This window comes from Pseudoalteromonas sp. SR44-2 (assembly GCF_014163745.1).
GTDB classification, from domain to species: Bacteria; Pseudomonadota; Gammaproteobacteria; order Enterobacterales; family Alteromonadaceae; genus Pseudoalteromonas; species Pseudoalteromonas distincta.
On sequence record NZ_JACJDW010000003.1, the window covers coordinates 173,014 to 217,289 of the forward strand.

40 protein-coding genes (1 of these 40 running past the window's edge) are annotated in these 44,276 nt (G+C 39.3%); 24 read left to right on the forward strand and 16 right to left on the reverse strand.

The window, feature by feature from the left end; translation table 11 throughout:
- From pgm to H5115_RS03205, 6 genes are all read left to right on the forward strand, one after another.
- On the forward strand, positions 1–964 hold the 3' portion of the coding sequence (gene pgm / locus H5115_RS03180) for a phosphoglucomutase (alpha-D-glucose-1,6-bisphosphate-dependent) (RefSeq protein WP_182753590.1). 674 nt of this gene lie to the left of the window's left edge; only the last 964 of its 1,638 coding nucleotides appear in the window; the start codon falls outside the window, past its left edge; its stop codon occupies positions 962–964.
- A gap of 121 nt (positions 965–1,085) precedes the next feature.
- Complete coding sequence (astE, locus tag H5115_RS03185) at positions 1,086–2,138, forward strand: succinylglutamate desuccinylase (protein ID WP_182753592.1); 1,053 nt, start codon at positions 1,086–1,088, stop codon at positions 2,136–2,138.
- Positions 2,139–2,403: 265 nt separating this feature from the next.
- On the forward strand, positions 2,404–3,618 hold the full coding sequence (locus H5115_RS03190; protein WP_002962935.1) for a thiamine pyrophosphate-dependent dehydrogenase E1 component subunit alpha: 1,215 nt from the start codon (positions 2,404–2,406) through the stop codon (positions 3,616–3,618).
- Positions 3,618–4,595, forward strand: coding sequence for an alpha-ketoacid dehydrogenase subunit beta (locus tag H5115_RS03195; protein ID WP_182753594.1), 978 nt, complete (start codon positions 3,618–3,620; stop codon positions 4,593–4,595). The genes H5115_RS03190 and H5115_RS03195 overlap by 1 nt, the downstream gene beginning before the upstream one ends.
- An 8-nt stretch (positions 4,596–4,603) precedes the next feature.
- A complete protein-coding gene (locus H5115_RS03200; RefSeq protein WP_182753596.1) occupies positions 4,604–6,190 on the forward strand; it encodes a dihydrolipoyllysine-residue acetyltransferase in 1,587 nt (528 codons plus the stop codon).
- 412 nt (positions 6,191–6,602) lie between these two features.
- Positions 6,603–6,968 (forward strand): DUF805 domain-containing protein, encoded by a 366-nt coding sequence (locus H5115_RS03205; RefSeq protein ID WP_033022375.1) that lies wholly within the window; start codon positions 6,603–6,605, stop codon positions 6,966–6,968.
- 58 nt (positions 6,969–7,026) lie between these two features.
- Here the strand turns inward: H5115_RS03205 and H5115_RS03210 are convergent, their stop codons facing one another.
- Positions 7,027–8,196 (reverse strand): putative manganese transporter, encoded by a 1,170-nt coding sequence (locus H5115_RS03210; RefSeq protein ID WP_182753598.1) that lies wholly within the window; start codon positions 8,194–8,196, stop codon positions 7,027–7,029.
- Between the two features lie 121 nt (positions 8,197–8,317).
- Complete coding sequence (locus H5115_RS03215; RefSeq protein ID WP_024605569.1) at positions 8,318–9,943, reverse strand: M28 family metallopeptidase; 1,626 nt, start codon at positions 9,941–9,943, stop codon at positions 8,318–8,320.
- Positions 9,944–10,056: 113 nt separating this feature from the next.
- Between H5115_RS03215 and H5115_RS03220 the strand changes: the two genes are divergently transcribed.
- From H5115_RS03220 to H5115_RS03235, 4 genes are all read left to right on the forward strand, one after another.
- Positions 10,057–10,869: a DUF3025 domain-containing protein gene (locus tag H5115_RS03220; RefSeq protein ID WP_182753600.1), complete on the forward strand. Its 813-nt coding sequence runs from the start codon at positions 10,057–10,059 to the stop codon at positions 10,867–10,869.
- Positions 10,866–11,654, forward strand: coding sequence for an ABC transporter ATP-binding protein (locus H5115_RS03225; RefSeq protein ID WP_024596859.1), 789 nt, complete (start codon positions 10,866–10,868; stop codon positions 11,652–11,654). The genes H5115_RS03220 and H5115_RS03225 overlap by 4 nt, the downstream gene beginning before the upstream one ends.
- A complete protein-coding gene (locus H5115_RS03230) occupies positions 11,647–12,855 on the forward strand; it encodes an ABC transporter permease (RefSeq protein ID WP_182753644.1) in 1,209 nt (402 codons plus the stop codon). The genes H5115_RS03225 and H5115_RS03230 overlap by 8 nt, the downstream gene beginning before the upstream one ends.
- Before the next feature lie 323 nt (positions 12,856–13,178).
- Positions 13,179–16,190, forward strand: a complete 3,012-nt coding sequence (locus tag H5115_RS03235) for an ATP-binding protein (protein WP_404936118.1) — start codon at positions 13,179–13,181, stop codon at positions 16,188–16,190.
- 19 nt (positions 16,191–16,209) lie between these two features.
- On the opposite strand, the gene H5115_RS03240 is transcribed toward H5115_RS03235, so the two are convergent.
- The 6 genes from H5115_RS03240 to H5115_RS03265 form a co-directional block, all read right to left on the reverse strand.
- The gene (locus tag H5115_RS03240; protein WP_024596856.1) at positions 16,210–17,055 is read right to left on the reverse strand and encodes a UDP-2,3-diacylglucosamine diphosphatase; all 846 of its coding nucleotides are present in this window, start codon (positions 17,053–17,055) and stop codon (positions 16,210–16,212) included.
- Positions 17,056–17,289: 234 nt separating this feature from the next.
- Positions 17,290–19,014, reverse strand: coding sequence for a proline--tRNA ligase (locus H5115_RS03245; protein WP_182753604.1), 1,725 nt, complete (start codon positions 19,012–19,014; stop codon positions 17,290–17,292).
- A gap of 89 nt (positions 19,015–19,103) precedes the next feature.
- Positions 19,104–19,808: a tRNA (N6-threonylcarbamoyladenosine(37)-N6)-methyltransferase TrmO gene (gene tsaA / locus H5115_RS03250; protein ID WP_182753606.1), complete on the reverse strand. Its 705-nt coding sequence runs from the start codon at positions 19,806–19,808 to the stop codon at positions 19,104–19,106.
- A gap of 279 nt (positions 19,809–20,087) precedes the next feature.
- On the reverse strand, positions 20,088–20,657 hold the full coding sequence (locus H5115_RS03255) for an outer membrane beta-barrel protein (RefSeq protein ID WP_002961225.1): 570 nt from the start codon (positions 20,655–20,657) through the stop codon (positions 20,088–20,090).
- Positions 20,658–20,916: 259 nt separating this feature from the next.
- Positions 20,917–21,381, reverse strand: coding sequence for an acyl-CoA thioesterase (locus tag H5115_RS03260; RefSeq protein ID WP_002961226.1), 465 nt, complete (start codon positions 21,379–21,381; stop codon positions 20,917–20,919).
- A gap of 132 nt (positions 21,382–21,513) precedes the next feature.
- Positions 21,514–23,160, reverse strand: a complete 1,647-nt coding sequence (locus H5115_RS03265) for an electron transfer flavoprotein-ubiquinone oxidoreductase (protein WP_182753607.1) — start codon at positions 23,158–23,160, stop codon at positions 21,514–21,516.
- 221 nt (positions 23,161–23,381) lie between these two features.
- On the opposite strand from H5115_RS03265, the gene H5115_RS03270 reads away from it, so the two are divergent.
- The gene (locus H5115_RS03270) at positions 23,382–24,131 is read left to right on the forward strand and encodes an electron transfer flavoprotein subunit beta/FixA family protein (protein ID WP_182674313.1); all 750 of its coding nucleotides are present in this window, start codon (positions 23,382–23,384) and stop codon (positions 24,129–24,131) included.
- Positions 24,132–25,058, forward strand: coding sequence for an electron transfer flavoprotein subunit alpha/FixB family protein (locus H5115_RS03275; protein WP_024596825.1), 927 nt, complete (start codon positions 24,132–24,134; stop codon positions 25,056–25,058). It abuts the gene before it with no gap.
- Between the two features lie 139 nt (positions 25,059–25,197).
- Here the strand turns inward: H5115_RS03275 and asnS are convergent, their stop codons facing one another.
- A complete protein-coding gene (gene asnS / locus H5115_RS03280; protein WP_002961230.1) occupies positions 25,198–26,595 on the reverse strand; it encodes an asparagine--tRNA ligase in 1,398 nt (465 codons plus the stop codon).
- 297 nt (positions 26,596–26,892) lie between these two features.
- Between asnS and H5115_RS03285 the strand changes: the two genes are divergently transcribed.
- Positions 26,893–27,327, forward strand: a complete 435-nt coding sequence (locus tag H5115_RS03285; RefSeq protein WP_182753609.1) for an ATP-binding protein — start codon at positions 26,893–26,895, stop codon at positions 27,325–27,327.
- 64 nt (positions 27,328–27,391) lie between these two features.
- On the opposite strand, the gene H5115_RS03290 is transcribed toward H5115_RS03285, so the two are convergent.
- The 5 genes from H5115_RS03290 to bioA form a co-directional block, all read right to left on the reverse strand.
- The gene (locus H5115_RS03290) at positions 27,392–28,408 is read right to left on the reverse strand and encodes an ABC transporter ATP-binding protein (protein ID WP_182753611.1); all 1,017 of its coding nucleotides are present in this window, start codon (positions 28,406–28,408) and stop codon (positions 27,392–27,394) included.
- 14 nt (positions 28,409–28,422) lie between these two features.
- The gene (locus H5115_RS03295) at positions 28,423–29,922 is read right to left on the reverse strand and encodes an iron ABC transporter permease (RefSeq protein ID WP_182671617.1); all 1,500 of its coding nucleotides are present in this window, start codon (positions 29,920–29,922) and stop codon (positions 28,423–28,425) included.
- Complete coding sequence (locus tag H5115_RS03300) at positions 29,922–30,962, reverse strand: extracellular solute-binding protein (RefSeq protein ID WP_182753613.1); 1,041 nt, start codon at positions 30,960–30,962, stop codon at positions 29,922–29,924. Before H5115_RS03300 ends, H5115_RS03295 begins: the two co-directional genes overlap by 1 nt.
- Entirely contained in the window at positions 30,963–31,775 is an 813-nt protein-coding gene (locus H5115_RS03305) for a hypothetical protein (protein WP_154903076.1), read from the reverse strand.
- 171 nt (positions 31,776–31,946) lie between these two features.
- A complete protein-coding gene (bioA, locus tag H5115_RS03310; protein ID WP_182753615.1) occupies positions 31,947–33,248 on the reverse strand; it encodes an adenosylmethionine--8-amino-7-oxononanoate transaminase in 1,302 nt (433 codons plus the stop codon).
- A 94-nt stretch (positions 33,249–33,342) separates the two neighbouring features.
- Between bioA and bioB the strand changes: the two genes are divergently transcribed.
- The 6 genes from bioB (at position 33,343) to htpX (ending at position 39,951) form a co-directional block, all read left to right on the forward strand.
- Positions 33,343–34,383 carry a biotin synthase BioB gene (gene bioB / locus H5115_RS03315; RefSeq protein ID WP_182753617.1) on the forward strand — a complete coding sequence of 347 codons (1,041 nt, stop codon included), beginning with the start codon at positions 33,343–33,345 and terminating at the stop codon, positions 34,381–34,383.
- Positions 34,384–34,393: 10 nt separating this feature from the next.
- Positions 34,394–35,545 carry an 8-amino-7-oxononanoate synthase gene (locus H5115_RS03320; protein WP_182753619.1) on the forward strand — a complete coding sequence of 384 codons (1,152 nt, stop codon included), beginning with the start codon at positions 34,394–34,396 and terminating at the stop codon, positions 35,543–35,545.
- Positions 35,542–36,420 carry a methyltransferase domain-containing protein gene (locus H5115_RS03325; RefSeq protein WP_182753621.1) on the forward strand — a complete coding sequence of 293 codons (879 nt, stop codon included), beginning with the start codon at positions 35,542–35,544 and terminating at the stop codon, positions 36,418–36,420. Before H5115_RS03320 ends, H5115_RS03325 begins: the two co-directional genes overlap by 4 nt.
- A 66-nt stretch (positions 36,421–36,486) precedes the next feature.
- Complete coding sequence (gene bioD / locus H5115_RS03330; protein ID WP_182753623.1) at positions 36,487–37,170, forward strand: dethiobiotin synthase; 684 nt, start codon at positions 36,487–36,489, stop codon at positions 37,168–37,170.
- 121 nt (positions 37,171–37,291) lie between these two features.
- Positions 37,292–38,875 (forward strand): FAD-dependent oxidoreductase, encoded by a 1,584-nt coding sequence (locus H5115_RS03335; protein ID WP_182753625.1) that lies wholly within the window; start codon positions 37,292–37,294, stop codon positions 38,873–38,875.
- Positions 38,876–39,087: 212 nt separating this feature from the next.
- The gene (gene htpX / locus H5115_RS03340; RefSeq protein ID WP_182753627.1) at positions 39,088–39,951 is read left to right on the forward strand and encodes a protease HtpX; all 864 of its coding nucleotides are present in this window, start codon (positions 39,088–39,090) and stop codon (positions 39,949–39,951) included.
- Positions 39,952–40,036: 85 nt separating this feature from the next.
- Here htpX and gloA read toward each other — a convergent pair whose 3' ends face one another.
- Positions 40,037–40,564: a lactoylglutathione lyase gene (gloA, locus tag H5115_RS03345; RefSeq protein ID WP_182753628.1), complete on the reverse strand. Its 528-nt coding sequence runs from the start codon at positions 40,562–40,564 to the stop codon at positions 40,037–40,039.
- A 120-nt stretch (positions 40,565–40,684) separates the two neighbouring features.
- Between gloA and H5115_RS03350 the strand changes: the two genes are divergently transcribed.
- Together H5115_RS03350 and H5115_RS03355 are read left to right on the forward strand one after the other, a co-directional pair.
- Complete coding sequence (locus H5115_RS03350) at positions 40,685–41,125, forward strand: GNAT family N-acetyltransferase (protein ID WP_182753631.1); 441 nt, start codon at positions 40,685–40,687, stop codon at positions 41,123–41,125.
- Between the two features lie 91 nt (positions 41,126–41,216).
- Positions 41,217–41,726, forward strand: coding sequence for a DUF421 domain-containing protein (locus tag H5115_RS03355; RefSeq protein ID WP_182753632.1), 510 nt, complete (start codon positions 41,217–41,219; stop codon positions 41,724–41,726).
- A 70-nt stretch (positions 41,727–41,796) separates the two neighbouring features.
- Here the strand turns inward: H5115_RS03355 and H5115_RS03360 are convergent, their stop codons facing one another.
- Positions 41,797–42,417, reverse strand: a complete 621-nt coding sequence (locus H5115_RS03360; RefSeq protein ID WP_002961255.1) for a trimeric intracellular cation channel family protein — start codon at positions 42,415–42,417, stop codon at positions 41,797–41,799.
- 394 nt (positions 42,418–42,811) lie between these two features.
- Here H5115_RS03360 and H5115_RS03365 point away from each other — a divergent pair, with 394 nt between their 5' ends.
- From H5115_RS03365 to H5115_RS03375, 3 genes are all read left to right on the forward strand, one after another.
- The gene (locus H5115_RS03365) at positions 42,812–43,414 is read left to right on the forward strand and encodes a cold shock domain-containing protein (RefSeq protein WP_182753635.1); all 603 of its coding nucleotides are present in this window, start codon (positions 42,812–42,814) and stop codon (positions 43,412–43,414) included.
- A 301-nt stretch (positions 43,415–43,715) separates the two neighbouring features.
- Entirely contained in the window at positions 43,716–44,009 is a 294-nt protein-coding gene (locus H5115_RS03370) for a hypothetical protein (protein ID WP_182753637.1), read from the forward strand.
- Positions 44,010–44,073: 64 nt separating this feature from the next.
- A partial coding sequence (locus tag H5115_RS03375; RefSeq protein ID WP_182753638.1) for a transposase occupies positions 44,074–44,276 on the forward strand: 203 nt, incomplete at its 3' end.

Genomic DNA, 44,276 nt, shown 5'->3' on the forward strand with positions numbered 1-44,276 from the left:
CATTAGCGATGCAGGTATCAAAATTGGTATTGATCCACTAGGTGGTTCAGGTATTAATTTTTGGCCTGTTATTGCTAAAAAATATAATTTAGATTTAACCGTCGTTAATGATGTTGTTGACCCACGTTTTGCTTTTATGCCACTTGATAAAGATGGCAAAATTCGTATGGATTGTTCATCACCTTATTCAATGGCAAACCTTATTGCATTAAAAGATGACTTTGATGTGTCTATTGGTAACGACCCTGACTACGATCGCCACGGTATTGTAACGCCAGATGGTTTAATGAATCCAAACCACTTTTTAGCAGTGGCAATTGATTACTTACTTAAACACCGTGATTGGAATGAAACAGTAGAGATTGGTAAAACACTGGTTTCTAGCTCTATGATCGATAAAGTAGCAGCGCGTAATAATCGTAAAGTAAAAGAAGTACCCGTAGGCTTTAAATGGTTTGTTGAAGGCTTAAGCAAAGGCAAGCTTGCATTTGGTGGCGAAGAAAGCGCAGGTGCTGCATTTTTACGTTTTGATGGCTCTGTATGGTGTACAGATAAAGACGGCTTTATTATGGGACTACTTGCTGCAGAAATACTTGCAGTAACAGGTAAAACTCCATCAGCGCTTTATAAAGAACTAGAACAAGAGTTTGGTTCTCCAATTTATAAACGCCTTGATGCACCGGCCTCAAGCGGCCAAAAGTCACGTTTAAAAGCATTGAGTGCTACTGATGTTAAAGCAGATACACTTGCTGGCGAACCTATTTTGCAAAAGCTGACTCATGCACCAGGCAACGATGCGGCAATTGGTGGTTTAAAAGTGGTCACTGAAAATGGCTGGTTTGCAGCGCGTCCATCAGGTACTGAAGATATTTATAAAATATACCTTGAATCATTTAAAGGTGAAGAGCATTTAGCGTTACTTGAAAAAGAAGCTAAAAAGCTTGTAGATTCAGTTATAAGCTAACTTAATCTAATAATTTTGAAACGGCTGATTTATTCAGCCGTTTTCGTTTCTATACCTTGTGTATTTATAAAAATATATGCATAAGAGTTTACTCTCACATTATTTTTAAAGGGCTTATTACATGTCAGCCAATCCATCTTACTTAAATGAATTAAAACAAACTGGCGATTTTTTAACGCTTAGCCGTAATAACGAATGGTATTTAGATGCAGGTGAGTTTGTTTTAGATAATGGGACTTGTGTAAATATACACGATACCGGTGTAATTGAGTTTCAACCTGCTGTTAAAACAAGCAAAGATGTAATTTATTCAAGCGCTGTACACGGTAACGAAACTGCGCCAATTGAAATTTGTGATGCGCTCATTAAACAAATTATAAAAGGTGAGCTAGTCCTTAAGCAGCGTGTTTTATTTATTTATGGTAATCCACAATCAATTAATATTGGCCTGCGTTTTGTAGAAGAAAACTTAAATAGATTATTTAATGGTTACCATACAGTTGAAGGTGTACCAATGAATAATGAACGAAACCGCGCTGCAAAGCTTGAGCAATACGTAAGTGACTTTTATGCCCGTGGCCAGCAAGGCAGTAGCCGATGTCATTACGACTTACACACTGCAATTAGAGGCTCTAAAAACGAAAAATTTGCTGTGTATCCATTTTTACATGGTAAGCCATGGAAAAAGTCACAGTTACAATTTTTATTGAGCTGTGGTGTAAATACCGTACTTATGATGAAATCTCCTGCAACAACGTTTAGCTATTATTCATCGTTTGTTCATGGTGCAGACTCGTTTACAGTAGAGCTGGGTCAAGTTAAGCTATTTGGCCAAAATGATATGACCCGCTTTGAAAAAACAAAGCAAACATTAACTGCATTAATTAGCCAAAATGAAGTTAAATACCCTGATTTTAATGCAAGTGAGTTTGAGTTATTTGCAGTGCACCGCACAATTAATAGAACGCAGGATGATTTTAGTTTCCCTTTTTCTGATGATGCTGAGAACTTTACTGGCTTTGCGAAAGGTGAACTACTTGCAACCGACGGTGATACAGCTATTTACGCTGACGTTGAAGGTGAGGCTATTATATTTCCAAATGCGAGCGTAGCATTAGGCCAAAGAGCACTGCTTACTGTTATTCCAATGGATATTGATAGCAATTTCGTCTAATTAAACTCATCAGACCACTACTGGCTTCAAGTTAACTATATGATTACTATTAATTAAAGTAACCGTATCGTTAACTTGCCACTTATTTAACCTGTATTTGCTTTTGTTTCGTCCCAGATGTGTTGAATAACACTTTACGTTAACGTAAAGTGTTGGCAGCTTTAATTAAAGATAGTGCAGATGTTGCAAAGTTTAACCAGCAACAATCACCCACAATAATAATTTAAAGGGGCACTGTTTTACCGACAACAAAAGAAGGTAGGTTATGAGTAATCCAAATAACGTATCGCTGAATATTAACCACGAGCTTGAATTTATTGATGGCCAAGCACTTAATATTCCAACCCTTAGTATTTTAACTGAGGACGGCGACATTCATCCTAGTGCAACCGCACCTGATATTTCAAAACATACCGCTATTAAGTTATATGAAACAATGCGTTTTATACGTTTGTTAGATGAACGTATGCAAGGCGCGCAGCGCCAAGGTCGTGTTAGTTTTTATATGCAATGCCTAGGCGAAGAAGCCGCAGTTACAGCCTCTGCTGCTGCTCTTGATCAAGACGATATGATCATGGCTCAATATCGTGAACAAGCTGCACTACATTATCGTGGTTTTACACTCGATCAATTTATGAACCAAATGTTCTCAAATGAATTGGATTTAGGTAAAGGTCGCCAAATGCCAATCCATTATGGCTCTAAAGCGCTAAACTACATGACGATTTCATCGCCACTGGGTACGCAAATACCACAGGCAACAGGTTATGCATATGGTCAAAAAATAAAGCATATCGACGCTAAAACAGGTGAGCTTGCAAGCACAATTGATAACGTGACTATTTGTTACTTTGGTGAAGGTGCTGCATCAGAAGGTGACTTTCATGCGGGCTTAAATATGGCGGCTGTTCACAAAGCGCCGGTTATATTTTTTGCACGTAATAACGGCTATGCCATATCTACCCCTGCTGATGAACAGTTTAAAGGCGATGGTATTGCGTCGCGTGGTGTGGGTTATGGCATTAAAACAATTCGTGTTGATGGCACAGATGCACTTGCTGTGTATGCGGCGACTAAAAAAGCACGCGAAATAGCCTCAACACAAGGTGAGCCTGTACTCATTGAATCGATTGCTTATCGTTTGGGTGCGCACTCGACGTCAGACGATCCCAGTGGTTATCGCTCTAAAGATGAAGAAGCAAATAATCAAATCTGTCCTATTGATAAATTTAGAAAATGGTTGGTCAAGCAAGACTGGTTAAACGAAGAAGACGATATAAAAGCAAAAGAGTCGATTCGTGAAGAAATTTTAGCAGCGCTTAAGCGTGCTGAAGTTGTTGCCAAGCCTGCTTTAGAAGAATTGGTATCTGACGTTTACGATACTCCAATTCCATTATTGCAACGCCAGTACGAGCAACTAAAAGAACATATAAAACAGCACCCAGATGCTTACCCAGTAACTGCAGGGAGAATTAAGTAATGGCTAAAATGAACATGCTCCACGCAATTAACTCTGCCCTCGATATTACGATGAACGAACACCCTCAAGCCTGTATTTTTGGTGAAGATGTTGGTTACTTCGGTGGTGTATTTAGAGCAACATCAGGCTTACAAGAAAAGTACGGTAAACATCGTGTTTTTAATACGCCTTTAACCGAGCAAGGTATTTTAGGTTTTGCTAATGGTTTAGCTGCTTTTGGTGCGCCTGCATTGGCAGAAATTCAATTTGCTGATTATATTTTCCCAGCGTTTGATCAAATAGTAAATGAAGCCGCTAAATTTCGTTATCGCAGTGGTAATGAATTTAATGTGGGTAACTTAACTATTCGTACACCTTATGGTGGCGGTATTGCTGGTGGCTTATACCACTCGCAATCACCCGAAGCGTATTTTGCGCATACACCGGGTTTGAAAGTAGTTGTACCGCGTAACCCTTATCAAGCTAAAGGTTTATTACGTGCATCAATTAAAGACGATAACCCTGTCATATTTTTTGAGCCTAAGCGTTTATATCGTGCATCAACAGGCGAAGTGCCAGAAGAAGATTATAGTATTGAATTAGGCACGGCTGAAGTAGTACAAGAGGGTAGTGATATTACGCTTTTAGCGTGGGGTGCTCAAATGGAGATTATTGAAGAGGCAGCACAGCAAGCAAGCGAGCAAGGTATAAGCTGTGAAGTAATAGATCTTCGTAGTATTTTACCATGGGATGTTGAAACGATTGCTAAATCGGTTATTAAAACCGGCCGTTTAATCGTGAGCCATGAAGCGCCTATAACTAATGGCTTTGGTGCCGAAATAGCAGCAACAATACAACAAGCGTGTTTCTTGCATTTAGAGTCGCCAATTTTACGTGTATGTGGTTTAGATACACCATACCCTTTGGCACTTGAAAAAGAATACGTACCGGATGCACTAAAAGTGTTGGCTGCAATTAAACAATCAATGGATTTTTAGGGGTTACCATGGCGAAAGATTTTATATTACCCGATATTGGTGAAGGCATTGTTGAATGCGAAGTTGTTGAGTGGCTAGTTCAAGAAGGCGATACCGTATCTGAGGATCAGCCAATTTGTGATGTGATGACAGACAAAGCATTAGTACAAATTCCGGCAGTGCATGATGGCATTATTACAAAGCTATATTATCAAAAAGGTGAAATTGCTAAAGTACATGCGCCTTTATTTGCTATGGATGTAACTGGTGATAGTACGAGTAATGAAGTAGTAGAAGAGCCAGTTCAAGCTGAAAATCAAACTAGTAACAATGCATCTGATGTAGTTGAAGACTTTATACTACCAGATATTGGTGAAGGTATTGTCGAATGTGAGATTGTTGATTGGTTAGTCGCAGAAGGCGATGAAATAGAAGAAGACCAAGCTGTTTGTGACGTAATGACCGACAAAGCATTAGTACAAATTCCGGCAAAATATACAGGCACAGTAAAAAAACTATATTACCAAAAAGGTGAAATAGCAAAAGTACATAGCCCGTTGTTTCAAATGACAATTGCAGGCAGTGCAGTAAAGCCAAATGTTGATATAAACCAAGCGGTCGTAAAAGCTCAAACTAATGCCGTCGCTGAAAAAGTTGCCTCTGTTAAAACTCAGCAAGCTGCAAAGGTTATCAATCAAAAAGCGGTTGCGTCGCCTGCAGTTCGTCGTAAAGCACGTGAGCTAGATGTTGATTTAACGTGCGTACCAGGTAGTGGAAAAAATGGACGTATTTACAAGCAAGATATTGAAGAGTTTGTAAAAGGCGAAGTGCCAAATACTATTGATACTTCACCGCTTAATAGCGATGCTTCTCAAAGTGCTGTACAAAACCAAACACAGAATCAAAGCGGTGGCGTACGAGTAGAGCAAATTAAAGGCATTAAAGCGGCCATGGCCAAGCAAATGGTGGCATCGGTTTCAACTATTCCGCACTTTACGTTTAGTGATGAAATAGACTTAACACAGCTTATAGCTTTGCGCAGCTCCTTAAAAGAGCAGTACAAAGCACAAGGCGTAAAGCTCACCATGATGCCATTTTTTGTAAAAGCACTCTCGCTAGCAATGAAAGAGTACCCTGTACTTAATTCAAAAGTGAATGATGATTGCTCAGAGCTCACCTATTATAACGATCATAATATTGGTATAGCGGTTGATTCAAAAATTGGCTTGTTAGTGCCTAATATTAAATCGTGCCAGAGTAAGAGTATTGTTGATGTGGCTAATGATTTAACACGCTTAACTCACTCAGCGCGAGAAGGGCGTGTTGCACCTGATGATTTAAAAGGTGGGACAATTAGTATCTCTAACATTGGTGCGATTGGCGGGACTATTGCGACCCCAATAATTAATAAACCAGAAGTAGCTATTGTTGCGCTTGGTAAACTACAGCATCTACCACGTTTTGACGAAAGTGGGCAGGTTGTGAGTAAAGCGATAATGCAAGTAAGTTGGTCTGGCGATCATCGTGTTATTGATGGCGGAACGATTGCTCGCTTTAATAACCTATGGAAATCGTACTTAGAAAACCCATCGGCAATGATGATGGCAATGAGTTAATAATATAATTGTTTAACTAGGGCGTGTTGATCTTTGATGGTTGAATTTACAGCAGTATGTTTGGTTTTTAGGCAAGGCAGAGCCTATGAAATGTGGTTACTCCCCATAAATAGGCGATAACGCAGCATAAATGCCAAACATGCGCTGCCCTTCGGGTTTTGCCTAGGGGCGATAAACTCTTTGTTGCTCGGTTTTTACTTAGCCCACTAGGTTACAAACCTCGCGCCGCGATTTAATCGCCCCTAGATTGAACAAATTTCAATCCGCAAAGGTCAACACGCCCTAATAAAAAACCAGCAATTTGCTGGTTTTTTGTTTTAAATGAGTTTGTTTTTATTTAAGATACAAGTGTTACTAAAAAGTAATAAAATTAACCCCGTTAGGGAATATAAAAAAACACTAAGGAACTGTTATGGAACATTATATGAACGCGCTGCGCAGCTACGCTGATTTCTCAGGGCGTAACCGCCGTAAAGCATTTTGGATGTTTTACTTAATCAACTTTTTAATTGCATTAGTATTGGGTGTGGTTGATGAGCTGACGGGTATAGCTGTGATTGGAACAATTTATAGTTTAGCACTGTTAATACCTCAATTAAGTGCTGGCGCACGTCGCCTTCATGATACTGGTCGTTCAGGCTGGTGGCAGCTGCTATGGTTAGTACCAATTATTGGTTGGATTGTTTTAATTGTATTTCTTGCACAAGATTCACATGAAGGTGAGAATGATTTTGGTCCAAATCCAAAAGAGCTAGCTGTAGAGCCAGCTTCTGTATAAGAAAAATAACTTAATTAAAAAGCCCAGCAATTGCTGAGCTTTTTTGTATATGGCAATTTTAACTTAAAAAGTAAAGGCCATAACCAACGGCCAAAGCAGGAATAGATGTATACACAGTCGCAATTACAGCCGCTTTGGGTGCCATTGCTATTGCTGGAAATAACGCATCACCATCGTTAGATATTGCATTAGCAGTTAATGCACTAAATGGAATAATACCTTGAATATAAAGCGTTGTAACAATTATTTGCGGGCCACAACCTGGTAAAAAACCAATCACTACAGCAATTAGCGGCGCTAAATAAGCGTAATGTGCAAACCAGTTTTTTAAATCAAGACCTGCTATATTTACTAAAATCTCAAACAACATAAACGATGCCACTACCCATGCGGTTACAAAGTGTGTGTCTTGAAGTACTTTAATAATTTTAGAAGGTGGATTACATTCATCGTCTTCTGAGGTTACTTCTTTATAGCTTTCACCTTTAGAAGAATACGCCCATATAGTGACAGTAAATAACGCCATTGCAGCACCAAAAATACTAATACTTGTGCCTGTGTATTTTCCAAATTGCTCAAAGTCGACATTAAATGCAATTAAAAAAGCAATAATGAGGCTTGGAATAATAGCGAACATCCAAACGGGTTTGCTTATTTTAATTATACGAGTTGGCAATACTTTAACTTGGTGTTTTTGTTCTTGCTTTGTTGGGCGTAAAAAGTCTTTTGCATGAAGGGCGTTTACTATAACACCACAAAGCGTGCCTACTACTAAGCCAATGGCCATTATGGTTAAACCTTCAGTAGGGCGAGTGGCAAGGAGTAAAAATGCGGCATCTCCCATTGTAGCTGTTAAAACAGCAACAATAGCCCCAAAACTTGCTTGGCCTTTTGTAAACTGGGTAACCACTATTATTGCACCACCACATCCAGGAAGGGCACCTAAAACGGCAGCAAAAAATATTTCTAATACCGGCGATTTAGCACTTAAATAACTAAGCTCTAATTGAGGTAAATGCTCTATGGCATAGTAATAAATTAATAATGTAGCAGCAACAAATACGCTAACTTGAAAAAAAGCATCACTTAGTGCTGTTATTGTAATTTCACGAAGTGATGGCACAGCTAAGCATACCAGTAAAAAAAGTGGTAATAATAAACGTTTATTTTGGCTAACAAAGCGTTTAGAAGCGGGCGTAATAAATCCTATTTGAGAGAGTAAAATCATACAGTGTTACCAATTAAATAAACTTAGTAACACTGTATATTTTAATTAAATGATAATCAATATCATTTGCATCTATTTAAATCGATTACTCTCTTTGAGTTTTTCGATGTTAAGCTTAATGCTACTTACGTTGAAATTCTGAGTTTGCATTCCACGTTGGCCATTGCTCTTGCTCCGAAATATCAAAACCTACTTTATAAAACAATTGTAAGTCTTGAACAGCACCCGATAAATCCCATTCGTCACGGTAACGATCACATGGTTGATGATAACAACCGCGAAGTACTAAACTCATGCGTTTACGGTAATTAGCTGTCTCTTCGTCAGCTGCGACTGTGCCGCCACCTGCGTACATGGCTGGAATCCCCATATTAGCAAATGCAAAGTGATCAGAGCGGTAATAGCCACCAGATGATGGTTTAGGATCGCCTGATATTGTTCTGCCTTGCTCTTTAGCTGCAGTTGCTAAAAACTCATCCATTTGTGACTTACCAATACCGACCACATTCATGTCTTTTACTTTGCCTAATAAATTTAAGCTATCCATGTTTATGTTAGCGACTGTTTTATTAGCTGCAATCACTGGGTTAGCTGCATAGTATTTAGAACCTAGTAAGCCTTGCTCTTCAGCAGTTACCGCTAAAAATGTCATTGAGCGGCTAGGATGCTTAGGTAATTTAGTAAAGGCTTCAGCTACTTCAATAAGCCCAGCTGTACCCGTTGCGTTGTCGTGAGCACCGTTGTAAATTTGATCGCCTTTACGTGTTTTATCTGTACCTAAGTGATCCCAATGCGCCGAGTAAATAACATGCTCATCTGGTTGCTCGCTTCCTGGTAACGTAGCGATAAAGTTATACGACACTGATTTTTTAATCGTATTTTTAACATTAACAGAAGCAGTTAAATCGCCCATATCAACATGGTAAGCACCTTTAGCTGCGTTTTCTTTCGCAGTATCGAAATCTAATCCTGCTTTAGTAAAAAGCTCTTTTGCTACGTCAGTTGTAACCCAGCCTTCAACAGCTACACGATCCATATTGTTGTTTTCTTTTTGAAAACCAAACTGCTCACCGCTCCAAGAGTTTTCAACTACTGACCATGGGTATGACGCAGGTGCTGTTTCATGAATAATAATTGCGCCAGCTGCACCTTGTCGACTTGCTTCTTCATATTTGTATGTCCAACGACCGTAATAAGTCATTGCGTCGCCAGTAAATAAAGCAGGGTCTTTTGTTGCAAAGCCCGGATCGTTAACCAGCATTACAACCGTTTTGCCCTTAACGTCTAACCCTTCGTAGTCATTCCAATTGTATTCAGGTGCATTAACGCCGTAGCCCACAAAAACAAGTTCAGAATTTTCTATGCCTTCTTGTGCGCTAATGCGGCTGCTACCCATAACCATATCTTTTTTATATTGATAGTCTTTACCACCAATACTAAGCACCATATTCGAATCAGCTTCTAAAGAAACCAATGGCACTTCTTGTAAGTAACTGTCGCCATTACCTGGTTTTAAACCTAAAGCTTTAAACTGCGCAGTTAAATAATCAAGCGTTAGCTTTTCGCCAGGTGATGAAGGAGCACGGCCACCAAACTCATCCGATGCGAGTACTTTTACATGTTTAGCTAGTTCATCAGCTTGAATACTGTTATAACCATTTGTTACATCAGTAGGGGTAATACTTGTTGTTGCGCAACCTGCTAAAACAGCAGTAGCGAGGAGTGTGAGAGAGAAATAATGTTTCATGTCAGCTCTTTTTTTGTTTTAAGTTGTGATTAGTATATTAACTTCTATTAAGTAGAACCAGTTTTTGCGGTAAACTTCTCGTAAATTATAGGCATAAATAGTTAAAGGTTTAAATGAAGCGTTTTACTCCCCCCGATCAGTGGCAAATCAGTAGTTTAGAAACAGGTGCATTTGCGCATTTGCGTGAGCTTTTTAAAGTTAACGAACTAACAGATTGGCCGGTGCCGCAGTGGTTTTCTCCATTTTTAACCGCTATTAATGCGAATAATATGCCTATTACTTTTAAAGATGATGCAAAAGTAGATTTTGGCGATCGTTATTACGAACAAGTAATTTTTGAAACGGGTGTTGTACCTACACGCAGTGAAAATTGGCATGACTTATTTGGTGGGTTTATATGGTGTTTATTTCCAAAAACCAAAGCGTTAATAAACCATAGACATGTGCAAGATATAGCTGAGCATGGACTGCAACAGCGTACTAAGCATCGTAATGCACTAACGCTTTTTGATGAGTGTGGTGTTGTATTAGCTATAAGTGAGAGTAAATGGCAGCAGTGGCTTTGCGATCACCAATGGAAAACTGCATTTGTTGAACACAAACATGAGTGGGGTAAAACAATAAAACCTTTTATGTTTGGTCATGCTAATTATGAAATGCTAACAAAGCCTTATATAGGTTTAACGGGTAAGGCGTTATTCGTTTGTGTACCTAATGAAATATTTTGTAAAGATTTAGTAACTCAATACCAGTACCTTGACCAAGCCCTTTATGAGATGATTAATACAGATAACTGCTTAGCCGATAACAAAAAGCTTTCACCACTGCCTTTATTAGGTGTTCCAGGCTGGCATGACGAAAACAAAGACGACTCTTTTTATAACAATACAGATTATTTTAGAGCGAAACGAAGGATGCGAACATGATAGAAGTTGCTGGGCTTAAAAAGAAATTTAAGCTAACTAAAGATCACAAAAAAAATAAAATAGACGACATCGATCCTCGTGAAGATAAAGACTACTTTCACTCAGTACGAGACGTTAGTTTTAGTTGCGCTAAAGGTGAGGTACTTGGATTGCTCGGCCCAAATGGTGCGGGTAAAACGACGACACTGAGAATGATTTCAACCGCGTTAAAGCCCGATGAAGGCTCAATAACGATTGCCGGAAACGATATTGTAAAAAAACCGCTACTGGGCCGTAAGTCTATTGGATTTTTATCAGGCTCTACGGGGTTGTATGGCCGCTTAACTGTAAAAGAAAACATAGAGTATTTTGCAAAGCTTCATGGCATGAACAAAAGCGATATAGCATCGCGTTGTGATGAGCTATTTACATTGCTAGATATGCATAAATTTGTAGATAAACGGGCAGAAAACCTTTCAACAGGTATGAAGCAAAAAGCAAATATAGCGCGTGCAGTTGTTCATCGCCCAGCAGTTGTGGTACTTGATGAGCCAACAACGGGCCTTGATATAATGACAACACAAACCGTTATTAAATTTATCAAAGGTTTAAAAGCGCAAGGGACGCCTGTTATTTTCTCAACCCATCATCTAGATGAAGTTGCACTTTTATGTGACCGTGTCGCTGTAATTAACGAAGGTATTAGCTGTTTTGACGGGACAGTAGAAGAATTTAAACAAGCAGGTAATAGTGATGAGCTTAATCAAGCGTTTATGAATATATTAACGGAGAAGCATGATGTTTGAGGTATTTAAAAAGGAATTAAGAGAGTTATTACGCGATAAAAAAACGCTATTATTTGTAGTCGCGCTCCCTGTTGCTATATTTCCGTTATTGTTTGCCGTAATGGCATTTATAAGCTCGCAAGCTGCAATGGACGCAGAACAAAAAGTAAATACATACGCTATTATTAACGGTGAATACGCACAAGAATTTACTGACAAAGTGTTTTATCACAAAAGTTTTGAGCTTTATAAAGGTGCTAAAATCTTTAATAACATTGAAGAGCTTAAAGCAGGCGTTATAGCTGGCGATATTGATATGGGTATTTATTTACCAAGCCATGCTGAGCAAACTTTAGATAGCGGTGAACAAAGCCAGTGGCAGGTTGTGTTTAACGATTCAAAATCTATCAACTTTTTATTCGAACGCGTTAAAGAGCTCGCAAAAGAATACAGTGACGTGATCCAAACTCAAAAGCTAATCAGTTTTGGTATTGAAGAGTCTGTACAAAAATCTATTCTTAACCCAATTGAAGTAATAAAAGTAGATACAGCCGATAAACGTGAAAATCTTGGCGAAAAAATTGGCGGGCTTTTACCTTACTTACTTATTCCATTAGTATTGATGGGGGCAACTTATCCCGCTATTGATTTAGGCGCTGGCGAAAAAGAACGCGGCACGTTAGAAACACTCCTACTTACACCTATTACGCGTACAGAGCTAGTGCTTGGTAAATTTATAACCTTGTTAACTACATCCATTGCCTCCACAACAATAACCGTCTTAAGTATGGGCTGCTGGATAGCACTGGCGCTCGCATTTGCCGATCTTGATTTTATTAAAGCCGCATTTAGTACATTAGCAGTTACCGATTTACTAATGATATTTGTACTATTACTACCTGTTGCAGCTATATTTTCGGCCTTAGCTCTGGCTATATCTATCTATGCTCGCACGTTTAAAGAAGCGCAAAATTATATGGCACCACTTAGTATGGGCGTATTTTTCCCGATTATTATTTCAATAATGCCAAATATGGAACTTACTGCTAAAACAGCATTCATTCCTGTTACAAACGTAGCATTAGCAATTAAAGAAATAGTAAAAGGGACTGTTGATTACACATTTGTAGGCTTAATATTTTTAGCCACTGCAATCATTGCTGCTGGACTATTGGCATTTTGTGTTAAGTGGTTTAACAGAGAAGATGTGCTATTTAGATAATGTACATAAAGGGTTTTAAGAATATATAAAAGGTAGCAATTGCTACCTTTTATACTTTGAAGCGATTAATAGTAAATACAGCTTATCCGTTAATTTTGTAAGCCAATATTTTCCCACTCATTCATTTAAAATTCACATAAGGTTTGCGCTCTAAATAAAACTAATGATTTAGTCTTTTTATTATAAAAATTATAACGATAACTAATTAGTTAGAGGGTCCAATTCTCCTTTTAATACTCTATACTAATAACAATAAAAATTTATGGTGATGATAAATGTTAAAAAGGAATATTTTTTTGAACGTGACAAAAAATAATAAATTAATGCTCGTTGCAACAATAATATTTGTTCTTATAGCTTTACCATCTCTGTATTTGTTCGATCAAAAAGTAAGAAGTGATGTGTATAATTCAGCTCAAATAGAATTAAAGCGTGAACTTGAAACAAAGAGCTATTCATTAAAAAAACATCTTAAAGACAGTGTTACCGCCATTCGCTTTTTAGATGCTACACCACCAATACAAGGCATTACCCGCGCTAAAGAAAATAAACTAATTGATCCTGTTCTTGGTACGCCAATAGATGTTTGGCAAGAGCGCTTAGCAAGTATTTTTACTGGTTTTATGCAGACCGATGACAGTATTTTGCAAGCTCGCTATATTATGCTCGAAGATGGTGGGCAAGAGATTGTTAGAGTTGACCGAAATCAACTTGGAGAGATTAATCGACTGCAAGGTCTGCAATTACAAAAAAAAGGTCAACGCGATTACATAATCAAAGCAAGCATGCTTGATAAGAAAAGTGTTTATATTTCTCCAATTAACTACAACCGTGAAAATGGCCAGATACAAGAACCTTATATAAGCACTTTTCGTGTTGCTAAGCCTGTTTTTGATGAAAATAATAAAATATTTGCAATATTAGTTACTAATTACTTTGCGGATAAATTACTTGAAGATTTAACAGTTGAATCTCCACAAGGGACGCAGGTTTACCTTATGAATAATGAAGGTGAATTTTTATATCATCCAAACCCTCAACTTCGATTCAGTTTTGAATTTAATAAAACTAAAACATGGTCTGAAGAATTCTCTACTGCAACCACCATGACAGAGCAAGGCACTTTACCAATAAGTAATTATCCAGTGGCTTACACTTTAAAAAAACGAATTTCGTTTGAGGGTGATATAGCCATGCTACCTTTAGAGCTTGGTGTAAGTGTTGATACAAAAACATTGTTTGCAAAGGTGAATGAGAGACGTCAAAACTTTATTGCAATGTTAGTGGTATTTTTTAGCATATTTTTAGTTATTGCTTTTTTATACCAACGCTTTATAAACCGTAAGCTGTTAATTAATTCTCTAAAAGAGCAAAACAATAAAGTAATAGAAAATTCTTTGGATGCTATTTTTACAATTGAGCAAAACGGCGAAATTGTTCACTTTAATAATACCGCTAAAGAGGTTTTTGGTAGTTCAATATCAGGCACTAATCCTGATTTTGTCTCGCTGTTTAATTTAAACGACGCAGACACTAATTGTATACAAGAGACCATTACAAACGGTTCAAAAATGCCGTTTGAAGCTATCTACACAGATGGTTATGGCAACAAACAATACTTTTCAATTACGCTTAGCAGTATTTTTGACGTATATAATAACCGTTATCAGGTAGCGGCTATTTTAAGAAATATTAGCTCATTAAAAAATACGCAATCAGAGCTCGAAGCGTTAAACAGTACTCTGGAGCTAAAGGTTTCACAAAGGACCATTGAACTAGAACGTGCAATTGACCAAGCATTAGCAGCAAGCCAAGCAAAAAGTGACTTTGTAGCAAATATCTCTCACGAAATACGCACACCAATGAATGGCGTACTAGGGATGCTTGAAATGCTCAAAGAAGATGGCTTAACCGATCAACAATACCATTATTTAAAACTAGCAAATAGCAGTGCTAATTCATTGATGAATCTGATTAACGATATTCTTGATTTTTCTAAAATAGAAGCAGGTAAGCTTGATATTGATAACCATACATTTGATGTTGTTACTGTATGTAGCGATATGATTAGCTCTTTAGCTTTACAGGGCCAACGCAAAGGTCTTGAAGTATTCTTAGATACTAAAGATGTAGTAGACAGAATGGTTATTGGCGACAGCCATCGACTTAAACAAATTTTAATTAACTTAGTTAATAATGCATTTAAATTTACCCACCGAGGTGAAGTAAGTTTAACTGTTGGCTCTAAGTACATAACTGACTCAAAATTATTAATGAGCTTTACAATAAAAGATACCGGAATTGGTATAGCGCCTGAAAACATAGACAAACTATTTGAAGTATTTACACAAGAAGATTCAAGCACGACACGCCACTTTGGTGGTACAGGCTTAGGTTTATCTATATGTAAAAAACTTGCTCAGTTAATGGGTGGTAATATTACGGTTATAAGTAAAAAGGGCGCGGGTAGTACCTTTACCGCAACGGTTGAGCTACACGTTGCACAAGAGAAAAAATTAAACACAGGTATAGAGCTTGCTACAAGTATCAACGTAGCTGCATTAATAGCGCGCGATAACGTTTATAAAAACGTATGCGACTTATTGTTATTAACCTGCAAAGTAAAAGCAGAAAACATTGTACGACTTGACTACTTTAGTGAGCACAAAGAGTTTGAAGCTGATTTATTATTAATTGATGATGAGCATCCTCAAATTGATGCGTTAATTGATTACTGTAAACAGTTTAATAAAAAGTATGTTTTAATTTTACGAGATATGGTTACAGATAAGCCAATCAAAACGGTATTACCTGAAGGCAGCCATATTTTAAATAAACCACTCACTCAAGATCAATTCAGCTATAAATTGGCCAGCTTATTTGGTGCTAGTAGTGACTGTATTATAGCGCCACCAAAAGGCTTGGAAGAGGAACAAGTAGAGCCTGACCTATCTGCGTATCATGTATTATTAGTTGACGATAATATGATAAACATTGAAGTAGCTAAGGCAATATTAAAACGTACTAAAGTAAAAATCACTTGTGCGTCAGACGGTATAGAAGCCTTAGAAGCACTGAGAGAAAACGAAGAGCAAGCTTTTGATGTTATATTAATGGATTGCCAAATGCCCAATTTAAATGGCTACGATACCACAAGTGAAATTAGAAATAGTAAGGCAGGGGTAGATTATACTCACATACCGATTATCGCTATGACAGCGAGTGCGATGGAAGGTGATAGAGAGCGTTGTTTAGCTGCTGGAATGAACGACTACATTACTAAACCAATTAAACCACAAACTTTAAAAGACAAGCTAATTACTTGGTTAAGTTAATCGTTTTGAAAATCAGCTGCTAAGCAGCTGATTTTTTTGGTTTGGTATTTGTTGACGTATTTAAAGGCGTGTTAAGAATAGCTATGTCTGCGCTATCGAGTATAAATTGTGTATCTGACCAATGTAGTAATTCTATCTTTCCATCTTGCTGCTCTACAAGCGCAGTACAGCTCTCAATCCAATCACCATCGTTACAGTACATAATACCGTCATCCACTTTAATTTTGGGATGGTGAATGTGTCCACAAATAATACCGTCTACGTTTTGTTTTTTAGCTTCATGAACTGCGGCATCTTCAAAGGCACTAATCGCTTCTCGAGCTTTGTGTACCCGAGCTTTTATCCACGATGCAAGCGAGTAGTAGTTACCACCAAATATTTTACGTATACGATTGGTCCAGCGATTTAAAAATAATAAAAAGTCGTATCCTGCATCCCCCGCAATACTAACAAGTTTGTTATAACGAGTCGCTGAATCAAAGTCGTCGCCGTGTATAAGTAAAAACCGTTTATTAGCTTTAGTGGTGTGAATAAACTGCTGGTGGATTTCAACACCAAATAATGTTTGATTTATATAGTTTCTAAACGCTTCATCATGATTACCGGGAATATAAATGACACGTGTACCGCTAGCTGCTTTTGTCTGTATGCAGTTTAATACTTCATAATGAGAAGGGTGCCAATAAAACTGTCGCTTCATCGACCATAAGTCAATAATATCACCCACTAAATAAAGTGTGTCGGATTCTACCGAGTTTAAAAAATCAAGTAAGTAATCAGCTTTACAATCTTTGTAACCTAAATGAACATCAGATATCCAAATGGCTGGATAATGTTGTTTTTTACGCAGTTGATTGTTTGTCATGCCCGTCATCCATAGTGTAATAATTAAACACTGTAGATAAATCTAATGACACTTATGAGACACTTTAGCGAAGCCTCCATGACAATTTATACCAAGGCACGTAATTAAATGATTTCTACAAAGCTAGGAAAGGTGAGTCATTGAGCAGCTATTATTACGCATTGCTATTAATCGAGCATAAAAAAGGCCGCATTTTAAATGCGGCCTTTTAGTCTATTTTGAGCGTGCGTGTTATTAACCTTTAACAGCCGCTTTAATTGCATCAATTGCAGTGTCAATATCAATCATTAGCTTTTCACCGGTGCGGCGGTTTTTAAGCTCAACTTTATTCTCGTCAAGGTTACGCTCACCAATCACCAGCGTAAATGGTACACCAATTAGCTCCATGTCATTAAACATAACACCAGGGCGCTCTTTACGGTCATCAAATAACACATCAAGACCTGCATCTTTTAAACCCTGGTAAAGGTTATTTGCAATATCAGGAATACGATGCGATTTGTGCATGTTCATTGGAACAATCGCTAAATCGAATGGCGCGATTGATTGTGGCCAAATGATCCCGTATTGATCGTTGTTTTGCTCAATAGCAGCAGCAACAATACGTGAAACACCAATACCGTAACAACCCATGGTCATGGTTTGGTTTTTACCACCTTCGTTTAATACTCCCGCTTTCATTGCTTCTGAGTATTTAGTGCCAAGTTGGAATATATGACCTACTTCAATACCGCGTTTTATTTGTAAAACGCCTTGGCCACATGGGCTCATATCGCCTTCAACAATATTACGAATATCAGCAACCTCGTAATCAGTTACGTCACGATCCCAGTTAATACCGCTGTAGTGCTCGTCGTCTTTATTAGCACCGGCAACAAAATCAGCAAGGATATTAGCGGCTCTATCCACTATAATAGGCATAGATAAGCCCACAGGGCCTAATGAGCCAGGTTTTGTACCAATAGCAGCAATAATATCTGCCTCTGTTGCCATTTCAAGCGGAGAGTCTACTATTGGGTGCTTTTCAGCTTTTAGTTCATTTAAATCATGATCGCCACGCAGTACAAGCGCCACTAAACCACGTACATCGTCTTCATCAGGCGTACCATAAACAATTAACGTTTTAACACCGCGATGAGGTTTTACACCGTAGTGTTTTTTAAGTTCATTAATTGTTTTAGCGTCAGGAGTTGGAAACGCTTTAAGCTCTTTTGATGCTTCAGGGCGTGGCTCGTTTGGCGCCAGTGCTTCTGCTTTTTCAATATTAGCTGCGTAATCACTGCCATCACTAAATGCAATTGCATCTTCGCCTGACTCAGCAAGTACGTGAAACTCGTGCGATAAGCTACCACCAATAGACCCCGTATCAGCAAGTACAGGGCGGTAATCAAGGCCTAAACGCTCAAAAATGTTACAGTATGCTTTGTGCATCGCTTGATAAGTCGCATCTAAACACTCTTCACTTAAGTGAAAAGAGTAGGCATCTTTCATTGTAAATTCACGAGCTCGCATCACACCAAAGCGAGGGCGGCGTTCGTCGCGTACTTTAGTTTGTACTTGATACAAAGTAACTGGTAATTGCTTGTAGCTGCTTATTTCTTTACGTACGAAATCAGTTATTACTTCTTCGTGTGTTGGGCCAAGTGCAAACGTACGGTTATGACGGTCTGTGAAGCGCATTAGTTCAGGACCAAATTCATTCCAACGGCCAGACTCTTCCCACAAATCAGCGGGTTGAATTACAGGCATTAGCATTTCAATAGCACCTGCTTTGTCCATCTCTTCACGTACAATGTTTTCTACTTTACGTAGCACACGTAAACCAGAGGGTAACCAAGTGTATAAACCCGAAGCGACGCGACGGATCATACCGGCTCTAAGCATTAACTGATGCGATACGATTTCAGCATCTGATGGCGTTTCTTTAAGTGTTGCGAGTATATATTGGCTTGTACGCATGTTTTTTCCGAAATAGAGTAATTATGTTCTTTTAATAGAGCTTAAGTTTAACAGCGGATGCTTTTACACTAAAGCGCTAAGTGAGTTATTTAGTTTTTTTCTATGTTTGTTACTACGTTATGCTCGCCATAGACTTGCCAGCGAATATTATAATTGTACAAAGTCATACCATAGCTTTGCTCGCCGTCTTTTTGTTTTTTATAGGCAGGGCGAGGATCTTGTATTAAAACATTAGCTATAAAATCATGTAAATCTGGGTATTGTGTTTGCGCATTAACAAACTCAATTGCCTGAGGGCTAAATTCAACCGTCATTTGTGTTTCTGGGCGTGTATCTGCAAAGCCAGCACTGGCGTCAAGCATTGCATCTGAATAGGGTAAGTACGGTTTAATATCGATAATGGGTGTGCCATCAAGTAAATCAATGCCAGCGAGTAATAAACTAAGTTGTCCGTTTTTATACTCGATACCTTCAAGTTTTACTGCGCTCATACCAATCGCGTTTGGTCTAAATGTAGCGCGGGTAGCAAATACACCTTTTCGCTCATTCCCACCTAAACGAGGTGGGCGCACCATGGCAGAATAACCTTTATCGGCCGTTTCATGAAAACGAAATAACAACCAAATATGAGTAAATTCATCTAAACCACGTACAAACTCTTCGCGATTAAAATCAGGTGCAAAAATAAGTTTTGCCTTGGCTTGTGGCACTAAACGAGGCTGCCTAGGTATAGCAAACTTTTGTTTATAAGGAGATTCAATGTGGCCAATAGCCGAAATGGTATAATCGCTCATAGTACTCGGGTACAAATAAAATAGAGCGCTATTCTACCTGCATTTAGTATTTATGGCATTAGTGTAAGTAAGTTTATTGCGTATACCAATTTTATTAAAAATATGATTATTCAAGCGCATTAAATAGCGCACTTACTTCGTTAAAAATTATTCATATAGACCATCTGGTTTAAAAATACTTATTAGACCGAGTGGTTTATATTAATGTATTTAAAAAGGACCTAAAACAAAAAAGGGCAAGCTAATAAGCTTACCCTTTTCAAGCATGTTAAAGATTAATTAAAACATGTATTGAACTGATACAGACGCTACATCCATGTCTGGATCAATATCGTCATCAAGTTTGTAGCGTTCGTACTCTAAACGAAATTGTACATTTGTTGTAAGTGCGTATTCAATACCCGCACCGTAAAATGCATCACCACCATCTGTAGACGCTGTTACGCCACCTACTGGTAAATCTTGTGTGTAATCTGCATCCCACTCAAGCCAACCGCCTTTTGCATATACAGAAAAGCTCTCTGTTATTGGGTAGCCCAAACGTGCGGCAAGCGATACGCCATCAATTTCAGCTTTGCTGTCTATATCACTTACTTCATCAAAGTTTTGATAAGCAAGTTCTAAGCTTAGGTATTCGTTAAACTGAGTACCAATATAGCCTTTAAGCATTTGTGCATCGTCGTCAAAGTCAGTGTCGTTGTCACTGTCTTCAAATTCAAAAGAATATTGACCGTAACCGATACCAGTATAAATACGTGGAGAATCGAAATCAGAAATGTCAGCGTGTGCTGCAGAGTTAAAACCCAGTGTTGCTAGTGCAATAGCTGAAAGAGAAAGTGTTTTAATCATTGAATAGCTCCTTTACAAAAAATAATCAAATGCTTGATTTCATTAATCAAACTTCAATTATCTACTTGCAGCGAGCGTGCCAATATTAAAATGGATTAAAAACACGCCATAATTAGTTCTTTTGTATTGGTTTTTACATTATTTAGCGTGTTTTATAATCAAAGTGAACTTTTGTGTAATCGTGTACTCTAAAATAAGTTGTATGTTTTACAGAGTATAGTGAGTTTTTTACCTAGCCTTACTTTATTTAAATTACTAATTAGACTTCATGAAGCAAGTTTTCAGTTTCAATTGCTATTTCTTTCATTTTTATAGCGTAATTTTCTAATTTAATGTCTTCATCGGTCACTGCTTTAAACGAAGGCACTTCTATTGGGTAGCCCGTTTCATCCATTGCAATAAAGCTGATAACACAATGGTTTGTTTCAACCATATTTTGTGTTTTTGGATCGCCACACCTAACTTGAATAAATATTTGCATGCTACTTCTACCCGTATGGGCAATTTTAGCTTCTACTTCGACTATTTGACCCACTAAAATAGGGCGTCTAAATTTAACACCCGCAACCGAAACAGTTACGCAGTAATGACCACTCCAACCTGCAGCGCACGCATAACCTGCTTGGTCGATCCATTTCATGACGGCCCCACCATGAACTTTACCACCAAAATTAACATCAGTAGGCTCTGCTAAAAAACGAAAAATAACTTTTGACGACGGCATAAATAACACTCTTATTATTAAAACTACTATTAGCATAACGTAAAAAAGGGGCCGAAGCCCCTGCAATTTAGGATATGTTTATAATTTATATGTAAAAAACGTAGTTATATAGCTATATAGCGCATAATTTAATTACATATTAGGATAATTTGGCCCACCTGCACCTTCAGGTGTTACCCATGTAATGTTTTGGCTTGGGTCTTTAATATCGCAGGTTTTACAGTGCACACAGTTTTGGGCATTAATAACAAACTCTTTATTGCCTGCAATTTCTTGTACTTCGTAAACGCCTGCTGGGCAATAACGTTGTGCGGGTTCATCAAATTTGACTAAATTTACATTAATAGGAATTGACGCATCTTTAAGCTTTAAATGACACGGCTGTGATTCTTCGTGGTTAGTATTTGATAAAAACACACTTGAGAGTTTATCAAAGCTAAGGTGTCCATCTGGTTTTGGATATGCAATTTTGTCAGCGGCGTTAGCATCAACAAGGGTAGAGTGATCGGGCGTATTATCTTTAAACGTAAAGGGTAAACCGCCATTAAAGATGTTTTGATCAAGCGTATTGTACGCACCACCTAAAAATTTACCGAGTTTGTGCATAGCAGGGCCAAAGTTACGAGATTGATATAACTCTTTATATGCCCACGATTGCTCAAACGCAGTTTGATAATGAGTTAAATCGGTATTTGCCAACTCATTTTGCAATGCTTCAAAAATAACTTCAGCGGCAACCATTCCCGATTTCATTGCAGTGTGATTACCTTTAATTTTTGCAAAATTAAGTGTTCCTGCATCGCATCCTACAAGTAGGCCACCTGCAAAATGCATTTTTGGTAATGAATGTAAGCCACCTTTAGCAATAGCACGCGCACCGTAAGCAATACGTTCAGCGCCTTCAAGCACGTTTTTAAATACAGGATGGTGCTTCATTCGCTGAAACTCATCAAACGGGCTCAAATGTGGGTTTGAGTAATTTAAATCAACAATTAAACCAACAACAACTTGATTGTTTTCACTGTGATACATAAATGCACCACCATTAGTATCGCCGCTAAGTGGCCAACCTGTACCATGAACTACCTTGCCAAGCTCATGTTTACTTTCATCTATTTGCCAGATTTCTTTAAAGCCTAAACCATAATGCTGCGGCGATGAATCTGCATCAAGTACAAACTCATTTATTAGTTGTTTACCTAAATGACCTCGGCAACCTTCGGCAAAAATAGTGTATTTTGCACGAAGCTCCATGCCTGGCATGTAACCGTCTTTTTCATTACCATCTTTGTCTACACCCATATCGCCAGTAATAATGCCTTTTACTGCTTCATCTTCAATTATTAAAGAGTGTGCGCTAAATCCTGGAAATATCTCTACGCCTAAGCTTTCAGCTTGCTCTGCAAGCCATCGACATACATTGCCCATAGATACAATATAGTTACCATCATTATGAAATGTTTTTGGTGTAGCAAAGTGGGGGATTGATGTTGCTTTTTGCTCGTTGTTAAACCAATAAATTTCATCGTTAGTTACTTTGGTTGTAACCGGTGCGCCAAGCTCTTGCCAATTAGGTAGTAGTTCATCCAAAGCTTTGGTTTCAAAAACAGCACCAGAGAGTACATGTGCTCCTACTTCAGAACCTTTTTCGACTACGCAAATCATGCACTCTTGTTGTTTTTCTTGTGCTAATTGCGCGAGTTTAATTGCACTTGAAAGCCCAGCAGGGCCTGCACCAACAATTACTACATCAAATTCCATGGTTTCACGTTCTACCATAATAACCTCTTTATCTATGACGGACTTATTTGAATGTTTACTACGCATTTAAATAAGGTGTACAGCCTATTTATAACCTTGCAAATTAAACGTTACAGACTGTGAATAGTTAAAGGTTATTTTAGGTTGACGTTTACGTCAACAGGAAGTAGTCTAATTTCATAAAATAAATAGGTTGACGTGCACGTTACCTTGTAGGTTTAAATAATTATGGAGTTCCTATGAAAGTTCTCGTACCAATAAAAAGAGTGATTGATTACAACGTAAAAGCACGCGTTAAAAGTGATAACAGCGACGTTGATTTAAACAACGTTAAAATGGCAATGAACCCGTTTTGTGAGATTGCTATAGAAGAAGCAATTCGCCTTAAAGAAGCCGGTACCGCCACTGAAGTGGTTGCTGTAACTATTGGTGCAAAAGCATCGCAAGAGCAATTACGCACAGCATTAGCATTGGGTGCTGACAAAGCCATTCACATCGAAACCGATGAAAAGCTCGAGTCACTTCATATTGCAAAACTACTCGCTAAAATTGTAGAGCAAGAAACACCTGAACTTGTCATTTTAGGTAAGCAGTCAATTGACTCAGATAATAATCAAACAGGTCAAATGCTTGCTGCATTAACTAATCGCGGGCAGGGTACATTTGCATCAAAAGTAGTTATTGAAAATGGCAAAGTAAACGTAACACGCGAAGTTGATGGCGGGCTGCAAACGGTAGCACTTAATTTACCGGCAGTTGTTACAACTGATTTACGCTTAAATGAGCCTCGCTATGCATCACTGCCAAATATTATGAAAGCCAAACGTAAGCCGCTTGAAGTAATAGCAGCAGATTCGCTTGGTGTTGATTTAACACCGCGTATGCAATTAATAAGTGTAGAAGAGCCAGCTAAACGCACCGCAGGAATTATTGTAGAAGACGTAGCGCAGCTTGTAGAAAAATTAAAAACAGAGGCAAAGGTGATTTAAATGAAAACACTCGTAATTGCAGAGCACGACAACGGTGCCTTAAAACCAGAAACCTCAAAAACTATTAACGCCGCAGTAAAAATGGGTTTTCCTATTGATGTACTAATTGCAGGTAACAACTTAAGCGCAATGAGCTCACAAGTGGCCAGCATTGATGGCGTAGCTAATGTTTTAGTTGCGGATAATAGCGTTTATGAACATCAGTTAGCTGAGAGCATGAGCGATTTAGTTTTATCAATTAGCGACAACTACAGCCACATTGTTGCAAGTGCTACTACAACGGGCAAAAACTTTATGCCACGTGTTGCTGCGCTATTAGATGTTGCGCAAATTTCTGAAATTATCGCAGTAGTGGACGCCGATACATTTAAACGCCCAATTTATGCAGGTAATGCAATCGCCACGGTTAAATCACTCGACAGTAAAAAAGTAATTACCGTACGTGCCAGTAGCTTTGATTTACAAGGTGAGCAATCAGCTGTTGCTATAACAAGCATTGATACAGTATCAGATTCACAATTAAGCAGCTTTGTAAGTGTTGAGCAAACCGAATCAGAACGCCCTGAGCTAACAGCAGCTAGTGTGGTCATATCGGGTGGTCGCGGTATGCAAAACGGCGAAAACTTTGCATTACTTAATGGTATTGCCGATAAACTAGGTGCAGCTATTGGTGCATCGCGTGCAGCAGTTGATGCAGGCTTTGTACCTAACGACATGCAAGTAGGGCAAACAGGTAAAATTGTAGCACCTAACTTATATATTGCAGTAGGTATTAGCGGTGCTATTCAGCATTTAGCCGGTATGAAAGACTCAAAAGTAATCGTCGCGATAAATAAAGACCCAGACGCACCTATTTTTCAGGTAGCTGACTACGGTTTAGTGGCTGATTTGTTTGAAGTACTGCCACAGTTAGAGAGCGCTTTATAGCCTTTAAATAAACAAACTTATTCTGGTTGAAAGCCGTGGTGCTCTTTGAGTGCTGCGGCTTTTTTATTCGGTAGATTAAAGACACAAAAAAACCAGCCAATTGGCCGGTTTTTAGTATTTATAAACATCTTACTAAATATTAGTAAGTTGCGCTGCCTTTAGTACGAGGGAAGGCAATAACGTCACGTACGTTGCCCATACCTGTTACATAAGCAACTAAGCGTTCAAAGCCTAAACCAAAGCCTGAGTGCGGCACGCTACCGTATTTACGTAAATCGCGGTACCAACTGTAATCTTCTTTGTTTAAGCCCATTTCTTCTAAGCGTGCATCAAGCACATCAAGGCGTTCTTCACGTTGTGAACCGCCAATGATCTCACCAATACCAGGTGCTACAACGTCCATTGCGGCAACGGTTTTACCGTCTTCGTTTTGGCGCATGTAGAATGCTTTAATATCACGTGGGTAGTTTTTAATAACTACCGGTGCTTTAAAGTGCTCTTCAGCTAAGTAACGCTCGTGCTCAGACTGTAAATCTACGCCCCATTCAACAGCGTACTCAAACTTTTTGCCACAGTTTTTAAGGATTTCTACAGCGTCTGTGTAGTCAACTTGTGCAAAGTCTTTATCTACAAATTCTTCTAAACGCGTAATTGCGGTTTTTTCTACACGTTGTGCAAAAAATTCCATGTCATCACGGCGCTCTTCAAGTACGGCTTTAAACACATACTTAAGCATGTTTTCAGCAAGTTTTGCTATGTCTTCTAAATCTGCAAACGCTACTTCAGGCTCTACCATCCAAAATTCTGCAAGGTGGCGAGATGTATTTGAATTCTCTGCGCGGAATGTAGGGCCAAATGTATAAATTTTTGACATTGCAGACGCGTAAGTTTCGCCATTTAACTGACCAGATACAGTAAGGAATGCTTCTTTGCCGAAGAAATCTTCGCTATAATCAACATCGCCTTTGTCTGTAAGTGGTAAGTTTTGCATATCAAGCGTTGATACACGGAACATCTCACCCGCGCCTTCACAGTCACTTGCCGTAATGATTGGCGTGCTGATCCAGTAAAAGCCTTGCTCGTGGTAAAAACGGTGAATAGCTTGTGCTAAACAGTTACGTACACGAGTTACCGCGCCAATCATATTTGTGCGAGGGCGAAGGTGAGCGTGCTCACGTAAGTACTCAATGCTGTGGCGCTTTGCCGACATTGGGTATGAATCTGGGTTTTCTACCCAACCTAACACAGTCACTGAGTTAGCTTGAATTTCGTAAGATTGACCTTGGCCAGCAGATTGTACTAAAACACCAGTAACCGACACAGAACAACCGGCTGTTAAGCTAGTAACTTCATCATAATTATTCAGTGAATTAGGAACTACCGCTTGAATAGGATCAAAACACGAACCGTCATGAACGGCTAAAAATGAAATTCCTGCTTTTGAATCGCGGCGAGTACGGATCCAGCCCTTAATTGTTACTTGGCTGTCTACCGCAACATTGCCTTTTAATAGCTCTGAAATCGCTAAATGGCTCATCTTCACTCCAATGATATAAGTTGCCTAACTATTTTATTTTAACAGTGCGCAGCACTCGGGCATAAATTGCACATAAACGGCGCTGCACTTGAACCCTGTATCTTACCTAGTAAAGTTGAATAAAAAAACTATTGTGGGCAACTCTTTAAAAGTTTTTATGCATGCGGTTTATTTTTAAACAGTTTTTAGAGTTTAATTGCTACTATTATGATTTGTTGCTCTTAAATTTAATGATTTTGTGGCATTATTAACAAACAAATCAAATTAATATTTATTCACACTTAAAAAATCGATGCTATGAAACAAGTTTTTATTTTACGAGGACTACCAGGAAGCGGTAAGTCTTACTACGCGCAAAGCCTTGCTGACGAATTAGGTGGAGTTGACGAAAGCCAATACCTAATCTGCTCAACTGATGATTACTTTATTAATGAGCAGGGCGAATATCATTTCGATAAATTTAAATTGTCGCAATTTCATAATTTAAATTTAGCGCGCTTTATAAATGCACTTGCTCAAGGTATGCCATTGGTAATTGTAGATAACACCAATATTAAAAAGTGGGAATTTATAGCTTACTCTCAAGCTGCTGTTGCTCTAGGTTATCAAGTAAAAGAAGTAATAGTGGGTGAAGTAAAAGACAAAGCTATGCAGCACCTATACGCTAAACGAAACTCACATAATGTGCCACTAAAAACAATAAGTAAAATGGCCTACATGTTTGAGTGGTGATTTGCGTTAATGTATTAATTTAAAAAAGCCCATACATATGGGCTTTTTTAGTTTTTAAGCTGTGCTAGTTAGCTTTTGTATAAACCGCTAGTGGGTGCGAGGTACTGAGTGATACATGCACTTCGTCGCCTGGGTTTACCACAACTTCATGGCTTACTCGGCTAGTTACAACCGTAGAGCACGCAAGTTTTACAGCGCACAAGCGGCTGCCACCTTCAAAACGTACCCAAATTACTTCGCCGTTATTGCCAACACTGCTTTGTACAAGTAACACATCGTCTGGTCGAAGTAGTACATCAACGTCGCCACTTTCACAGTCAACGCCATGAGCGGGCGCATTACCAATTGAGGTAGTGGCTTGTCCTTGGCTAAATTGGCCGCTAATAAAGCTGGCTTCACCTAAAAAGCGTGCCACAAAGCGATTGTTTGGGGTACTAAAACAGCGCTCGGGTGTATCGATTTGCTGAATTTCGCCGCCTTTAAGCACACCAACGCGGTCACCAACGGAGAGTGCTTCTTCTTGGTCGTGTGTTACCCAAATCGCCGGTACGCCAGCTGCTTTAAGTGCGTTTCTAATATCCCAACGAAGCATGTCTTTAAGGGCGGCATCTAAGTTTGAAAGCGGCTCATCAAGCAATACAAAATCAGGTTGGTGGGCAAGGGTGCGCGCAAGTGCAACACGTTGCTTTTGTCCGCCAGAAAGCGTAGCTGGTTTTTTATCTCTAAAATCGCTCAGTCCAAGTAGGTTTATCCAATACTCAGCAGGGGCTGTATCTTTTAATCTAAAGCAAATGTTTTGCTGTACGGTTAAGTGCGGAAATAACGCAAAATCTTGAAATACCATACCTACACTGCGTTTTTCAGGAGGTATTGTTAATTTGGGTGTAGCGCGCCATTTACCCGTGTTTATTTCGCCTTCGCTAATAGGTATAAGGCCAGCAAGGGCTTGTAAAATTGTACTTTTACCGCAACCTGTTGGCCCTACAAGCATAAGGATTTCGTTTTCACCCAGCGATAAGTTTAAATCGCTTACTACGCGGTTACTGCCATAATCTATAGACAACTGACTTACAGATAGCATTGTTTCTTAAATCCTTAATGTTCAAACTGGTTGCGTTTTTCGCCAGACATCATAATAGCTAACCCGCAGGCAGATATCACTACTAACAATAATCCAGGAATCGCGGCGCGACCAAAATAGCCCGCTTCGTATACACGCCATAAATAAGTAGAGAGGGTTTCAAACCCTGTTGGGCCAAGTAATAGCGTGGCTTCGAGTTCGCGCATTGACTCTAAAAACACCAGTGCTGCACCGGCAATAATACCGCGCATAGTTAAAGGTAGTGTTATGCGAGTAAATACTTCACGTGGGCTTGACCCTAATACGCGCGCAGACTTCACTAGGCTTGGATCTAAGTGTTCGGTGCTTGTTCTAACAGAGCCTACAGCAAGTGGTAAAAATCGCAGCATGTAAGCAATAATAAGCAATCCCAGTGTTTGATATAAAAACGGCAACTGCAAACCACCGTAAACAAGCGCTGTGCCCATTACTATACCCGGAATACCAAAACCAAAGTAAGTAACACGCTCCATTATACGACCCGCTTTTCCACTCAGTGCAGCATGTGCAACGGGGATAGCAACGATAACGGCTACAATTGCCGCAATACCCGATGCATACGTAGAGTTCCATGCAATATTAAAATCAAATGAGCTAAAACCATCGCGAGCTAACCAAAGCGAAAATATAGCCAAAGGCAAGCCAATAGCAAGCAGTAAAACAGGTGCAAACGTAACAAACATGGCACTTAATTGTACTTTACTTGGAAATAAAATTAACGGGCGCCCATGGCGCTCAGGTGCTGTTTTTATTTGTGATTCAACTAAAAGTAAAAAACCGACAATAACCATCAGTTGAAGTGAAAGCATGGCAGCTCGCCCTAACGCAAAGGCATTGTATTCAACATAAATTACGCGGGTAAAGGTATCTAAGCGCATCATTGCGGGCGTGCCAAAGTCTGATAACGTATAAAGCGCGACTAACAATGAGCCTGCTGCAATACCGTTAACTACGCGCGGTAATATAACTTTAAATATACTTTGCGTCATCGACATACCCAGCGTTCTTGCGGCATTAACCATGCTTGCGTCAAGGCTCAGTAGGGATGAGCGAGTTGTCATCATTACAAATGGGAAGGTATAAAGTGTCATTACAATGGCGGCACCTGTTAGGCCATACATTGATGGTGTTTCTATTCCTGTTAAGGTATTTATTTCGCCACCGGGGCCAAAAGCAGCATAGAGGGTAAACGCGCCAATATAACTGGGAATTGCCAGTGGGGCTGCAAATACAACCAACCAGAGCTTTTTAAATGGTAAATGCACATACGCGCTAATAAACGCCAGTGGCACACCAATTAAAATAGATCCGAGTACTGTTAAACCCATTAACGATAACGTGTTACCTAAAATTTGCAGATTGTGGGTGTCAAACACTGAGCTTGCATCGCTTGCAAGCACAATTAATACATAAACAGGGGTTAGCGCAACAAGCGCTGCAAGCAGCGCCATTGGATAAGAGGCAGGTATTTTCATTACAATACGCCGCTGCTTCGCATCAAATCTATAGTAGGGCGTAAATCAGCTAGCTGTGTTAAATCTACTTTAGGTGGAGAAATATTAGCAAGTGACGGTAAACCCTCAGGTTGGGTAATACCATTTACTAACGGAATTTCGTACGCTTCACTGGCTAAGTAACCCTGTACTTCTTTACTTAGTAAGTAACGCATAAAGTTAGTTGCAAGCGGATCGTCGTTAAGCGCTAATACACCTGATGCATTAACTAAACAGCCCGCATCATTTTGTGTAAATGCTAAATCTAGCTTGGCATCAGGCTTACCTGATTTTAAACGCAAAGTGTAATAGTGATTTGCAAAACCAATATCAACTTCACCGCGCTCAACGCCCATAACAACACCTAGCTCGCCGGCGTATGTTTTAGCACGTTTTTGAACCTTTTTAAGCCACTTAGCGGTTTTGTCATCGCCTTCTAAGATTCGCATTGCGGTTACAAACGATTGAAAAGAAGCGTAGGCGGGTGCCCAACCAATACTTAAATCGCTGTCGGCAATTTCCATAATACTTGTTGGAATTTGATCTTTAGTCAAACGCGACGTGTTATATGGCAATGTACGAATACGGCCAGTTACTGGTGCCCACTCTTTATATCTAAATTGTGGTTGTAACTGAGCAGATAAATCACCTGGGATAGGTTGTGCAAGGCCTGCATCGGTTACTAAACCAATTGCGCCTGAATCAACCGCCCAAAATAAATCAGCGCGGCGAACGCCAGCTTTAGCTTCTGCAACAATGGTATTTGCTAAAGCAGCAGTAGGACCTCGGCGAATGCCTAACTTAAAGTCTGGATTTTTTTTCTGGATTGCTTGTAATACGTTTTCATACAAACCACCTTCGCCTCGGCCTAAGTAAAGGGTTAACTCGCCTTTAAGCTTTGGTAAATCGTCAACAGAAACAGGGTTTGCTATATCAGCGGCTAGCGCACGAGAAATAGGCAGCGGCAATGAGCCAACCACCCCTAACGCAGCTAGGCCTTGAATAAAGGTCCTACGCTTCACTTAAAATACATCCTTACGAGCTTTTTCGGCTTTTTCTATTAAAACCTTAGCGCGGTCTAATTTTGTTTGCATATCACTGATCACATCGCGTACTTCGTCTACGCTTTTGCTGTTTGTAATGGCTTGTGGCAGTGTTACGTTAAAGTCTTTTTCCAGTACTTCAACTAGTTTTGCATCTTGTTCAATAAGAGTTCCTTCAACGCCTTCAAACAGGTGCAGATAAGTATCGTGAACAATTTCAGTTGCTTCGTCTCGTAAACGCTCAGCAAATTTAGCTACTACACGGTCTAATTTGTGCTTAATTTCATCAATTGTGGCACTTTGTGTCATTTGAGTTGTAGCGGTTGCTTTTACTGTGTCTAACAAGCCTTTTTGCTGGAATTTTGCAGCAAGCTTAACAGCCCCAAGGCCTTGCCACAAGGCTATGTTCATCGCTTTTTGCTGTTTACGAACTTCCTCAGCAGGCTCTTTATTATCAATGGCCATTTTTACGCCATAAAGGCCCTGCCAAATAGAAGCGTATACTGGTACAAAGTTAGTTTCTATTGCGCTGTGAAACTTAACTGATTCCCAATATTCAATTAAATCATCAGTTTTTACAGATTTTGCGCCTTTAGTATCGTAGTCGCTTACCATGGTATCAACTTTGCCTACCATCCATTCTACTTCTTCTGCGTAACTTTTAAGGTTAGCTTGAAGATGATTAACATGCTCGCCAATAGGGCCGTTAGCTAATACTGGTTGAGCCATAAACGCCGAGGCTAGTAAAAGGCTTGCACCTAAAGTTTTGGCTGGTTTAAATAGTAATTTCATAGCAAAGAAGTCCAAAAAGGTAATTGTAAATGATAGACATTATCATATAGCTAATGGTTAACGAGATCAATAACTACAAACTCGCTTAATAGATAAAAACACTAAATGTAGCGGTAGGTTACAGCAAATAGCGCTATAACCAGTATTAGGATTAGTTATTGAGACCGACTATTAAGCGTAATGCTTGCCTTTAATGGCATTATAAATGGCATCACACAGTGTTTTTATACTGGTGTCGTCACTTATATACGGTGGCATAAGGTAAATTAGTTTACCGAATGGGCGTATCCATACGCCTTGCTCTACAAAATAAGCTTGAATTTTAGCAACATCAACATTGCCAGCAGCCTCGTTTAGTTCAACAACACCTATTGCACCTAAAATACGCACATTGGCAACCGCATCTAGTTCACTGCATTTATTAAGTTGTTGTAGTTGGGTGTTTATTTGCTTTATTCGTTGTTGCCAGTTTTGTTCAAGTAACAAATCAATACTTGCGCAGGCCGCAGCACAGGCAAGCGGGTTGCCCATAAAAGTGGGGCCGTGCATTAAAACGCCTGCTTCACCTTCGCTTATGCCAATGGCTATTTTATCGCTAGTGATAGTGGCCGAGAGCGTCATTGAACCGCCAGTTAATGCTTTACCAATACACATTATATCGGGCTCTATATTGGCGTGCTCTACAGCAAATAATTTACCTGTACGGCCAAAGCCTGTGGCAATTTCGTCGCAAATTAGCAGTACGTTATATTGGGTGCATAATTTACGTACGCAGGCTAAATAATCAGGGTGATAAAAGTTCATACCACCTGCGTTTTGTACAATAGGCTCAATGATAAAGGCGGCTACTTGGCTGTGGTTTGCTTTAAAGTATTCTTCAAGCTCTTGGGCTTCAGTTTGGTTAAACTCGCTCCCAAATTGACTAACCGGTGCTGGCACAAATACGTGTTCAGGTAAAAAGCCTGAATATAAACTATGCATTGAGTTAACTGGGTCGCATACGCTCATGGCTGCAAAGGTGTCGCCATGGTAGCCCTTGTAAGGCGTCATTAATTTTTGTTTTGTTGTAATGCCTTGGCTTAACCAATACTGCAGCGCCATTTTAATCGCTACTTCAACACTTACCGAGCCGCTGTCGGCTAAAAACACTTTAGTTAAACTAGGCGGCGTTATATTTACTATTTTTTTGCACAGCTCTACTGCGCTGTTATGCGTAATACCGCCAAACATAATGTGGCTCATATTATTAATTTGCTCAATCATGGCGTTATTTATAACAGGATGGTTATAGCCATGTATTGCGCTCCACCACGAGGCCATACCATCGATTAATTGCTCACCAGTTTCTAGGTGAATAATGTTGTGATTAGCATGTGTAACGGGGTATACCGGAATTGGCTTAGTCATCGATGTATATGGGTGCCAAATGTGCTCACGATCAAAATCAAGGTCAATCGTATTCTTTTTAATCATATGTAAACTTTAACTTGGTGGACTTCGTTGACAATGGTACTTCAACTCGTAGACTAAGCCAATATCACCGTTATGAAAAAAATAAGAGAGTATTATGGAACTTGCACCTGTTCGTCACGATTGGACCCACGCTGAAGTTAAAGCATTATTTGAAATGCCATTTAACGATTTACTTTTTAAAGCCGCATCGGTTCACCGTGCTAACTTCAACCCAAATGAAGTGCAAATTTCTACGCTGTTATCCATTAAAACAGGCGCTTGTCCAGAAGACTGTAAGTACTGCCCGCAGTCGGGGCATTACCGAACAAATTTAGAACGCGAACGCTTAATAGAAGTAGAAAAAGTAGTAGAGCAAGCACGCCTTGCAAAACAAAAAGGCGCTACCCGTTTTTGTATGGGGGCTGCATGGTCAGATCCAAAAGACAGAGATATGCCATACATTTCGCAAATGGTTAAAGAAGTAAAAGAGCTAGGGTTAGAAACCTGTATGACGCTGGGTAAACTCACAAACGAAAAAGCTCATGAACTTAGAGACGCAGGGCTTGATTACTACAATCATAACCTTGATACGTCACCTGAGTATTACGAGCAAATTATATCAACCCGTACTTTTCAAGATAGGTTAAATACCATTGACCACGTACGCGATGCCGGTATGAAAGTATGCTCAGGCGGAATAGTTGGTATGGGCGAGCAAGCAAGCGACCGTTTTGGACTACTTATGCAACTAGCTAATTTGCCACAACAGCCAGAAAGCGTGCCTATTAATATGCTCGTTAAAGTTAAAGGCACACCGCTTGAAAACGTAGACGATTTAGATCACTTTGAATTTATACGTACCATAGCAACAGCACGTATTATGATGCCACACAGTTATGTACGTTTATCGGCAGGGCGCAACGCCATGAACGAGCAAATGCAATCGATGTGCTTTTTTGCAGGCGCTAACTCAATATTTTATGGTGATAAACTACTTACCACCGAAAACCCAGACGCTGATGCCGATATGAACCTAATTAAAAAACTAGGCATGAACCCAGAAAAACGTCACGACTATTCAGACGAAGCAGTAGAAGCCTCGCTTTCATCGCAAGTAGCCGACAAAGCAACCTCTGAATTGTTTTACGAAGCGTAGGCTTATATCAATGCCTTTTGATTTTATAAATACGCATCTGCAGGCTCGCCAGCAAGATGCACTGCTTCGTAAACGCCACGTAGTACAACATGCAACAGCGCGCACCATAACGGTTAATAATAAAACCTATCTTAATTTTGCCAGTAACGATTACTTAGGTTTTGGTGATGTGGCTGTTAACCTTAATGACTCCCACGCATTAGGGAGTCACAGCTCAGCATTGGTTACGGGTTATCAGGCTCAGCAAAAAGCGCTTGAACAATACTTATGTGAGCAATTTGGTTATGGCGCAGCAATGCTATTTAACTCAGGGTTTAGCGCTAATAGCAGCGTAATTAAAGCATTGTTTCAAGATAAAGCGGCTGCACAAAACAGCGCTATTTTTCAAGATAAGTTAAATCATGCAAGTTTGATTGACGGGGCTATGCACTCAAACGCGGCATTAGTGCGTTTTAATCACAACGACATGAATCACTTACGTTCACGGCTCGAAAAATCAAAAGCGCAAAACAAGCTAATTATAAGCGAAGGTGTGTTTTCGATGGATGGCGATACCGCGCCTCTTAAAGAATTACTCGCACTTGCAAAACAGCACAACGCATGGCTAATGATTGACGACGCACACGGCTTTGGTGCATTAGGTAAAACCGGTTTGGGTAGTTGCGAAGCGTTTATTACTCAAACGCTGCCAGATATATTAGTCATTACCTTTGGTAAAGCAGTGGCTAGTAGTGGCGCGTGTGTATTGGGCAGTAAACAGTTTATTGATTACATGCTGCAATTTAATCGCGATTACACGTATTCAACCGCTATGTCGCCGCTTATGGCAAGCCACACACTTGCGCGTATTAAAAGCATAAAAACAGCTGATGATAAACGCGATAAGCTAAATGCCAATATTGCATTATTTAAGCAACTCGCTAAAACCCATAATATTGCAGTAATGAAATCAAACACAGCCATACAGCCCATTGTATTAGGCTGTGCTGAGCAAACGTTGCAAGCAGCAGATAAACTTAAACAACAGGGTATTTGGCTCACTGCAATTAGGCCGCCGACGGTTGCACATAATACCTCACGTTTACGCATTACTTTAACCGCCGCACATACCGAGCAAGACATAACGCACTTAGTTAAGCATTTAGTAGGTGCAATAGCATGACTGCTCAGCCAGTATTAAAAACAGACCTAGTGCAAACACAACCTGTAAAACCGTGCCTAGTGAGTAGCGATTTAAATGACGAGTTAAATAGAGAATCAAATCGAGAGCTAAACAAGGAGCTTAAAAAGTCCACCAAAAGTAAGTTTTCAAAGGCGGCGGCGAGTTATAACACCCATGCAAATGTACAAAAACAGGCAGCAAGCGATCTATTTTCACTCATAAAACCAGGCTCTAATAAAAATAAGCTTTGTGTTGATTTAGGCGCAGGGCCACTTGTTAATACACTTACCTTACAAAGCGTATTTGAAAGCGTTGTGGCAATGGATTTGAGCTTAAACATGTTGCAAAGTAGTGATTTAACCACACCTAAAATATGCGCCGATATGGATAACTTACCGCTACAAGCAAACAGTGTTGATATAATTTACAGTAACTTTGCAGTGCAGTGGTCTGCTAATTTTTCGGCTTTAATGCAGTCACTTTACAACATATTAAAACCAGACGGGCAGGCGTACATAAGCACTGTGGTAAAGGGTTCACTAAACGAAATAAAAACGGCCTTTGCCGCGCTTGATTCTAACAGCCATATAAATACCTTTAATAGTGAACTGCTTATAAACCAATCAGTCCAAAATGCGGGCTTTATTATTAATAGTGCTAAAAAACGTATTTACACCGATGAATACACAACACCTTTAAAAGCTATTGCCTCAATTAAGGCTATTGGTGCAACAACGCAAAATCATACCAATACGCGCCAAGGCTTACTTACCAAATCGGCGCTACAAAAAGTATGCAGTGCGTATCCGCTTATAAATAATAAAGCATGTGTGTCTTATCATGTGGTGCTGTTATCATTAAAAAAAAGCCATTAGAAAAAAGCGATTAATTGCTTAAGTTAAAACTTAAACCAAAGTTAGATTCAGATCATAAGGCAACGCATGAAAGAATTTTTTATAACAGGCACCGACACCGATGCCGGAAAAACCCACGTTACCAGTTTGCTATTAAAGTTACTTGCCCAACACAAAAAACAAGCCATTGGCTTTAAACCCCTTGCTGCTGGCTGCGAAATGGCATTCGATCAACTAGTAAACGCCGATGCCCTTATACTAATGGAAAGCGCAACCGTCAGCGCTAAATACGACGTAGTAAATCCGTTTGCGTTTGCACCGCCTATTGCGCCGCACATAGCAGCGGAGAAAGTTGGGGTGAGTATTACTGTAGATAAACTATGTGATGCTTATAAAAACGTAAAACAACAGGGCGCTGATATTATCCTTACCGAAGGTGCTGGTGGTTGGGCATTACCTATTAATAAAAACGATTATTTATACGACTGGGTTAAAGCAGAAAAAATGCCGGTAATACTCGTTGTTGGTATGAAGCTAGGTTGCTTAAATCATGCATTACTAACCGCTGCGCATATGCAAAGTATGGGAATAAACTGCGTTGGCTGGATTGCAAACCAAGTAGATAAAAACATGGACGAGTACCAAGCAAACCTTGATTCACTTAAAGCACGTTTACCGTTTCCAATACTTGCTATAAGCCCATACAGCGAGCAAACTCCTAAGTTACAAATATACAAAAGCTTGCTTAGTGCGTTATCTATAAATACTTAAGTGGTTTAAAAATATTTACTTTTTTAGGTAAATCTTGAAATAGTCAGCCTTAGTACACATATAAAAGTTTATAAATACATAGCTTGCTTAAAGACAATGTTACTAAGGACATAACGACTATATGACGCCCCCATTTATTGAAAACTACGCCCCAGATGCGCACGTAAGCGCTGAGCCAAAAGCACTAAACTATGGCTTACCTAAAAAACGCGTAGGTATAATAGGTGGAGGCACAGCTGGCGCCACAATAGCCATTAGACTTGCTGCGTTAGGGCTAGAAACTTATGTGCTTGAAAAGAAAAAGTCGTTAATTGATGGCCCTCCAATGTGCCATTTGCATGCGGGTGGCAACTTATATCGTGAAATACCCGACGAAGACTGCATAGATTTACTCAAGCAATGTATAGATATTGCGCGCCTTTATCCTTACACCATCGATGTTCGCCCCACAGTATTTGCAGTGCCTAAGCGCGATGACGACTCACCGGAAGATTTATTTCCGCGTTTAAATAAATTAGTAAAAGCCTACAGCGAGCTTGTAGAGCAAGATAGCGCTAATAAAGTGTTAGGCGAGCCAGAGGATTATTATCAGTTATATAGTTATGAGCAAATGCTAAAGCTTGCTAAGCAAAAACAAGTAGCCAAGCCCACGTCGTTAGATGAGTGGATGATACCCGTGGCTAAGCATTTAGATTTAGATAAGCTAAAGTTTCCGCTAATTGTTGCACAAGAATATGGCTGGAATATTTTTCGTTTATCGGCCAGTGCACAACTCGCCCTTGCACAGTACAAACACGCTCACGTTTTAACAAGCACCAGTGTTAAAAATGTATCGCCAGTTATAAATACCAATAATGATAAGCAAACACTTAAGTGGCGCATTGGGTATCAATCAGAGCCAAGCCTTGATGAACAACCTGATACTTCAACCAATACACAAGCCGATTCACAAACCATTGAGGTAGATTACCTAATTAATGCGTGTGGTTTTCAAACCGGGATTATTGACGACCTCGTTGGGGTAGATGTAAAACGCATGGTCGAATTTAAAGCCTCTTACATTACTCATTGGCAAGGTGCTGGTGGGCAAATACCCGAAATAATTATTTATGGTAACCGTGGCACGCCAGAGGGCATGGCGCAACTAACGCCTTACCCTAACGGGTATTTTCAAATACATGGCATGACTAACAACATTACATTGTTTAATGATGGCTTAGCTGATGCAACGTCAATGAGCGCACAGCCTAAACTTCCCAATAAATACCTGCATTATATTAAAGATGGCTGGGATGAAGCTGCATTGCAAACACGTACCCAAACAGCAATTGATTATGTAGCCGAGTTTGTCCCTGCGTTTAAAACTGCTAATAAACAAAATAATGCCTTATATGGCGGGCAACAAATCCCGGGTGAGGACGACACCTTGCGCGTAGCCGATGTAAGTTTATATTCGCACATTAGTTACGCACGGGCCGAAAATGTTAAAGCATCGTCAACGTTAATAGCGGCGGATCAAATAGTGGATGAGTTTATAAAATTAGGAATAATAAGTAGCGATCCTGCTGTAAATCATCACCGCAGTACCCACCAATGGTCGTACCTTAAACATAATAGCAGCGAAAAAATTGACGAAGTTGCACGCATATTGGCACACGAGCGTGGTTTTCCGATTGATATGGCAGAGCTAAGTCATAGCTTGTAATAAGCTGATTTATAAAGAAACTTCATATTTAAATTTGCTGTAAAACTCTTCCTAAAAAAATTATCAATAAACACATAAATAACACTTGTGTTATGACATAGTTTGTCACAGAATAGCGGCAACGTTATGACATAGTGTGTCATAACGCAGTGATTGCTTTAACCTAATTTAATTTTATGTTCGGTGATCAAACCTATTTTTGTGAGGACAATATGAAACGTATATTTTTGTTTTTATTAACTAACCTAGCGGTTATGTTGGTATTAGGTGTAGTGCTTTCAATAATAATGAGTGCGCTGGGCTTAAGCCATCGTAGCCTAGGCGGAATTTTACTTATAGCCACCGTATTTGGTTTTGGTGGATCGTTTATTTCGTTATTTATGTCGAAATGGATCGCTAAAAAATCAACAGGTGCGCATGTAATTACGCAGCCTCAAAACGAAACCGAACATTGGCTTGTACAAACGGTATCTGCGCAAGCACAAAAAGCAGGTATTAAAATGCCCGAAGTGGCTATTTACGACAGCCCAGAAATGAACGCGTTTGCAACGGGTCCAAGTAAAAACAACTCGTTAGTGGCAGTAAGCACAGGCTTAATGCACAACATGACCAAAGATCAAGCCGAAGCCGTACTTGCCCACGAAGTATCGCACGTGGCTAACGGCGACATGGTAACGCTTACGCTAATACAAGGCGTGGTAAACACCTTTGTAATATTTGCCGCAAAAGTACTGGCAGGCATTGTAGATAACTTTATTAATAGCGATGAAGAAGAGGGCGGCAGTAGCTGGACATACTTCTTATTCGACATGTTATTCCAAGTATTATTTGGCGTGCTAGCAAGCATAGTGGTTGCTAGTTACAGTCGTAAGCGTGAGTTTGCAGCCGACAGCGGCGCAGCAAAACTAGTTGGTGCTGACAAAATGCGATCAGCCCTTGAGCGATTAAAGCAAAACCACCCGTCGCAATTACAAGGCTCTATGATGGCCTTTGGTATTGCAAGTGGCAAAGGTGTTGCTGAATTGTTTTCATCGCACCCACCGCTTGATGCGCGAATCGACGCACTACGTAAGTAACGTTTAAATATTACTTACTACATAACCCTAAGCCTGCATTAGCAGGCTTTTTTATGTGTAATATTTTTGTATCGAGAAATAATAATTACTGAGAAAGAATAATTTCAGTAATACCTTTGGCAGATAGTATTTCAATCCAGTAGCCGTCAGGGTCTTTAATAAATGCTAAGCCTTTCATTGAGCCATCATCTGGTTTTTTAACAAACTCAACATCGTATTTTGCAAAGCGCTCACAGGCTTCGTAAACATCCGGTACGCTAATACCAATATGGCCAAAGCCTTTTGGTTCTTGGTTACCACTGTGGTATCCCTCAAAGCTGTCGTCGGTTTCGGTGCCCCAGTTATGGGTAAGCTCAATTAGCGCAGGGCGACGAAACACCCATTCTGCTTTAGTTTTATCATCACCTTGTGGTAATTCTTGCTCGTAGCCTAAAAAGTAAAGCGTAAACTTCATACCAGGAAAATCATACTTACCTAACAGCTTCATACCTAATACATTTTGGTAAAATTCAAGCGACGGCTTTGGATCTTTAATACGTAACATAGTTTGTTGCATAACAAAGCCCTGAGTGGCCTGTTCAACTTGTTCTGGAGATTCGTTATAGTTAGACATGGTGATCCTTTCAAAAATGATAAAGCGAAAATAAAGATATAATGCTTAAACCATCATAATCAACCGTAGTTTAAATTTAAACTGTCTAGGTCAAATCATATAATAAAAACAAGGAATTTTATGCCTATTACAATAACCACAGGCACAATTGATGATGTAACCGCAGTGAGTGAATATATCCCTGAACTGCTAACAACCATTGATAGTGACACTTTACGTAACCGTTTAGAAAACAAAAAAGCATTGATATTAGTAGCACATAAAGAAGATACATTAGTTGGTTTTAAAATTGGCTATGAGCTATCTAATACACAATTTTATAGTTGGCTTGGTGGAGTGCATTTTAACTATCGTAGATTAGGTGTTGCTAAAAAATTACTTGTTCAACAAGAAAAGTGGGCTTATGAACAAAGCTTTACCAATATACATGTTAAATCGATGAACCGGTTTCCTCAAATGCTGACTATGCTCATCACTAATGGTTATCACGTTTGTGGCTACGTTGATAAACAAAGCACAGAGCTAAGTAAAATTAAGTTTGTAAAACAACTAACAAAGTAAATGCAGGCACTTTATTCATCGTTATTTAACTTAGCGCCATGTAGGGTTATAAGTAAAAGCTAATTACCACCTTTAATAGCAAGGAACCACTATGTTTTATGATGATATTCAGGGGTTATTACGTGTACTTACAATAGGCGTACTGGGTTATATCGCACTGGTGTTTTGGCTTCGCGTATCGGGTAAACGTACGCTTTCAAAGTGGAACGTGTTCGACTTTATAGTCACCATTGCGCTGGGCTCTATTTTAGCCTCGGTGATTATTTCAAAAAGTGTTCCGCTGTTTGAGGGCATACTTGCCTTTGTAGTATTAATAGGGCTGCAATATATTATTACGTGGCTTAGTGTGCGCTCGTCAAAATTTGCAGCGCTTATAAAAGCAGAGCCTACGCTGTTACTGAGTGATGGTGAATACTGCACGGCTGCACTTAGATCACAGCGCGTAACAAAGTCAGAAATTCGCGCAGCTATACGTGGCGCTGGTATATTAGCCATAGAAGATGTAGCCGCAGTAGTGCTAGAAACCGATGGCAGTTTTAGTGTACTTAAGCAAAATAATAGCGGGTTAAAAACCGCGTTAAGTGATGTAAGCGGACATTAAATTAATACGCTAGTACTTATATTAATTAAGGCAGGTATATTACCTGCCTTAATTTGTATTAAAGCCTAATTTATTTAGCGTGCTGCTCTAATAAACTAAAGGTAGGTAAGCGCCATTTAAAGCGTATTGATGCCATCCGTATTAAATAGCCTGCAACAAGGCTTACAATAATGCTTATGTTGTCGTCAATATTGTAATGGTGCAATGCTAAGTATAAACAGGCAACAAGTAACGACACACTCGCGTATAGCTCGTTATGTAATACAAGCGGCGCTTGGCGACATATTAAATCACGCAGTAAGCCACCAAAAACACCCGTTACAACCGCAGCCACTACACAAATACCGTAATGCAGGCCCATATTTAGCCCGACTTGGCAGCCAATAATACTAAAAGCTGCAAGCCCCAGCGCGTCTAAGCGCATAAATATGCCTTTAAATTTAACTACCCATTTAGCCAGCCACGTAGTGACAATACCGGCAATACAGGTAATTAATAAATACTCTGGGTGTTGTACCCACGTAAGCGGGTAATTGCCTAGTAATATATCTCGCACGCTACCACCGCCAATTGCCGTGGCGCTGGCTACTAGCACTACGCCAAACCAATCCATTTTCATTCGTCCTGCGCTAAGTGCGCCGGTCATGGCTTCTGCGGTAATACCAATAATATAAACAATCGTTAATAGCATGAGATAATCACTTAAAATACGTGCGTAAAAATAAGGTGTGGATTGTATAGATAAATTAAGTAAATAACGAATGAAAAATCGTACTAAAAACGGTTAATTTAGATAGAAATAACTAATAACAAAACCGAGTGTAAACAAGCTGTTAAGCTGGTGGGTGAGTGCGTAATGGTTGATGTGAATTAAAGGACATTTGGCCGTAAATTATAAATAAAATAAGTTGAGGTTTAGTTGTTTTTAGAGCGTTTATTTTTGAGTTTATTTTATTAGGTAAAGCGTAAAAAATTAACGCAATATGAATATTTGGTTGCATGGTTTTAATTTAGGAACGTATAATAACAAGTGTTAACTAAATGGAATTTGCGTAAAACGCAGCTTAAGCAGAGCAGGTGTATACATGAACAAAGGATTGTTAAAGACGTGGAAAACCGACAAAGGTTTTGGTTTTATTAAATCAGACACCCTAGAACACGACACATTTATACACATATCAGCGCTCAAACACATGAGCCGCAAGCCAAAAGTTGGCGACACCATTTACTTTGAAGTTGCTACGCAGCCCGACGGTAAAACCAAAGCAATTAACTGCCGTATAGAAGGCGTTGCAGAGCTTAAAGCACCTTATCAAAAACACAAACAACAGCCGCACCGTATTGCCAAATCTAATTTTGCCAGTAGCTTTTTGGGCAAAGTCGCCTCAATTAGCATTATCGCTGTGCTTGGCTTTGTCGCAGTAAATAAATACAACCATTATCAAAGTAACGAGCAATTTAATAGCCAAACACCTGTTATCACCAACGCCGATTTAGCCACCTTTGATGGGCAATACCCAAAAACCGTGATTCCAAAAAACACCCATAATTTTACCTGTGACGGCAGGCAATATTGTACTGAAATGCGCTCACGCGATGAGGCGGTATTTTTTATTAATAATTGCCCGAACACAAAAATGGATGGCGATGGTGATGGAAAATCTTGTGAGAACGATTCACGGTTTTAGCGGCTAGGGCATTTATAAGTTTTGTAGTCAAAGGTTAAGTAAAGATAGGATTTATTGCATGCTGTATGTAAATACAGTAATGCGAGGTTTGCCCCATAACATTATCAAAATTCGTTATGGGGTTAAATTACAAAGGTTACTGATTAGCAATTGTAATTATCTGTTTATAAATGAGTTGGTTGGTGTGATTATCGAACAACGTAATATACGCCGTTTTGGGTGTTATAAACCACCTAAATTGGGTTCAAGAAGCTGTTAGTGTTTTTTTTAAGTTTAGTCGTTCATAAAAGGATTTTGTAAAATGATTGATGATTTAAGTCTGAGTAAGAATGTACAGTTTTATGAGCTCAATAAAGCACTTACTGTAAAATCTATCGAAGATACATTCAAAGAAATATCTAAAGATCGTGTAGGTAACTATCTTAAAAATAGTTATCTTGTAAGAAAAAAATATACAACAGCCACTGGTAACAAAGTTATCTACTCCATTGTTTCATATAAGATTGAAGCTGAACCTTCATTTTTATTTGGTACTACGGTTAAAGAACAAAAGTATGCTTATCTGCTATTAATTGAATGTGGTGTAGTGGCATAGTTAATTTGGCCACCCATTAAGAAAGAAATGTTATGCTAATAAGCATACAAATTTGGGTGAAAAAATGACGAAATTAACACGCGCAACGTATTCTACTGCAATCAAATTAGAAACAGCTCAGCTTGTAGTTGATCAAGGCTATACGCAAGAAGATGCAGCTAAAGCTATGGGGGTTGGTAAATCAACTGTAAGTAAGTGGGTAACTCAATTAAAGCAAGAACGGAATGGCCAGTCCCCATTGGCTTCACCAATGACGCCTGAACAAAT

Coding starts and splice junctions, on each gene's coding strand:
- astE (WP_182753592.1), top strand. CDS start 1,086: ATGTCAGCCAATCCATCTTACTTAAATGAATTAAAACAAACTGGCGAT.
- H5115_RS03190 (WP_002962935.1), top strand. CDS start 2,404: ATGAGTAATCCAAATAACGTATCGCTGAATATTAACCACGAGCTTGAA.
- H5115_RS03195 (WP_182753594.1), top strand. CDS start 3,618: ATGGCTAAAATGAACATGCTCCACGCAATTAACTCTGCCCTCGATATT.
- H5115_RS03200 (WP_182753596.1), top strand. CDS start 4,604: ATGGCGAAAGATTTTATATTACCCGATATTGGTGAAGGCATTGTTGAA.
- H5115_RS03205 (WP_033022375.1), top strand. CDS start 6,603: ATGGAACATTATATGAACGCGCTGCGCAGCTACGCTGATTTCTCAGGG.
- H5115_RS03210 (WP_182753598.1), bottom strand. CDS start 8,196: ATGATTTTACTCTCTCAAATAGGATTTATTACGCCCGCTTCTAAACGC.
- H5115_RS03215 (WP_024605569.1), bottom strand. CDS start 9,943: ATGAAACATTATTTCTCTCTCACACTCCTCGCTACTGCTGTTTTAGCA.
- H5115_RS03220 (WP_182753600.1), top strand. CDS start 10,057: ATGAAGCGTTTTACTCCCCCCGATCAGTGGCAAATCAGTAGTTTAGAA.
- H5115_RS03225 (WP_024596859.1), top strand. CDS start 10,866: ATGATAGAAGTTGCTGGGCTTAAAAAGAAATTTAAGCTAACTAAAGAT.
- H5115_RS03230 (WP_182753644.1), top strand. CDS start 11,647: ATGTTTGAGGTATTTAAAAAGGAATTAAGAGAGTTATTACGCGATAAA.
- H5115_RS03235 (WP_404936118.1), top strand. CDS start 13,179: ATGCTCGTTGCAACAATAATATTTGTTCTTATAGCTTTACCATCTCTG.
- H5115_RS03240 (WP_024596856.1), bottom strand. CDS start 17,055: ATGACAAACAATCAACTGCGTAAAAAACAACATTATCCAGCCATTTGG.
- H5115_RS03245 (WP_182753604.1), bottom strand. CDS start 19,014: ATGCGTACAAGCCAATATATACTCGCAACACTTAAAGAAACGCCATCA.
- tsaA (WP_182753606.1), bottom strand. CDS start 19,808: ATGAGCGATTATACCATTTCGGCTATTGGCCACATTGAATCTCCTTAT.
- H5115_RS03255 (WP_002961225.1), bottom strand. CDS start 20,657: ATGATTAAAACACTTTCTCTTTCAGCTATTGCACTAGCAACACTGGGT.
- H5115_RS03260 (WP_002961226.1), bottom strand. CDS start 21,381: ATGCCGTCGTCAAAAGTTATTTTTCGTTTTTTAGCAGAGCCTACTGAT.
- H5115_RS03265 (WP_182753607.1), bottom strand. CDS start 23,160: ATGGTAGAACGTGAAACCATGGAATTTGATGTAGTAATTGTTGGTGCA.
- H5115_RS03270 (WP_182674313.1), top strand. CDS start 23,382: ATGAAAGTTCTCGTACCAATAAAAAGAGTGATTGATTACAACGTAAAA.
- H5115_RS03275 (WP_024596825.1), top strand. CDS start 24,132: ATGAAAACACTCGTAATTGCAGAGCACGACAACGGTGCCTTAAAACCA.
- asnS (WP_002961230.1), bottom strand. CDS start 26,595: ATGAGCCATTTAGCGATTTCAGAGCTATTAAAAGGCAATGTTGCGGTA.
- H5115_RS03285 (WP_182753609.1), top strand. CDS start 26,893: ATGAAACAAGTTTTTATTTTACGAGGACTACCAGGAAGCGGTAAGTCT.
- H5115_RS03290 (WP_182753611.1), bottom strand. CDS start 28,408: ATGCTATCTGTAAGTCAGTTGTCTATAGATTATGGCAGTAACCGCGTA.
- H5115_RS03295 (WP_182671617.1), bottom strand. CDS start 29,922: ATGAAAATACCTGCCTCTTATCCAATGGCGCTGCTTGCAGCGCTTGTT.
- H5115_RS03305 (WP_154903076.1), bottom strand. CDS start 31,775: ATGAAATTACTATTTAAACCAGCCAAAACTTTAGGTGCAAGCCTTTTA.
- bioA (WP_182753615.1), bottom strand. CDS start 33,248: ATGATTAAAAAGAATACGATTGACCTTGATTTTGATCGTGAGCACATT.
- bioB (WP_182753617.1), top strand. CDS start 33,343: ATGGAACTTGCACCTGTTCGTCACGATTGGACCCACGCTGAAGTTAAA.
- H5115_RS03320 (WP_182753619.1), top strand. CDS start 34,394: ATGCCTTTTGATTTTATAAATACGCATCTGCAGGCTCGCCAGCAAGAT.
- H5115_RS03325 (WP_182753621.1), top strand. CDS start 35,542: ATGACTGCTCAGCCAGTATTAAAAACAGACCTAGTGCAAACACAACCT.
- bioD (WP_182753623.1), top strand. CDS start 36,487: ATGAAAGAATTTTTTATAACAGGCACCGACACCGATGCCGGAAAAACC.
- H5115_RS03335 (WP_182753625.1), top strand. CDS start 37,292: ATGACGCCCCCATTTATTGAAAACTACGCCCCAGATGCGCACGTAAGC.
- htpX (WP_182753627.1), top strand. CDS start 39,088: ATGAAACGTATATTTTTGTTTTTATTAACTAACCTAGCGGTTATGTTG.
- gloA (WP_182753628.1), bottom strand. CDS start 40,564: ATGTCTAACTATAACGAATCTCCAGAACAAGTTGAACAGGCCACTCAG.
- H5115_RS03350 (WP_182753631.1), top strand. CDS start 40,685: ATGCCTATTACAATAACCACAGGCACAATTGATGATGTAACCGCAGTG.
- H5115_RS03355 (WP_182753632.1), top strand. CDS start 41,217: ATGTTTTATGATGATATTCAGGGGTTATTACGTGTACTTACAATAGGC.
- H5115_RS03360 (WP_002961255.1), bottom strand. CDS start 42,417: ATGCTATTAACGATTGTTTATATTATTGGTATTACCGCAGAAGCCATG.
- H5115_RS03365 (WP_182753635.1), top strand. CDS start 42,812: ATGAACAAAGGATTGTTAAAGACGTGGAAAACCGACAAAGGTTTTGGT.
- H5115_RS03370 (WP_182753637.1), top strand. CDS start 43,716: ATGATTGATGATTTAAGTCTGAGTAAGAATGTACAGTTTTATGAGCTC.